Annotated in this window: 44 protein-coding genes and 1 riboswitch; of the genes, 18 read left to right on the forward strand and 26 right to left on the reverse strand. The window is 71.7% G+C overall.

What is annotated here, in order from left to right; all coding sequences use genetic code 11:
- Nucleotides 1-177: 177 nt before the first annotated feature.
- The 4 genes from HUN59_RS09930 to HUN59_RS09945 all read right to left on the reverse strand — a co-directional run bounded on the left by HUN59_RS09930 (nucleotide 178) and on the right by HUN59_RS09945 (nucleotide 3,770).
- Entirely contained in the window at nucleotides 178-495 is a 318-nt protein-coding gene (locus tag HUN59_RS09930; RefSeq protein WP_174778242.1) for a hypothetical protein, read from the reverse strand.
- An 85-nt stretch (nucleotides 496-580) separates the two neighbouring features.
- The gene (locus tag HUN59_RS09935; RefSeq protein WP_217483536.1) at nucleotides 581-2,041 is read right to left on the reverse strand and encodes a hypothetical protein; all 1,461 of its coding nucleotides are present in this window, start codon (nucleotides 2,039-2,041) and stop codon (nucleotides 581-583) included.
- Entirely contained in the window at nucleotides 2,034-2,813 is a 780-nt protein-coding gene (locus HUN59_RS09940) for a hypothetical protein (RefSeq protein ID WP_217483537.1), read from the reverse strand. The genes HUN59_RS09935 and HUN59_RS09940 overlap by 8 nt, the downstream gene beginning before the upstream one ends.
- 327 nt (nucleotides 2,814-3,140) lie before the next feature.
- Nucleotides 3,141-3,770 carry a DUF7255 family protein gene (locus HUN59_RS09945; RefSeq protein WP_174778244.1) on the reverse strand — a complete coding sequence of 210 codons (630 nt, stop codon included), beginning with the start codon at nucleotides 3,768-3,770 and terminating at the stop codon, nucleotides 3,141-3,143.
- Nucleotides 3,771-3,946: 176 nt separating this feature from the next.
- Between HUN59_RS09945 and HUN59_RS09950 the strand changes: the two genes are divergently transcribed.
- The gene (locus tag HUN59_RS09950; RefSeq protein ID WP_174778245.1) at nucleotides 3,947-5,194 is read left to right on the forward strand and encodes an exonuclease domain-containing protein; all 1,248 of its coding nucleotides are present in this window, start codon (nucleotides 3,947-3,949) and stop codon (nucleotides 5,192-5,194) included.
- A 25-nt stretch (nucleotides 5,195-5,219) separates the two neighbouring features.
- On the opposite strand, the gene HUN59_RS09955 is transcribed toward HUN59_RS09950, so the two are convergent.
- From HUN59_RS09955 to HUN59_RS19950, 3 genes are all read right to left on the reverse strand, one after another.
- Nucleotides 5,220-7,871: a DEAD/DEAH box helicase gene (locus HUN59_RS09955; protein ID WP_174778246.1), complete on the reverse strand. Its 2,652-nt coding sequence runs from the start codon at nucleotides 7,869-7,871 to the stop codon at nucleotides 5,220-5,222.
- 92 nt (nucleotides 7,872-7,963) lie between these two features.
- Nucleotides 7,964-8,377, reverse strand: a complete 414-nt coding sequence (locus HUN59_RS09960; RefSeq protein WP_174778247.1) for a 3'-5' exonuclease — start codon at nucleotides 8,375-8,377, stop codon at nucleotides 7,964-7,966.
- A gap of 66 nt (nucleotides 8,378-8,443) precedes the next feature.
- Entirely contained in the window at nucleotides 8,444-8,575 is a 132-nt protein-coding gene (locus HUN59_RS19950) for a hypothetical protein (RefSeq protein ID WP_302690926.1), read from the reverse strand.
- A 153-nt stretch (nucleotides 8,576-8,728) separates the two neighbouring features.
- Between HUN59_RS19950 and HUN59_RS09965 the strand changes: the two genes are divergently transcribed.
- On the forward strand, nucleotides 8,729-9,280 hold the full coding sequence (locus HUN59_RS09965) for a hypothetical protein (RefSeq protein ID WP_174778248.1): 552 nt from the start codon (nucleotides 8,729-8,731) through the stop codon (nucleotides 9,278-9,280).
- A gap of 401 nt (nucleotides 9,281-9,681) precedes the next feature.
- Nucleotides 9,682-9,822, forward strand: a complete 141-nt coding sequence (locus HUN59_RS09970) for a hypothetical protein (RefSeq protein WP_174778249.1) — start codon at nucleotides 9,682-9,684, stop codon at nucleotides 9,820-9,822.
- Nucleotides 9,823-10,187: 365 nt separating this feature from the next.
- Here HUN59_RS09970 and HUN59_RS09980 read toward each other — a convergent pair whose 3' ends face one another.
- Nucleotides 10,188-10,838 (reverse strand): NUDIX hydrolase, encoded by a 651-nt coding sequence (locus HUN59_RS09980; RefSeq protein ID WP_217483538.1) that lies wholly within the window; start codon nucleotides 10,836-10,838, stop codon nucleotides 10,188-10,190.
- Between the two features lie 88 nt (nucleotides 10,839-10,926).
- Between HUN59_RS09980 and HUN59_RS09985 the strand changes: the two genes are divergently transcribed.
- Nucleotides 10,927-11,868 carry an ADP-ribosylglycohydrolase family protein gene (locus HUN59_RS09985; protein ID WP_174778252.1) on the forward strand — a complete coding sequence of 314 codons (942 nt, stop codon included), beginning with the start codon at nucleotides 10,927-10,929 and terminating at the stop codon, nucleotides 11,866-11,868.
- Between the two features lie 177 nt (nucleotides 11,869-12,045).
- Here HUN59_RS09985 and HUN59_RS09990 read toward each other — a convergent pair whose 3' ends face one another.
- The 5 genes from HUN59_RS09990 to HUN59_RS10010 form a co-directional block, all read right to left on the reverse strand.
- Nucleotides 12,046-12,525, reverse strand: a complete 480-nt coding sequence (locus tag HUN59_RS09990; protein ID WP_174778253.1) for a DUF4395 domain-containing protein — start codon at nucleotides 12,523-12,525, stop codon at nucleotides 12,046-12,048.
- On the reverse strand, nucleotides 12,522-12,971 hold the full coding sequence (locus HUN59_RS09995) for a TlpA family protein disulfide reductase (protein WP_174778254.1): 450 nt from the start codon (nucleotides 12,969-12,971) through the stop codon (nucleotides 12,522-12,524). The genes HUN59_RS09990 and HUN59_RS09995 overlap by 4 nt, the downstream gene beginning before the upstream one ends.
- 65 nt (nucleotides 12,972-13,036) lie before the next feature.
- Nucleotides 13,037-13,558 carry a hypothetical protein gene (locus HUN59_RS10000; protein ID WP_174778255.1) on the reverse strand — a complete coding sequence of 174 codons (522 nt, stop codon included), beginning with the start codon at nucleotides 13,556-13,558 and terminating at the stop codon, nucleotides 13,037-13,039.
- Nucleotides 13,555-14,031: a very short patch repair endonuclease gene (locus HUN59_RS10005; RefSeq protein ID WP_174778256.1), complete on the reverse strand. Its 477-nt coding sequence runs from the start codon at nucleotides 14,029-14,031 to the stop codon at nucleotides 13,555-13,557. The genes HUN59_RS10000 and HUN59_RS10005 overlap by 4 nt, the downstream gene beginning before the upstream one ends.
- A gap of 64 nt (nucleotides 14,032-14,095) precedes the next feature.
- Nucleotides 14,096-14,674, reverse strand: coding sequence for a hypothetical protein (locus HUN59_RS10010; protein WP_174778257.1), 579 nt, complete (start codon nucleotides 14,672-14,674; stop codon nucleotides 14,096-14,098).
- A gap of 56 nt (nucleotides 14,675-14,730) precedes the next feature.
- Here HUN59_RS10010 and HUN59_RS10015 point away from each other — a divergent pair, with 56 nt between their 5' ends.
- Genes HUN59_RS10015 through HUN59_RS10025 form a run of 3 tightly spaced genes read left to right on the forward strand, consistent with a single transcriptional unit; the run spans nucleotide 14,731 to nucleotide 19,422 of the window.
- Complete coding sequence (locus tag HUN59_RS10015; RefSeq protein ID WP_174778258.1) at nucleotides 14,731-14,964, forward strand: DUF1653 domain-containing protein; 234 nt, start codon at nucleotides 14,731-14,733, stop codon at nucleotides 14,962-14,964.
- A gap of 34 nt (nucleotides 14,965-14,998) precedes the next feature.
- Nucleotides 14,999-18,490: a TM0106 family RecB-like putative nuclease gene (locus tag HUN59_RS10020; protein WP_174778259.1), complete on the forward strand. Its 3,492-nt coding sequence runs from the start codon at nucleotides 14,999-15,001 to the stop codon at nucleotides 18,488-18,490.
- 53 nt (nucleotides 18,491-18,543) lie between these two features.
- On the forward strand, nucleotides 18,544-19,422 hold the full coding sequence (locus HUN59_RS10025) for a nuclease-related domain-containing protein (protein WP_254630054.1): 879 nt from the start codon (nucleotides 18,544-18,546) through the stop codon (nucleotides 19,420-19,422).
- A 153-nt stretch (nucleotides 19,423-19,575) separates the two neighbouring features.
- On the opposite strand, the gene HUN59_RS10030 is transcribed toward HUN59_RS10025, so the two are convergent.
- From HUN59_RS10030 to HUN59_RS10050, 5 genes are all read right to left on the reverse strand, one after another.
- A complete protein-coding gene (locus tag HUN59_RS10030; RefSeq protein WP_174778261.1) occupies nucleotides 19,576-20,016 on the reverse strand; it encodes an SseB family protein in 441 nt (146 codons plus the stop codon).
- A 12-nt stretch (nucleotides 20,017-20,028) separates the two neighbouring features.
- The gene (locus tag HUN59_RS10035; RefSeq protein ID WP_174778262.1) at nucleotides 20,029-20,736 is read right to left on the reverse strand and encodes a GOLPH3/VPS74 family protein; all 708 of its coding nucleotides are present in this window, start codon (nucleotides 20,734-20,736) and stop codon (nucleotides 20,029-20,031) included.
- Nucleotides 20,737-20,740: 4 nt separating this feature from the next.
- Nucleotides 20,741-21,406 carry a GOLPH3/VPS74 family protein gene (locus HUN59_RS10040; protein WP_174778263.1) on the reverse strand — a complete coding sequence of 222 codons (666 nt, stop codon included), beginning with the start codon at nucleotides 21,404-21,406 and terminating at the stop codon, nucleotides 20,741-20,743.
- A 93-nt stretch (nucleotides 21,407-21,499) separates the two neighbouring features.
- Complete coding sequence (locus HUN59_RS10045) at nucleotides 21,500-22,294, reverse strand: glucose 1-dehydrogenase (RefSeq protein WP_174778264.1); 795 nt, start codon at nucleotides 22,292-22,294, stop codon at nucleotides 21,500-21,502.
- Nucleotides 22,295-22,385: 91 nt separating this feature from the next.
- The gene (locus HUN59_RS10050; protein ID WP_174778265.1) at nucleotides 22,386-23,174 is read right to left on the reverse strand and encodes an HNH endonuclease family protein; all 789 of its coding nucleotides are present in this window, start codon (nucleotides 23,172-23,174) and stop codon (nucleotides 22,386-22,388) included.
- Between the two features lie 94 nt (nucleotides 23,175-23,268).
- Between HUN59_RS10050 and HUN59_RS10055 the strand changes: the two genes are divergently transcribed.
- Nucleotides 23,269-24,048 (forward strand): aldo/keto reductase, encoded by a 780-nt coding sequence (locus HUN59_RS10055; protein ID WP_174778266.1) that lies wholly within the window; start codon nucleotides 23,269-23,271, stop codon nucleotides 24,046-24,048.
- A 139-nt stretch (nucleotides 24,049-24,187) separates the two neighbouring features.
- On the opposite strand, the gene HUN59_RS10060 is transcribed toward HUN59_RS10055, so the two are convergent.
- Nucleotides 24,188-27,496, reverse strand: coding sequence for a DEAD/DEAH box helicase (locus HUN59_RS10060; RefSeq protein ID WP_441307040.1), 3,309 nt, complete (start codon nucleotides 27,494-27,496; stop codon nucleotides 24,188-24,190).
- Between the two features lie 201 nt (nucleotides 27,497-27,697).
- Between HUN59_RS10060 and HUN59_RS10065 the strand changes: the two genes are divergently transcribed.
- The 4 genes from HUN59_RS10065 (at nucleotide 27,698) to HUN59_RS10080 (ending at nucleotide 32,318) form a co-directional block, all read left to right on the forward strand.
- The gene (locus HUN59_RS10065) at nucleotides 27,698-29,023 is read left to right on the forward strand and encodes an LCP family protein (protein ID WP_174778268.1); all 1,326 of its coding nucleotides are present in this window, start codon (nucleotides 27,698-27,700) and stop codon (nucleotides 29,021-29,023) included.
- 92 nt (nucleotides 29,024-29,115) lie between these two features.
- A riboswitch (M-box (ykoK) riboswitch) is annotated at nucleotides 29,116-29,287 on the forward strand.
- A 367-nt stretch (nucleotides 29,288-29,654) separates the two neighbouring features.
- Nucleotides 29,655-31,412 carry an NRAMP family divalent metal transporter gene (locus HUN59_RS10070; protein WP_174778269.1) on the forward strand — a complete coding sequence of 586 codons (1,758 nt, stop codon included), beginning with the start codon at nucleotides 29,655-29,657 and terminating at the stop codon, nucleotides 31,410-31,412.
- Between the two features lie 71 nt (nucleotides 31,413-31,483).
- A complete protein-coding gene (locus HUN59_RS10075; protein WP_231050753.1) occupies nucleotides 31,484-31,930 on the forward strand; it encodes a BLUF domain-containing protein in 447 nt (148 codons plus the stop codon).
- Nucleotides 31,931-32,012: 82 nt separating this feature from the next.
- A complete protein-coding gene (locus tag HUN59_RS10080) occupies nucleotides 32,013-32,318 on the forward strand; it encodes a hypothetical protein (RefSeq protein WP_058741818.1) in 306 nt (101 codons plus the stop codon).
- Between the two features lie 38 nt (nucleotides 32,319-32,356).
- Here HUN59_RS10080 and HUN59_RS10085 read toward each other — a convergent pair whose 3' ends face one another.
- Entirely contained in the window at nucleotides 32,357-33,775 is a 1,419-nt protein-coding gene (locus HUN59_RS10085) for an amino acid permease (RefSeq protein WP_174778270.1), read from the reverse strand.
- A gap of 168 nt (nucleotides 33,776-33,943) precedes the next feature.
- On the opposite strand from HUN59_RS10085, the gene HUN59_RS10090 reads away from it, so the two are divergent.
- The gene (locus HUN59_RS10090; RefSeq protein WP_174778271.1) at nucleotides 33,944-34,435 is read left to right on the forward strand and encodes a DUF427 domain-containing protein; all 492 of its coding nucleotides are present in this window, start codon (nucleotides 33,944-33,946) and stop codon (nucleotides 34,433-34,435) included.
- 78 nt (nucleotides 34,436-34,513) lie between these two features.
- On the opposite strand, the gene HUN59_RS10095 is transcribed toward HUN59_RS10090, so the two are convergent.
- On the reverse strand, nucleotides 34,514-34,846 hold the full coding sequence (locus HUN59_RS10095; protein WP_174778272.1) for a hypothetical protein: 333 nt from the start codon (nucleotides 34,844-34,846) through the stop codon (nucleotides 34,514-34,516).
- Nucleotides 34,847-34,928: 82 nt separating this feature from the next.
- Between HUN59_RS10095 and HUN59_RS10100 the strand changes: the two genes are divergently transcribed.
- The 3 genes from HUN59_RS10100 (at nucleotide 34,929) to HUN59_RS10110 (ending at nucleotide 36,346) form a co-directional block, all read left to right on the forward strand.
- Nucleotides 34,929-35,318 (forward strand): DoxX family protein, encoded by a 390-nt coding sequence (locus tag HUN59_RS10100; protein ID WP_141861036.1) that lies wholly within the window; start codon nucleotides 34,929-34,931, stop codon nucleotides 35,316-35,318.
- Nucleotides 35,319-35,488: 170 nt separating this feature from the next.
- On the forward strand, nucleotides 35,489-35,809 hold the full coding sequence (locus HUN59_RS20100) for a hypothetical protein (protein WP_174778273.1): 321 nt from the start codon (nucleotides 35,489-35,491) through the stop codon (nucleotides 35,807-35,809).
- Between the two features lie 102 nt (nucleotides 35,810-35,911).
- Nucleotides 35,912-36,346: a hypothetical protein gene (locus HUN59_RS10110; protein WP_174778274.1), complete on the forward strand. Its 435-nt coding sequence runs from the start codon at nucleotides 35,912-35,914 to the stop codon at nucleotides 36,344-36,346.
- 22 nt (nucleotides 36,347-36,368) lie between these two features.
- Here the strand turns inward: HUN59_RS10110 and HUN59_RS10115 are convergent, their stop codons facing one another.
- Nucleotides 36,369-36,983 (reverse strand): hypothetical protein, encoded by a 615-nt coding sequence (locus tag HUN59_RS10115; RefSeq protein WP_144801611.1) that lies wholly within the window; start codon nucleotides 36,981-36,983, stop codon nucleotides 36,369-36,371.
- Nucleotides 36,984-37,070: 87 nt separating this feature from the next.
- Nucleotides 37,071-38,552, reverse strand: coding sequence for an APC family permease (locus HUN59_RS10120; protein ID WP_144801607.1), 1,482 nt, complete (start codon nucleotides 38,550-38,552; stop codon nucleotides 37,071-37,073).
- Nucleotides 38,553-38,699: 147 nt separating this feature from the next.
- Between HUN59_RS10120 and HUN59_RS10125 the strand changes: the two genes are divergently transcribed.
- Complete coding sequence (locus HUN59_RS10125) at nucleotides 38,700-39,128, forward strand: DUF6892 domain-containing protein (protein ID WP_174778275.1); 429 nt, start codon at nucleotides 38,700-38,702, stop codon at nucleotides 39,126-39,128.
- A gap of 158 nt (nucleotides 39,129-39,286) precedes the next feature.
- Here HUN59_RS10125 and HUN59_RS10130 read toward each other — a convergent pair whose 3' ends face one another.
- Genes HUN59_RS10130 through HUN59_RS10140 form a run of 3 tightly spaced genes read right to left on the reverse strand, consistent with a single transcriptional unit; the run spans nucleotide 39,287 to nucleotide 42,078 of the window.
- Nucleotides 39,287-39,991 carry a uracil-DNA glycosylase gene (locus HUN59_RS10130; protein ID WP_174778276.1) on the reverse strand — a complete coding sequence of 235 codons (705 nt, stop codon included), beginning with the start codon at nucleotides 39,989-39,991 and terminating at the stop codon, nucleotides 39,287-39,289.
- Nucleotides 39,991-41,193, reverse strand: a complete 1,203-nt coding sequence (locus HUN59_RS10135) for a glycosyltransferase (protein ID WP_058741828.1) — start codon at nucleotides 41,191-41,193, stop codon at nucleotides 39,991-39,993. The genes HUN59_RS10130 and HUN59_RS10135 overlap by 1 nt, the downstream gene beginning before the upstream one ends.
- Before the next feature lie 9 nt (nucleotides 41,194-41,202).
- Nucleotides 41,203-42,078 carry a DUF429 domain-containing protein gene (locus HUN59_RS10140; RefSeq protein ID WP_217483539.1) on the reverse strand — a complete coding sequence of 292 codons (876 nt, stop codon included), beginning with the start codon at nucleotides 42,076-42,078 and terminating at the stop codon, nucleotides 41,203-41,205.
- Here HUN59_RS10140 and HUN59_RS19685 point away from each other — a divergent pair.
- The coding region (locus HUN59_RS19685) for a glycosyltransferase (RefSeq protein ID WP_368076158.1) at nucleotides 42,070-42,290 on the forward strand (221 nt) is incomplete at its 3' end. The two genes, HUN59_RS10140 and HUN59_RS19685, sit on opposite strands and share 9 nt — an antisense overlap.

The raw sequence follows: 42,290 nt of genomic DNA on the forward strand, positions 1-42,290 counted from the left end.
CTCACCAGACGTGGACATCGCGCTCGCCGGATCGGTCGCGCTCGCGATCGAGGTCGGGGTGGCTTCCGCGGACATCCTCGACTCCGACGAGAATACCGCGGCCTACTTCCTCGACTGACGTCCGGTGGGTGGTGCGGTGAGCGGCCGTCGCTGCGCGACCACGCGTGTGCCGGGAGGTCAGCCGCGTTCGCGGCCGGGGAGTGGGGCGCCGTCGAGGAACGCCTCGTAGTCGGCGCGGGCGTCGTCGTCGACGGTGGGGGCGCCGTGGCCGTACCGGGCGTCGGTGCGGTCGCGCTTCGGGCCGGAGAGCCAGAAGCACTCGTCGGTGTCGACGTCGCGGAAGTTGGCGTCCCACGACTGCTCGCGGGCGAGGGTGCGGCCGTGGAAGTACGCCGTCTTCCAGGTCTTGGTGAAGCGCACGCGGCTGATCCAGGCGGGGCCCGCGTCGAGGGGGTGGCCGGTCTTCAGCTGGACGTACATGATGCGCTCGGGCATGGAGTGAGCGTAGCGGCGTTCCTCGTTCGGGCACTCGCGTTCCGAGGCCGGTCCGGCTGACTCCCATCAGACCGTCCACCGGACGTCAGTCGAGGAAGTAGGCCGCGGTATTCTCGTCGGAGTCGAGGATGTCCGCGGAAGCCACCCCGACCTCGATCGCGAGCGCGACCGATCCGGCGAGCGCGATGTCCACGTCTGGTGAGAACGCGCGGTCGAGGACTGCGACGTACGTCGACGTTGCGGATCTGAGCCGGTCGACGAGTTGTTCCTGTTCGCTCGTGAGACGTTCTCCGAGCAACCGCTGCTCGTCGGCGTATCGCTCGAGAAGCTCGCGCTCCCGCCGAGCGAGGGAATCGGACACCGTCTGGTACATCACGGTCCCGATCGTGTTGCCGATCACGGCTCCGAGGACCGGGATCGGGATGACCGCTTGGCCGACGAGCGACGAGACCGCACTGACCGCAGCTTCCAGCGAGACCAGTTCGGCACGCTCGATGAACTCGCTCTCCGTGATCGTTCCGGTACGTAGCCCGTTCGCCAGCTCGGCGACACCGAAGCTCGCCGTGACGAGTGCACTCGCAACAGCAGCGGGCGTCGCGGCCAGGTTGGTCAAGGTGTAGACACTCGCACCGCGGACACCGCCCTTCACGACGCCCACTCCCGATTCGCCGAGGACCTCGGTCCAGTCGCCGGTGGTGAACTGCGCGAGCGGTGTCCCGGCACGGTGCTTCCTGACGACTGCCATGACGAACGTCGTCACCCCCTCGACGGCGCCGGAGGCGATCGTGGCCTTGCCCGCCTCTCGGATGGATGCTCGCCCTGCGGCGGATGCACCGGCACGCTGTGACCGAGCGGTCGCGCGCAGCGAGTCCTTCTCGCTCTCGAGAGTGGCCGTGTACGAGCCGCGTTGAACGTCCGCGTAGTCGAGCGCAGATGGTTCGAGCGAGTCAACGTCGACTCGTCCGGTACCGAAGAACGCTCGGACGCGAAGCCAGTCCCGGTACGACGGGCCGTCACCGGACCCCGCGACGAGCTTGCTCGCGTCGGTTGCCGACATGGCGTGCAGATCGCGGATGGTCTCGTAGTGGTCCGCGGGGATCTGGTACTTTCCACCGTTCCGGATGAAGTCCGGATACTTGTCGAGGTGCTTGCCGATCGCCCCCAGCCCGAGACGACCGCCCGCGGCGACGAACTTCTGCTGGATCTCGACGCCGTCCCGGAGGAGGTCGACCGGGCCGTTGTCGTTGACCCACCCGTAGCGAGCAGCCTCGCCGACGATCCGTGCTCGGGCGTTGCCGACGCCGACCTCGGCGACCTCCGCGATGAAGCCGTGCATTCCCTTCACTCCGCCTCGGTTCCGGGCGACGACCTCGAGGTCGATCCTGCGGAGCGCTGCGTCGACCAACGAGAGTGCTCCGTCGAGGTCGTCGGCGTGCCGTTCCAGGCGGGCGAACAGCGTCTCGAGGCGGACCTCGTTGAGGTGGTTCACCCAGGCAGCGACAGCCTGCTCCTGGGTCCGCTTCGCGCCGCTGATCGGGTCAGTCACCCGCTGTCTCCGGCACGATGCGCGTCCCGAGGAGGCCCGCGCAGGAGGACGCTGAGTTGACCAGTGACGCAAGCCGCGCCTGATCCGCCTTGGAGAGCCCGGTGAAGTCCTGGCCGAAGGCGGCGAGCGACTGCGTGTAGTTGTCTCGCAGGAGTTCGCGGACCGATGTGCTCCGCTCGAGCAGGGCCCTGATCTGCGTCTCGAGCGACCGGACGGCGGCAGTGTTCTCGCGAAGCGCGAGCAGCGCCTGGTGCTTCGCTTCCCGTGTCTCGGACTTCTTCTTCGTGAAGAGCACGATCGACGCGAGGAGCGCCGCCCCGGCCACGCTCCAGCCGATCGGACCGGCCAGTGCGAGGAGCGCTCCGCCCATCGCGGTTCCGCCCCCGCCGGCCGCCAGCGCGCCGCCGCCCAACCACGCGAGTGCTGCGTTGGTGGCTGCCGCTCCCGACAGCGTCGAGATCGCCGTGCCGGTGGACGCCGCGCCGAAGGTCGTCGCAGTCCACATCGCCGCTGCGGGCGCGAGGCTCGCCACGGCGGCGCCGACCGAGATGCCGGCACCGGCGCCGATTGCCGACGCCCGAGCGGCTTCAAGATCCTTCCGCGCGAACTCTTCGGCCTCGACGAACGCGGTCCGGTTGAGCTGGACCCCCTCGAAGGCCGTCTCGAACGACTTCGGCGTGTTGGCGATGCTGTTGACCAGGTGCTCGACGAGTGCGAGCAGGTCCGTCGACCGCTCACGCTGCCGGAGGAGCGCGAGGCCCGTGTCGGTCATCGACGTGTGCGCCGCGTTGTAGTCGACCGTGGCTCGTTCGTACGGATCTTCGTCCGGGACCCTCCGGGCCTCGAGAGCATCCGCCGCTGATTCCCGCAAGGAGCGCGCTTGGCCGATCACGCGCGACGAGGTGTCACGTGTAGCCTGCCCCACCGTGTCGAGGGTCTTGGCCAGGCCCTGCTTCAGCTTCTCGGGGTCGATTGGTTGGGGCAACGTCACTCCTGTGCTCACTTTTTGGTCTTCGGAAAACTACCCGAAACGAGCGACAGTCAGGTCGGGTTGGGGACACGGCGCGGTCGTCGAGGCCGCCGTCTCGAGACGGTCGGGTCAGGCCAGCGGAGCCGAGGATCGCGCGGCGACGAAGCCGAACAAGGCTTCCGGGGTGACGGCCGCTCGACCTCGGAGGTAGTCCTCGAGCCGGATGCCCTCGACGTCGTCGTGGACCGACAGCCGTGCGAGACGGACCATGCCCGTGGCCGCGGCGGCGTCCTTGACTGCGTCGTACAGCGCGCGCTGCTTCCACCGGGGAGCCCCGACGTCCAGGAACACCATCTCAGCGTCTGCCGAACCGAACATCCGCTCGGCAGACGGGTTCGTCCATCGTCTGCCGCCGGTGCCGGACCGATGTTCTTGGTCTGTCGAGTGGCGTCGGTAGTCGACCGCCCACGGAAGTGTTGACGCGAACGGGGCGAGCAGGGTCAGCGTGCGGTAGCGGTTGAAGTGGAAGTCCTCGTCGAGCTCGACGACGACGTCGCCGTACGACAGATCCCAGGGGCCCGGTCGGATCTGCGGCTCGGGTGCAAGTCCGCCGAGCGAACGGTACAGGTCGAGGGTCTCCGTTCGGATGCTCGGAGGCAGATCAGGAAGCCTCGGCGCCGCCGGCCGAGGCGTCCTGGTGAAGCCCATCCGGACGAGAGCATCGTCGAGCACCGCAGCACGTGCGCCGGTCCTGGTCATGGCCACAGTCTGGTGCTTCGACTGACTGCCGCGGATGAAGGACGTAGGAGATCGAGGGCTCTCGAGCCGCAGAGCGGGCACACCGTTCGGGGGCTCGCTCTCTCGAGTTTCAGCAGCGATGATTGGGTCGAGGAGTCGCGCATCACCGACGCGACTCGTAGGAACACCGGGGGAACATGCACAACGGGTACGCCGTCGTCGACTTCGAGACGACGGGTCTGTCGCCGGCCTACGGGCACCGCGTCATCGAGATCGGGATCGTCCACGTCGCACCGGACGGGCAGGTCGAGGAGTCCTTCGAGACCGTCGTGAACCCGGACCGCGACTTGGGACCGACGCACATCCACCAGCTGCGCGGCGCCGACATGGCCGGAGCGCCGTCGTTCGAGGACGTCGCCGGTACGCTCGTCGATCGCCTCCAAGGGCGCGTCCTCGTCGCGCACAACGCACCGTTCGAAGCGCGCTTCCTGCACGCGGAGTTCGACCGGATCGGTGTGCGCTCGCCGTTCTCCGACGCGTCGCGGGCGCTCTGCACGATGCGGCTCGCGCTCGAGTTCCTGCCCGGCTCCGGGCGGAAGCTCGCCGACTGCTGCAGCGCCTACGACATCGAGCTGACCGATGCGCACGAGGCGCTCGCCGACGCCCGGGCGACCTCCCAGCTGCTCGCCGCCTACATGGCGACGTCAGCGGACCGGAGCCGCTGGGACACCTGGGGCGCGACGGCCGCAGGGCTCACGTGGCCGCGGGTCCCGTCGACCAGAGCCGGGTGGCTTCCGCGACGGCGCGGTGGGGCTGCAGTCACTCGGTCGAGGGTCGACCGGGCCACGGACCGGATGCCGGCGGTCGACGGCAGCGGCGCTGCCCTCCAGTACGCAGCGCTGCTCGACGCGGCACTCGCGGACGGGCTCCTCAGCACCTCGGAGACGGCGGCGCTCGAGGCACTCGCGCGAGACTCGGGCCTGACCACCGACCAGCAGCGCCGACTGCACCACCGCTACTTCGACGACCTGGTCGAGGCGGTCTGGGCCGATGGCATCCTGACCATCCAGGAGCACATCCAGCTGGAGCGTGTGGCTGCGCTCCTCGGGATCCCGAACGACCGCCTCGAGCACGCGGTGCACAGCCGCAAGCCGGGCGAGCGGCGTGCGGCGACGGCGGCGGTCGAGCCCGAGGACGAGAGCGTCGCGCTCGACGAGAGCAGCATCGTGACGCTGACGGGTGAGATGCGCCGCGGTCGTGCTGCGATCGAGGCCGACCTGGCTCGGCACGGCATCCGGACGGCACCGGCGGTGACGAAGAAGACGACCGTGCTCATCGCGGCGGACGTCGACAGCCTGTCGGGGAAGGCGAAGAAGGCGCGGCAGTACGGGATCCCGATCCTCGGGGAGGACGTGCTCGAGGAAGCCCTGGCGGCAGCGCGCTGAGCAGCCCGTCGAGGCCGGTGTCGGATCAGGCCGGCACAGCGGCCAAGCGAGCCCGCTCCTCGGCGAGCACCTGGGTGATGAGCTGCGACTCGGAGATGTCGAACGCCTGCACCGAAGCCTGCGCGGTGTCGCTGACGGCGGCGAAGTCGCCGAAGATCTGCGACTTCCTCGCGAGCATCCGGACCAGGGCGGCATCGACGCCGTCCTCGGACAGCAGCCGGTGCACCTGGACCGTGTCGAGCTGGCCCATCCGTCGGGCCCGGGCGATCGCCTGCCACTCGGTCGTCGGCTTGAGCTGCGGCTCGCAGATCACGACGACCGAGGCCGCCTGGATGTTGAGTCCCACTCCGCCGGCGATGATCTGGGCGACCAGGACCGCCCCCGGCGCCGCGGCGGAGAACGCGTCGACCATCTCCTGGCGGGCCGTCGGCGACGTCGAGCCGCTGAGCGGACCGAAGACCTCGCCCCCGACCGCCTGGCGTGCCGCCTCGAGGACCGCGCGGTAGTGCGAGAACACGAGCGTCTTGCGACCGTTCGCGCGGGCATCGGCGACGACCTCCCGGAGCGACTCGACCTTGCTCGAGGCATCGCCGTCGAGCATCGCGAGCTGTCGCATCGCGTGGAAGTTGTCGCTGGCGACCGCATCGGCGTACCGGGAGGCTTCGGCCGAGGTCAGGTCGGTCCACTCGTCGACCTCGACGAGGTCGGGGAGCTCCGTCAGGACGTCCTCCTGACTCCGGCGCAGGTACACGGGTGCGATCTGCTTCCGGAACGCCATCGGGTCGTGCTCGGCATCGACCGTGAGGTCCGGGCGGATGTGGTCGACGAGGACGCGGAACTCCTCGACGCGGTTCTCGAGCGGCGTGCCCGACATCAGGACGACGCGGTCGGAGCGGTTGAGGAGCGTGCGGGTGTTCTTCGTGCGTTTGGCGTCGGGGTTCTTGACGTAGTGCGCTTCGTCGACGATGACGGCCGCGAACCGTTGGTCCTCGGGGATGCGGGTGCCGAGCCATGCGAGCGTCTCGTAGGTCGTGACCGCGACGCCACCGTCGCGGAGCCAGGCGTCGACGCCGTGGACACGGCTCGGGCCGTGCAGGCGGTGCACCGGAACCCGGGTGTGCTTCTCGGTCTCCCGGATCCAGTTCGCCACCACGGCCGCGGGGCAGATCACGACGAACCGCGGTGCTGGTCCGTCCGCGGTCTGGTGTGCCGCTGCGACGTGCGCGATCATGGCCAGCGCCTCGACGGTCTTGCCGAGTCCCATCTCGTCGCCGATGACGACCCGCTCCTGCACCAGGGCGAACGCGGCGGCGAACCGCTGGTAGCCGCGCAGCGATGCCGTCAGGAGCGTCGTGTCGAGCTCGAAGCGCTCGACCTGCTCGATCAGGCCCTCGGGGAGTGACCCACGGCCGGCGGTCGTCGAGTCCGTCAGGCCGATCTCGTCGAGGAGCGCGAAGTAGCTCGCCGGGCGGTCGAGGAAGTCGCTCCAGTCGTCGGTCGACCGGAGCCGCTCGCGGTCGCCGGCTGCACGGACGGCCCGCTGCCGCGCGTCGTCCGCGTCGATCTCGAGCCGCTCGACCGTGCCCTCTGAGGGGTTGAAGCCGCCGGAGGCGATCGCTCCCGGCTGGTGCACGATGCCGAGGACGGCGCCGTGAGCGACCGCGGTCGCCAAGGGGCCGAGCTCGTCGACGAGCCCGGCGACGCGGGGGCCGCCACTGTTCTTGACCGCTTCCCACGTCCGGAGCGCCGAGACGAGTGCGACGCTCCCGGTGTCCTGCCGACGGGCGTCGATCTGGACGGCCGCATCGGCACGAGCCGCGTCCTGCATCGCCCGAGCGGCGGCGTTGATCCGGGTCGCGGTCGTCTCGCCGACGCCGGGGAGCCGACCGGCCACGATCGGGTCCGCGAGCAACTGGCCGACGGTTCCGATGCCCGCGTCCCGGACGGCACCGAGCCGGAGCTGATCCCGCGTGACCTCGCGCAGCCGGTCGATGTCCATCTGGCGGAGCTCGCGGCGCGCGGCGTCCTCGCGGACCCGACGACCGGCTTCGAGCACGCGCTCTCGCGACGACTCGGCTGCCTCCACGGCCTCACGCAGGATCCCGATCGTCCGCGGCAGGTGGTCGAGCGCGGTCAGGTCGATGAGGGCGGCAGGACCGAGGTCCGCGGTCGACGAGAGCAGCCGCCCCTCGGTGTCCAGCAGTGGTTCGAGGCTGGTCGGCGCGGGACGGCGGTCACGCGTGTCGACCGCCTGCAACGCCGACAGGACACCGCTCCGGTCGAGCCAGGCGTTCGTGTCCTCGAGGTAGTGGTCGGCACGCGCGGCTGCGTCGCGGCGCTCCCGGCCGACGAAGAGGCTCGCGATACCGGAGACCGCGTCTTCATCGTCGAGTGCGCGGCGGACGTCGTTCGTGAGCATGTCGAGCAGGTCCTCGACGGGCCGGTCGATGCGGGGGAGCGCAGCGGCGTGCTCGATGGTGGCCGCGAGCGATTCGTCGCCTTGGCGGAGCGGGATGACCGAGCAGGACAGTGCGGCGCCGCGGACCTCGACACGACGGGACAGGATCGCGTCGACTGCTGCCGTCGCTGCCGACTGAGCAGCGGTGCGGTGCGCACGGATGCCATCTGCGACGTCCGCGAGCATCCGCATGCGGTCGCGGATCACCTTGTCGACCATCGCCGCCCTCCCCGGTTGTCGAACTCATCGTTGCACGGCGCCGAGCCCCGCGCCCGACGCCGACAGCGCCGGCACCTCTCGATCGCCCAACCTCACCGAACGCCGACCCACAGCCCGTCGCGAGCCCGGGTCATGCCCACGTACAGCTCCCGGCGGTCGAGCTCCCGCCGCTCCCGGTCGGCCTCCGACGGCTGGCCCGTCTGTTCGGCGAGGAGCCGCCCGCGCACGTGCGCGAGCAGCACCTGCTTGAACTCGAGCCCCTTCGCGCGCTTGATCGTCCCGACCTTCACGGCGTCGACGGTCCCGCCGTCGTAGCGCTGCAGCGACACGACCGGGATGCCGGCCGCCCGCAGCGCCACCGTGACCTCGTCCGCCTGCTGGTTCGTCGCGGTGAGCACGCCGACGTCACCGTGCCCGGTCCCGACCAGGCGCAGGACCTGCCGGATGCGCGCGACCATCGCCGCGTCGTGGTCGCCGCTGCTCGTCGCCCGGTGCACTGTCGGCACGCTCCCGGATCGGGTCACCGCGGAGACCGCGTCACCCACGCCGTCGACCCCCTCGATGTCGACGAACTAATCATCGGCGACCATCTGCTTCGCGAACTCGAGCACCTCGGCGGTGTTCCGGTGGTTGACGTCGAGCACGACACCGCGTCCTCTGCGTCGCAGCGTGCGCCGTCCCCTGGACGCGCGGTACTGAACCATTCGCGTGGCGGAGGGGCGCGGGAGGGGGCCGTACCCGTTTGGGGTGCAGAGTAGCCCGCCCAGAATGGAATGTATTGACGTGCAGTATGTCAGACGCTAGTTTCGGAGGCAGGGAGGCACGCGGCCTTCTCGTCAGCCTGAAGGGGCCCAACCATGTCAATGACTCGAACCACGCTTGCCGGAATCGCGCTATCCGGGCTCCTCATCGGAGGAACCGTTCTCGCTGGTCCAGCCGCTACCGCCGCAGAGCTAACCGACGCGCCAGCATCCGCTGGAGATGTCGCTGATCGCAGTGCGGTCACGCCAGACATGATCGACCGGGCAATCGCCGAGGCGCGCTCTGTCGGTGCAGTCAAGGAGGAGATTGCGGCGCCGGACGGGTCGCGGACAGTGGTCATCGAGGGCAGCGATGGGATCCAGCTCGAGCTGTACCAGGCAGGGGCACACCAGCGGCTCTCTGCCGGCTCGGACTCCTACGGAGGTGTCTACGTGGGCTTCAATGCATTCGACCAGAACCTGATCATCAGTGGCGCTGCCGCCGGACTCACCGCTGGCATCTGTCTCCTCGGTCCTGCGGTGTGTGCTGTCGGAACCGTCGCGATCACCATCGCGACCGTGGCGGTCACGACCAACGGCGGGGTGCGGTGCGGGACGAAGTCGCTCCGCGTGTACCCGTTCAGCAACAGGGGACCCCGCTGCGCCTAGGAGGTCACCTTGTCGAAGATCTTTGAGAACACCACGTTCGCGGTCTCCGTGACCGTCGTCTGTCTCATCGCCGGTGCGGCGCTCTCGGCCGCAATGATCGCAACTCCGAACCACACCGCAGGCGCAATCGTCATGGCGCTTGCCGCTGGTGGCGGAGGGTCCTGGGTCGGGACGACGCTCCGTCGTTCGCGGCGGCGAGGTCGGCGGTAGTCGGCACCGGAGGAGGGCCTCGCAGCGTCGTCCCGGGTGGTCCTTGTCCTGGGGCGACGTCACCGGGCTGGCGGCGACCGCCGATCCCAGCTGCGCATCGAGAGTCCGTCTCTCTCGACCCAACGCGCTTGCGTGCGAGCTGACAAGTCATGCCCGCTGACTCTGGACGGAGGATGACCTATGCTCACCTCGTGGTCGAACAGCACGAAGTCGAGACGTCGGGTTCAAGGTTCTCGCAAGTCCTGAATGTGGCCGCTCGGCTGCCCGGCGTGCGCATCGATCGGGAGAAGTACCTGCGCGCAGCGCTTCGGCACAAGGTTTCCCCAGAGTAGCTCGAGCAGGCAATCCGCGAGACCCCCGCAGCGGCTGGCATCGAACGGCACATCATCGCTGAAGTTGCGAGCGTCTCGATCCGATACGAGACGAGCAAAGCGACGGGGCTCTCTGCACTGGCAGGGCTCCCGGGCGGCCTGCTCATGGTGGGCACATTGCCGGCCGACATGGCGCAGTACGTCGGGCACATGCTCCGCGTGTCGCAGAAGCTCGCCTACCTCAACAGCTGGCCTGCACTGTTCGAGGAAGGCGAGGACGTCGATGAAGCGACGGAAGGGGTTCTGACACTGTTCGTCGGGGTCATGCTCGGCGTTCTGGTCGCCCAAAGCGGNGTGACGCGGGTTGCAGAGGCGATACAAGCGGCTTAGGTTCGGCGCTGCCACACCCCCGCCGGCTTCCCCGGCCCCTCCGCCCGCTTCCCCTCCGCAGCCAAGAGCATCGGCACCATCGCCCGCCGGAACGAGTCTGGCAACAACGCCCGCCCCGCCACCGCCTCGTGCACCCGCCGCAACTCCGTCATCGTGAACGGCTCCGCCACGAGCCCCCACGGATCGGGAGCCACCTCGTACGAGGCCCGCAACCGAGCCACCGCCACGGCCACGATGTCGTCGTGCCCGTGCACCATCCCCGTCGCCGCGGCGACCGGCACGAGGCGCACCCGCGACCCGTCCAGCCCTGAGGCCAGCGACGAGAACGGCACCACGTCGAGGTGCCCGACCGACATCACCCACCCGCGGCTGTCGCGCGCAGGATCGTCGAACACCTGCAACTGCTGCGGCGCCAACCCCGTCACGCCGGCCTTCGCCCGCAGCGACCGCAGCACGGCATCGGCCAACCGCTCGCCCTCGTGCACGAACGTCCCCGGCAGCCGCCAGTCCCCGTCGACAGCGTCCCGCACCTGCAGCACGGACAACTTCTCCTCCACAGGCACCGTCAGCACGGCGGTGTCCACAGCCACCGAGGGTCGCGGATAGTCGACCAGGCGCTTCCCGGCAGCATCGCGGTACTCACTCACGACGACGAGTTTACGCACGCTTGCGCAAACCGCGACTGCATGCGACGATCGTGTTTACGCAGAAGCGCGCAAACCAGGGGAGGCGCTCATGACCACCACCAGACACGACCGCGCGATCGGAGCCGTGCTCGGGTCCGCCGCGGGCGACGCCCTCGGCGCCGGCTACGAGTTCAAGCCGGCCGTCCCGGAACCCACACCCATCCGCATGGCGGGCGGCGGCTCCTTCGGCTGGGCGCCGGGGGAGTGGACCGACGACACGAGCATGGCCGTCCCGATCCTCCGCACCCTCGCCCGCGGCGGCGACCCCGCCGACGAGTCCTCGCTCGACGGCCTCGTCGCCGCCTGGGCAGCGTGGGCGCAGACCGCCCCCGACGTCGGCATCCAGACACGCAACGTGCTCACCGGCCTGGAGGCACGCACCGCCGCCCACAGTCGCGCTGCGGCCCGGCAGGAACACGACTTCAAGGGCCAGTCCGCGGGGAACGGCTCGCTGATGCGCACGGCTCCGCTGGTGCTCGGCTACCTCCGCGACGAGGACGGTGAAGAGGCGAAGCTCGCCGAGGCCGCGCGCGCGATCAGCGACCTGACCCACTTCGAGGCGGACGCCGGCGACGGGTGCGTCCTCTGGTGCGTCGCGATCCGGCACGCGGTGCTGACCGGTGAGCTCGACGTCCTCCGCGGGCTCGAGCTGCTCGACCTCGACCGCCGCCAGCTCTGGGCGGAGCGACTCGTCCGCGCCGAGCACGCCGAGCCGGTCGACTTCACCGACTCGAACGGCTGGGTCGTGTCCGCGCTGCAGGCCGCGTACGCCGCGGTCCTCAAGAGCTCCACCCTCGAGGACGCCCTCGTCCGTGCGGTCCGCACCGGCAACGATACGGACACCGTGGCCGCGATCGCCGGAGGCCTGGCGGGAGCGCTCTACGGCGCGTCGGCGCTCCCTGCTGAGTGGCGCGAACTGCTCCACGGATGGCCGGCGCTGCGGGCGGACGACCTCGTCGCCCTCAGCGAGCAGGCCCTCGCCGCGCGGTAGCGGGGGCAGGGACCGGGTCGGAGGATGCTGTGGGGGGATCCTCCGCCCCCGCCCTGGCACCGCAGAGCAGACTCGATGCGGACTGGAGGCACAGATCACCCTGCCAGCGCGACGAGCGTCGTGCAGGTGGTGCGATCCTCCCGGCCGGTTGCCGGTGGTCCTGAGGACCGGCGGCCGTCAGGCGGCGCTGCGTCGCGGGCGGAACACGCCCGCCCGGACCAGCCACACGTAGAGCAGGCAGCCGATGCAGACGTCGAAGACAGCGTTGAGGAACGCAGCGATCAGGGCGATCGCGGCGCCGACGGGTGCGGCGTAGGGGACGCCGACCAGGGCGAGCACCAGGGCGAGGGCCGTGATGACCAGGCCGATCTGCTGGGCGAAGGTCGGGGGCTCGGGGGCCTCGAGTTCGGTGGGCGGTGCGAGCCTCGGCCGGATGAAGCGGCGGAACAGTGCGCCGTACGGGTGGCGGCGAATGCCGGCGAGGCCGCCGATCGCGAAGAACACGACGATGATGGTCAGGAGCACGATGCCGGCGACCCACGTGGCGGGCACGAGGGTCAGGATGATCGTCGCTGCGAGGAGGACGGTCGTGATCGCGGCGCCGAAGCGGGGCGAGCGCGGGTCGATCCCGCGGGCGGTGTCGTTCGTGGTGGTCATCGGGACTCCCGGGATCCGGCGGTCAGGACGGTGTCGAGTGCGGCGGCGAGCTCCGCGGGGCGGGGCGGGCCGCCGAAGCGGGTGCGGACGGTGCGGTCGGCGTCCAGGAGCAGGACCGTCGGGGTCTGCATGACGTCGAAGCGGCGGGCGAGTTCGGGACGCTCGGCGAGGTCGACCTCGATGCGGCGGACGCCCTCGTGGCGATCGGCGACGGCGTCGAGCTGGCGGCGGGTCGCCGGGCAGCGGGCGCAGGTCGGCGTGGAGAACTGTACGAGGGTCGCCTCGGCGCCGTAGTCGGCCGCAGCGGCGAGGTCGTCGGTGCGCGGGGCGTCCGTCGTCGTCGCAGTGGTGCGGGCCCGACCGGTGCGCTGGCGCAGCACGAGGCCGAGCACGGTCGCGAGGGCGAGGACCCCGACGAGCACGGCGATCGCGGTTCCGACGGTCATGCGGTGACGCTACGCCCGACCGGTGACGCCCGAGGGAACGTGTCGCTCCATGACACGGGCGGGGATCAGTCCGGGATGCCGAGGCGCTCGCACTCGGCCCACTCCTTGGGGCGGCGCTCCGCGAGCCAGGCCGTGAACTCCTGGTAGCCGCGGTAGTTCGTGAAGATCATGAACTGCTTCTTCTTGCGGTCGTTCCACGCGGTCAGGCTGACGAACCGCTGTCCGCCGCCGTTCGACTGCGTGGCGTAGCGGAGCGTGCGGATGTCGTCGACCTCGCGGCGTCGGAGCTTGCCGAAGCCGGACTTCACGTCGTAGTGACGGTCGTACACGTCCACGCGTGTGGCACCGAGGGCGAGGCCGAAGAGCAGGAGCAGAGCGCCGAGTCCGGCCATGAAGCCGAGGGAGGTGCTGTTGGCTCCCGGGGAGACGAGCTGCTGGATGACGATCCCGGGGATGCCGATCACGACCGCCGCTGCGCCGACTCCGGTGAAGATGACGCCCGGGAAACGCGGGCGCCGGACCACGAACAGGGGCCCCTTGCCCTTGGTCGTCTCGGTACCGCCCCAGGTGTTCGTCTGCTCGCTCATCGATTCCCCTCCGTCGGACACCGTACCGGGATCGGCGGGTGCTCGGCCCGGCGAGCGATGGCGTGCCACTGGTCGAGGACCCGCTCGACGCGATCCGCGGTCTCGGCCGGGTCGTCGTGCTCCCACGCGCGGACGACCCGCCAGCCCTCGTGCACCAGGATCGCCTCGTTGCGGGCGTCGCGCTGCCGATTCGCCAGGAGCTTGCGGCGCCACAGCTCGGCGTTGGCCTTCGGCAGGTGGGTGTGGTCAGGGCAGAAGTGCCAGAAGCAGCCGTCGACGAACACGGCGACGCGGGCGCGCGGGAAGACGACGTCGGGGCGGACTCGGCAGCGGGAGCTCACCGGACGGTCGACGAAGAACCGGCGGCCTCGGCGGTGGAGCTCACAACGGACGGCGAGCTCGGGCGCGGTGTCCCGCCGCCCGAACCGGGCCATGTGGCGGCGGCGGGCGTCGTCGGCCTCCCAGCGGTCCATCGCCCCAGCGTTCCATTCAGGACCGGAACGACCGACACCTCGCCGGTGATCTGTGGACGACGTGTCAGGCGCGGACGGATTCGTCGGCGGCCTGCATGTACCGGCGTGCAGCGGCCACTCGACGCCGTGCGTGCGGCACGAACCAGACGATCACGCAGATGAGCACCGCCAGGAAGATGCGACTGAACCACCACTGCCACGGCTCGCCCGACGTCGACCGTGGGATCTGCGGTCCGGCGATCAGGCAGTAGAGGAGGACGAGCTGCGTCGTCTGGAGCGGCAGGACGATGGCCGTGCCGCGTGCTCGGTCGAACGCGCGTCGGGCCGCTTCGCTGCCGTCCGGCATGATCGGGCGGCCCTCGCGGATCGTCCGATCGATCTCGCGCCGTTGGGACCGATCGAGTCCGCCGACCGGGCTCTGGAGCTCCGGCATCAGGTCGATCAGCGTCAGGAAGACCGAGACGAGCCCGGCGAGACCGGCGACGGTAAAAATGCCCCCGATCGCCAGGAGGACGACGTCCGAGCCCTTCTCGAGCGCCACGCCGCCGATGGCGCTTCCGACACCGCCGACGACCGCGCCGACGACCGCGATCACGATCGAGCGGCGGATCGCCCGCCGTGCCCGCGTCGCTGTCTCGTCCACATCGGTGACTGTAGGCACGACCTCGCCGGTCCGTCCGGTTCCGTAGCATCTGGGGGATGAGCACCGACGTGACCCCCGGCCGGTACCGCCACTTCAAGGGCGGCGAGTACGAGGTGGTCCTCGTTGCGCAGGACGCCGAGACCGAGGAGCCTGTGGTCGTCTACCAGGCGCTCTACGGCGACCGCGGGCACTGGGTCCGGTCCCTCGCCGACTTCACCGCGCACGTGTCCCGCGACGGCTACGAGGGACCGCGGTTCGTGCGGATCGAGCCTGTCGGCGGCCGCCCCTAGGCTCGTCAGCGCACCAGACGAGACGGGGGAGCGCATGCAGATCGGCGTCGACGAGCAGGTCCTGCTCAGCCCGAGCGACCTCAGCACGTGGGCGTCCTGCGAGTGGGCGTTCCTCCGCCGCCTCGACGCCAAGCTCGGCCGGGGCGGCCCCTTGCCCGACGAACACGACGACATGCTCGAGCGCACCGCCCGCCTGGGGGACCAGCACGAGCTCGACTACCTCGAGATCCTCAAGCGGACCCGCGACGTCGTCGAGTTCGATCGACCCGCACCGCTGGACTACGCCCGAGCAGCCGAAGCAGCACGAGCAGCGTTCCAAGCAGGCGCCGACGTGCTCTACCAACCGACCTTCCACGAGCCGCCCACCCCCGAGCACCCGGGCTTCATCGGCTTCGCGGACTTCATCATCCGCAACGACCGCGGCGCGTACGAGGTCTACGACACCAAGCTGGCCCGCCACGCCAAGATCAGCGCCCTGCTGCAGCTCGCCGCCTACGCCGAGCAGATGCAGGCGCACGGCATCCCCACTGGCGAGCAGGTCCACCTCGTCCTCGGCGACCGCACCACCACCACGCACGACCTCGCCGACATCGCCCCGGTCTACCGGACGCAGCGTGCGGAACTCGAACGGGTCATCGCCGAGCGGATGCAGGAGCATGACGAACTGCAGTGGGGGGACCCCCGTTACTCCAGCTGCGGCCGCTGCACCATCTGCCAGACCCAGGTGCAGCAGCACCGCGACCTGGTCCTCGTCGCCGGCATGCGCCTCGACCAGCGCACGAAGCTGATTCGGCAGGGAGTGCGGACGATCGACGACCTGGCGGACCGTACCGCGGCAGTAGCCGGCATGTCGCGGTCGACGCAAGACAGGCTGGTACGGCAGGCGCGCCTCCAGACCGAGACCGAAGCGGAGCAGCGCGCAAGCCACGCAAAGAAGAGCACAGCCAAGCCCCGCTACGAGCTCCACAACGCCCGAGCCCTCGACGCGATGCCGGAGCCCGACCCCGGAGACGTCTTCTTCGACTTCGAGGGCGACCCCCTGCACACCGAGGACGGCGTCCACTGGGGCCTCGACTACCTGTTCGGCCTGGTCGACGACCGCGCCGACTTCACCGCCTTCTGGGCGCACACGATCCGCGACGAGCGGCAGGCGCTGGTCGACTTCCTCGCGTTCGTCCAGGAGCGCCGCGAGCAGCGCCCCGGCATGCACGTCTACCACTACGCCGCGTACGAGCGGACGCACCTGCTCTCCCTCGCCGCGCGGCACGGCGTCGGCGAGGACGTCGTCGACGACCTGCTCCGCGCGGGGGTCCTCGTCGACCTGTACCCGATCGTCCGCAAGGCCCTGGTGGTCGGCAGCCACAGCTACTCGATCAAGAAGCTCGAGCCGCTCTACATGGGCGACGACCTGCGGCTGAGCGACGTCACGAACGCCGCGGACAGCATCACCGCCTACGTCGACGCGATCGAGGAGCTCCGGAACGGCGACCCGGCCGCGGGGCAGCACATGCTCGACGAGGTCGCGGACTACAACGCCTACGACTGCCGCTCGACGCTGCGGCTGCGGGACTGGCTCCTGTCCCTGCGGCACGCCGCTTCCGCCGCGCCGGTGCAGCCCGAGGAACTCCTGCCGCCGATCCCGGTCGAGCGCGAACCGAACCCCGTCTACACGGCGCTCGCCGCCGAGCTGGCGGACGTCGACCCCCTCGACCGCGACGCCGACCAGACCGCGCTGGCGCTCGCCGCCGCCGCGATCGACTACCACCGCCGCGAGGCGAAGACCTTCTGGCAGGACCACTTCGACCGCCTCCGGAACCCCGTCGACGACTGGGCGGACACGCGGGACGTCCTGGTGGTCGAGCGCGCGTCGGTCGAGCGCGACTGGGGCACGCTGCCGCGTGCCCGTTCGCATTCGCGGGAGATCCGGTTGTCGGGGACGCTCGCGCCCGGCTCACGGCTCCGGCCTGGAGGCACGCCTCACCTCGTCTACGACGACCCACTCCCGCCGTCGGTCACCGCTCCGGCCCCCGGATCGAAGGGTGCGTCGGCTCGCGCGGTCGTGCTCGACGCGGGCGAGAACGGCGAGGCGTTCGAGGTGCTGGTCAAGGAGAGCCTGCCGGTCGGTGGCGGGGAGCCGCACGCCGAGTTCCCGGTCGCGCTCGCCCCGGCGGCCCCGCCCCGTGCGAAGCCCCAGCCCGAGGCGATCGCCGAGTGGGGGCAGGAGGTGCTCGACGCGCTGCCGGCGATGCTGCCCGACCCCGCGCTCGACCTGCTCCGCCGGGTCCCGCCGCGGGGAGCGCTCGCCGCCGTCCAGGGCGATGACACAGTGTCCGCCGTGGTCGCGACGCTGCTCGGTCTCGACCGGTCGTACCTCGCGATCCAGGGTCCTCCGGGCACCGGCAAGACCTTTGTCGGCTCGAACGTCGTCGCCCGACTCGTCCGTGAGCACGGCTGGCGCGTCGGGGTCGTCGGGCAGTCGCACGCGACGTCGGAGAACTTCCTCGCGTCCGTCGTGGGTGCCGGGGTGCCCGCCGACCGGGTCGTGAAGGTCCCGAAGTCCGGCGCGACCGAGGACGAGCTCGAGGCCGCCGCGTGGACGCCCGTGAAGAACAACGCCGCCGTCACCGCGTTCCTGTCCTCGTGCGCCGAGACCGGCACCGGGGGCGTCGTCGGCGGGACCGCGTGGACGTTCGCGAACGAGGGCACGATCCCGCGGCGCTCCCTCGACCTGCTCGTCGTCGACGAGGCCGGGCAGTTCTCGCTCGCCCCGACCATCGCGTCCTCGATCGCCGCGACCCGCCTGCTCCTGCTCGGCGACCCGCAGCAGCTGCCGCAGGTCTCCCAGGGGTCGCACCCGGAGCCGGTCGACCAGTCGGCGCTCGGCTGGCTCGCCGACGGGGAGCACGTGCTGCCCGCGGAGTTCGGCTACTTCCTCGCCCGCACTCGCCGGATGGAGCCCGCGCTGACCGCCGCGGTGTCCGGTCTGTCGTACGACGGGCAGCTGGCGTCGATGGTGTCCGGCCGGCACCTCGACGGCATCGACCCTGGTGTCCACCCCGTGCCGGTCGTGCACGCCGGGAACACGACGTCCTCGGTCGAGGAAGCCGAGCGGGTCGTCGCTCTCGCCCGGGACGTCGTCGGCCGGACGTGGACCGACGGGGACACCACCCGCGTGCTCACCGACGAGGACGTCATCGTCGTCGCGCCGTACAACGCGCAGGGTGCCGTGATCCGCGAGGCGCTCGACGCCGCCGGACTCCGGAGCACCCAGGTCGGCACCGTGGACATGTTCCAGGGACGCGAGGCCGTGGTGTCGATCACGTCGCTCGCGGCCTCGAGCGCGGCGGACATCCCGCGGGGGTTGGACTTCCTGCTCATGCCGAACCGGTTGAACGTGGCGCTGTCCCGGGCGAAGTGGGCGGCGTACCTCGTGCACTCACCCGCGCTGACGACCGGGCTGCCGCCGTCCATCGCCGGCCTGTCCCTGCTCTCCCGGTTCATCGAGCTCGTCGAGCCCCGCCACTGACGCCCGAAGGTGGGCTTTCCTCGGCTCATCCGCGCTGCCACGGTGGAAGCGTGATGGATCGAACGACGACGCTAGGGCAGGGCGAGCCGGTGCAACCGTCGGCTCCTCGTCCGACGGCGATCGGGGCAGCGCCGATGACCCTGCGTGCAAGGCGACCCGCCTACGGGGTGATGCAGGAGTGCCTCCGGCTGCAGGCCGAGGCGCCAGGACGTTCGCGGGCGCAGCGGTTCTGGGGCGTCGATCCCGTTGCGCCCGCGGCGCGGTCCTGGTTCAAGGGAGCCCTGGGTGAGCGCCGCGTCGCCGCTGAGCTCGACCGCCTGGGACCGGCCTTCACCGTGCTGCACGCGGTGCCGATCGGTACCGGCTCGACGGACATCGATCATCTGGTGATCGGACCGACCGGCGTGTTCTCGATCAACACCAAGAACCACAGCGGTCAGCAGGTCTTCGTTGGTGGCGGCTCGTTCATGGTCGGCGGCGGGAGGACCTCGCACATCGGAGCGGCACAGAGTGAGGGGCGGAAGGCCACACGACTGCTCTCGACGGCGGCCGGCGGATCGTTCTCCGTGCAGCCGCTGCTCGTCGTCGCGGCGGACCGGATCACGTTCGGCAAGAAGCCTGCTCCTGTCGTCGTGCTCCGGCCGGACCAGGTGCGCGGGTGGATCCTCGGGCTTCGTCCGGTGTACTCGGACGAAGCCGTCCGGTACCTGTCGATGGTTGCCGAGGAGCGAGCCACATGGCACGCGACCGCCTTCGTGCCGGACGACACTCTGCGGCTCGAGCATCGGTTCGATCGGCTGGTCCGCGACGTGGCGGATGCGCGCGTACGACGGCGTCGGGCTGCGCTCGCGGTCGCCCTCGGGGTGGTCGGGCTTCCGATCGCTGGTCTCGTCGCGCTCGGGGGCATCGCGACTGCGCTGCTCGGCTCGTGACGAACGCGCGGCGGACGGAGCCGCAATCGCTGGTCTGACGATCTCGGTTCGAATGGACCGCAGGTCACGGACTGAGATCGTTGACCGTGGATCGAGGTCACCTCGTCGGCGCGGCGATCATCAGCGGCAACACTGCAGGCGGCCGACGGCGGACTAGGCCTGGGTGGCTTCCCGGCCCTCGGCGCCGTCGTCGGGAATCTCCCCGCGCATCTGCTCTCGCATGTTCGCCAGGACCTCGGCGTGCAGGAAGTTCGCTGCCTCGGCGCTCGTCGGGTCGACCACGATGCCGAACTCCTCGGGGAGCGCGGTGACGAGCTCGGACATCGGCACCGGGCGGCCCTCGGTGCCGGGCAGCCCGGCGGCGAGCTCCTCGGGGTCGGTGAACACCGGCACGAACGGCAGGTCCCGGATGATCACGTGCGCGATGCTGCCGCCCTCCGGGGTGCCCTCGGGCTTCCACGGCACCCAGGCCGCGCTGCGCAGGAACCCTGCGGGCGATGTCGCCATCCGACGGCGGAGCTCGGCGGCTGCGGTGGGCGGAGGCTTGTCGACGCCCCGACCGAAGGCCGACCCGTCCGTCTCGTTCGTGCTCATTCGGCCATGCTGTCACGCTCGACCGAGCGGCACCGACCGGCGGTCAGTTGACGGCCCAGGGCAGAACGGCGGTCGCTGCGTCGAGGACGGCGGTGGTGGATCGGTACGGACGTGCGACAGCACACGACGGACAGCAGGGGAGACCTGGTCGCCGGCGACCAGGTCTCGGACGTGCCGCTGGTCGACGGGGCCGAACCGGGAGCGCAGGGTGCCGACGGCGTCGTGCAGCCCGATCATCGTCGCGACGAACGGGGACGCCGGCGTTCGGCCGGCCAGCGAGTCGGCGATCGCGGCCTGCACCTCGTCCAGTGGTCGTCGATCACGGTCCGGGTGGCGCGTGGCCGGGGCGAGGGCGAGCGCGAGCGCGAGCGCGAGCGCTGGACGCTGCTCCGATGCGAGGGTCCCGCGGGCGACGAGGCCGGCGGTGACCTCTGCTCGCAGTTCGGGGCGGCCGACCTGCCTGATCCACCACGAGGCCGATCGGACGGGGGAGCCGGCAATCCGCGCGTGCGTGATGTCGAGGACGGGATCGCCGCTGCCGACGAGCGGTCCGGCGAGGACCCGGTTACGGTCGAGGTCGATCGCCCCGCGGAGCGCGAGGTCGGCGAGGACGCCACCGGCGAGCCCGAGGTCGAGCCGTTTCGCAGTGGTCCGTCGTCGTCCGTCGTCGTCGGTGTGCAGCAGAAAGAAGGCCTGAGGGATCGTGAGCAGATCGGCCACCGGGTCAGTTGCTCCCCGCTGTCGTCGCCGCGGTGCTCGAAGCGAGGACCCCAGCCGTCATGGCTGCCGACGCGTTGATGTCGGCGAGCACCTGTCGGACCGCGGGGGCGACCCAATCGCCCTGCACGACCGAGCGGAGGAAGTGCTTGTCGACCCGCCCGAACTCCGAGCGGAGCGTGTCCGTGGCGTCGAGCAGGCCGATGACCGCGGCGATGTACGGGGACGGGGCTGCTCGACCGGCCAGGACCTCGTCGACCGCCTGGCGCACCTGCGCCCTCGGCAGGCCGTCGCGCTCGGGGTGCCGAGTCGTGATGAAGACCAGCAGGGTGCGGCGCTGCTCCTCGGTGAGCATGCCGCGCTGCACCAGCTGGGCGACCACCCCGTCGTGCAGGGTCCGCTTGCCGAGCTGGCGGACCCACCACTTCGCGGGCTTCGGCGACTCGGAGGCGATCCATGCCAGCGCGGTGTCGAAGACCTGGTCGCCGGTCGGTGTCCCCGACGCGATCACGACCCGGTCCTTCGCCAGGGCGATCGCGCCGCGCAGGGCGAGATCGGCGAGGACGCCCCCGGCGGTCCCGAGCTGCGCGCGCGTCACGGTCGCGCGGGCCCGACCGTCCGGCGCGATCTGCAGCAGCGCGAACACCTGGGGGATCGTCAGCAACGCGGCCATGCTCGCAGCGTGCCACACGGGGCGGAGGTGTGTCGTGCCTCCCGGCCGGCAGTCGGCGCAGACGGGCGCGCGCCGGCTGCCGGAGGGGCAGCTTCAGTACTTGGCCGACTGGCCGCCGTCGATCGGGACGACCGTCGCGTTGACGTAGCTGGCGTCGTCGGAGAGCAGGAAGGCGACGACCGAGGCGATCTCGGGGGCCTCGCCGTAGCGCTTGGTCGGGTTGACCTGGATGAACTCCTCGGCGGCCTTGCGAGGGTTCTCGGCGTCGATCTGCTTCATGGAGTTCTCGACCATCGGCGTCCAGATGGCGCCGGGGGCGATCGCGTTGATGCGGATGCCGTACTGGCCGTACTCGACGGCGGAGTTGCGGGTCAGGCCGACGACGCCGTGCTTGGCGGCGGCGTACCCGGACTGGTTGCCGATGCCGCGGATGCCGCCGACGCTCGCGGTGTTCACGACCATCCCGGAGCCCTGCTCGCGCATGACCTTGAGGACCTTCTCGAGGCCGAGGAACACCCCGCGGAGGTTGATCGAGACGACCTTGTCGAACTCGGCGGCGGTGAAGGACTCGGTGGGGTTCTGCTTGCCCTCGATGCCGGCGTTGTTGAAGAAGCCGTCGATGCGTCCGAAGCGCTCGGTCGTCGCGGCGACGTAGGCCTCGACCTGCGCCTCGTCGGAGACGTCGGCGACGGTCGTGATGACCTGGGCCTCGGGGGCGGCGTCGAGGACGGCGGTCTTCGTCGCTTCGAGGCCCTCGGCGGAGACGTCGACGAGGGACAGCGCGGCGCCCTCGGTCGCCAGTCGGACGGCGGTCGCGCGGCCGAGTCCGGAGCCGCCGCCGGTGATGAGGACGACACGGTCGGTGAAGCGGGTGGTGGTGCTGGTCATGCTGGAGGCCTCCTGCGGTCTTCGACGATGAAGGGTCGATGCGTCTGCATCAGCTCGCCAGTTAGGCTACACCTGTTGTCCAGGGCGTTCGTCAGCAGCGATCGAGGATGCGCGCGATCGCGTCGTGTTCGGCAGGGGCCACCCACAGGTGGTACTTCGTCTTCACCGCGACCTGGTGGGCCACGTACGTGCAGCGGAAACCCGCCGCAGCGGGCAGCCAGGTCGCCGCGTCACCCGCCCGCTTCTGCGCGTTCGAGTGCCCGTCGACCGCGAACAGGTTCTCCGGGTCGTTCGCCAGGGCCTCGCGCTCCTGCTGGCTGAGCTGCTGAGCACCGGTGCGCCAGGCGTTCTCGAGCGCGACGACGTGGTCGACCTGCACGAGGGTCGAGGTGGTGTTCCCCCGCACGAAGTCGACGTGCTCCCCGGTGTAGGGGGAGGTCAGGGTGCCGCGGAGGACCTTGCACGGCCCCTCGCGCTGCACGTCGGTGAGGTCCCGGGCGAGCACGTCGTTCCGGGTGTCGCAGCCGTTGTGGTCGACGTCGAGCCACGCGGTGCCGAAGTCCGCAACCCGGTCGTAGCCCGTCGCCGGGGCCTTGCCCTTGACTGGGAGCGCGGCGAGTTGCTGGCGGGCGGTCGCCGCGTCCGCGGTGCCGGTGGGGTCCGGCGCACCGCCGGGGACGGGGCTGGTGGCGGTGGTCGGGGTGGTCGCCCCGGTCGTCGGACTGGAGGCACGGCTCGCGCCCGTCCCGCCGGCTGCGGTCACGCCTGGGGTCGGCTCCGCGCCGCCGGTCCGGTGCACGAGGTAGCCGCCAGCAGCCAGGACGAGGACGACGACGAGGGACGTGAGGGTGATCGGGATGCGGCGTCGGTTCGACGGCATGGGGGACTCCGGGTGGTGCGGTGATGCGGGCCCGGGCGGGCCGTCGTCCACCTTCCCGTACGGCACCGACGAACGGCGGCGTAGACACGGGTGCATGACCGATCACGCCACTCCTTCCGTGCCCGTCACCGGTGGGTCGATGCCGCTCCTCGGCTTCGGCACCTGGCAGATCCCGGACGCCGACGCACCCGCCGCCGTGGGCACTGCGCTCGAGGCCGGGTACCGCCACGTCGACACCGCGACGGGCTACTCGAACCAGCGCGGCGTCGGCAAGGCCCTCGCCGCGTCCGGACTCGCCCGTGACGACGTGTTCGTCACCACGAAGCTGCCGCCGGACAACGCCGACCGTGTGCGGCAGACGATCGAGGAGAGCCTCGAGCAGCTCGGCCTCGACCACCTGGACCTGTGGCTCGTGCACTGGCCGCCGAACGGCGAGGCCCGACCGGACGTCTGGGAGCAGGTCGTCCAGGCGCAGGCCGACGGGCTGACCCGGGCGGTCGGTGTGAGCAACTACTCGCTCGCGCAGATCGACGAGCTCGTCTCTGCCACCGGCACCGCCCCGGCCGTCAACCAGATCCGGTGGAGCCCGGTCGAGTTCGACCGCGCGATCGCCGACGGGCTACGGGAGCGCGGCGTCGTGCTCGAGGGCTACAGCCCCTTCAAGGCGAGCAACCTGCAGGACCCGACCCTGGTCGAGATCGCCGGCGCGCACGACGTCGACAGTGCGCAGGTGATCGTCGCGTGGCACGTCGCGCACGGGTTCGTCGTCATCCCGAAGTCGTCGAACCCGGACCGCATCCGCTCGAACGCCGAGGGTGTGCACCTGGAGCTCTCCGCCGACGAGGTCGCTCGGATCGACGCACTCGCGCGCTGACCTCGCGCCCGTGCGCGGCTGACGGCCCGCCGGGAACGTCGCACAACGGGAAGCACGCCGTGCCGCGGATCGCGGTGGTGCGGCGTGCTTCCGGTTGTGCGGGAGCACGCCACGCCGGCGGCCGACACGGGATCACGCCTCAGGTGAGGAGAGAGCGGATGTCGTCGGCGGTCAGGTCGTCGGCGAACAGGGCGTCGTCGTCGATCATCGTGGCGAACAGCTCGGCCTTCTTCGCCGCGAGCGCGAGGACCTTCTCCTCGATGGTGTCCTCGGCGATGAACCGCTGCACGTTCACGGACCGGGTCTGCCCGATGCGGTGCGTCCGGTCGACCGCCTGGGACTCGGCAGCCGGGTTCCACCACGGATCGAGCACGAACACGGTGTCCGCCTCGGTCAGGGTCAGGCCGAAGCCGCCGGCCTTGAGCGAGATGAGGAACGCCGGCGCGGTGCCCGAGCGGAAGCGCTCGATGACCTGCGCGCGCTTCCGGGTGGAGCCGTCGAGGTACTCGTAGCCGACGCCCCGCGCGTCCAAGGCCTCGGCGACCATCCGCAGGAACGTCGTGAACTGGCTGAACACGAGCGCCCGGCGACCTTCGGCGGCGAGCTGTTCGAGCTCGTCGAGCAGCACCTCGAGCTTCGCGGAGGACACGGGCTCCTCGGTCTCCTGCACGAGGGCGGGGGAGAGCGCGAGCATCCGGAGCAGGGTGAGGGACCGGAAGACGATCATCCGGTTGCGGGCCAGGTCGTCGATCAGGTCGAGCACCTTCAGCCGCTCCCGGTTGAGCGTCGTCTCGTACAGAGCCCGGTGCGCCGGGTCGAGGGTGACCCGGACGACCTGCTCCTGCTTCGGCGGCAGGTCGGCGGCGACGCTCTCCTTCGTCCGGCGCAGCATGAGCGGCCGGATCCGCCGCCGGAGCCGCGCGGTGAGCTCGGCGCGGGCCTCGCCGCGGAGGTCCGGCGACCCGAGGGGCTTCACGTAGTCGTCGCCGAACCGCGACCAGGACGACAGCAGGCCTGGAGCGGCGATGTGGAACAGCGCCCACAGGTCCGTGAGCCCGTTCTCGAGCGGCGTGCCGGTGATCGCGAACGTCACGGGGGCGCCGAGCTCCGCCGCCGCCCGGTGGGTCTGCGACTGCGGGTTCTTCACGAACTGCGCCTCGTCGAGCACGAGCGCCGACCAGCGCGTCTCGCGGTACTCGGCCGCGTCGAGCCGGAGCAGGGCGTACGACGTCACGACCACGTCGGAGCCCGCGGCCGCCTTGACCACGCGCGCCGGGTCCTTGAGCGAGGTCGCCGTGACGGTGGTCACCGTGAGGGACGGCACGAACCGTGCGGCCTCGTCCGCCCAGTTGCCGACGACGGAGGTCGGGGCGACGACGAGGAACGGCGGCGCGTCCGGCTCGTCCCGGCGGGCGGCGGCGATCATCGCGAGCACCTGCAGGGTCTTGCCGAGACCCATGTCGTCGGCGAGCACCCCACCGATGCCGTGCTCGCGCAGGAAGCGCAGCCACGCGTAGCCGGCGTGCTGGTAGGGCCGGAGCTCGGCTCGCACGGTGTCCGGCACGGGGACGTCCCCGGGCGGCGTGGCGTCGAGGAGCCCCGCCGCGATGCGCTGCCAGCGCTCGTCGTGCTCGGTCTCGTCGGCGAGCTGGTCGAACTCCGACCACAGTCCGGCCTGCAGCGGCGTCACCGTCAGGGGAGCGTCGGGCTCCCACTCCTCGAGGTCGCGGGCTTCCTCGATGAGCTCCTTGAGCCGGTCGAACGCCGGGTCGGACAACGACAGGTACGAGTTGTCGATGAGCTTCATCCGCCGATCCCGGTTGGCGAGGGCGCGGAGGAGCGGCGTGAAGGGCACCTGCTTGCCGTTCACGGTGACGAAGATGCCGAGGTCGAACCAGTCGTGCTTGTCCGACGGCATGGTCGTGACCTTGATGTGCGGACGTCCGGTCAGGCGCTCGTAGTCCTGCCGTTCGCCCTGGACGACCGTGCGGACGCCGTGGTCGGGCAGCGCCGGGAGCAGTTCGTTCGCGAACACCGCGACGTCGGCGCCGTCGATCGTGCCGTCCTCGAACCAGGCGAGGCCGCCGCCCGGACCGGCGGCGGTGGTCACGGGATCGGAGCCTGCCTCGACCGCGGTGTCGTCGGCCGCCCAGACGCCGGTCAGGTCGGGGAGCGGGCCGTGCAGCGCGACCGGGTCCTTCCGCCCGTCGACCTGCCAGCGCCACTGCAGGTGCACGCGGTCGTCGGTGCGCGGCGCGCGGGCGGGCTCGAAGGTCGCGGTGAGCACGAGCTCGGGCGCCCGACGCTCGGGGAGCTCGACCGAGCCGTCGGAGCTGACGAGCCCGAGTGCGCCGCGCAGTCGCGGGGACCAGTCGGCCAGGAACTCGTCGACCTCGGCTCGGGGCACGGTGATGCGGACGTCGTCGACGAGCATCCGCCGCTGGTCTTCGGGCACCGGGACCGGCGTCGGCGCGAGCGCGACGTGGAACTCGGGGCTCTCACGGAAGACGTACACACCGTGGTCGCCGATCGTGCGGGCTGCGCCGTCGGGCGCCGGTCGGCCGTCGAGCACCGCGCTCGCGCCGAGCACCAGGCCGTCCTCGGACCGGACGGCGTCGAGGAGCACCTGGGCCTGCTCGCCGAGGACCGCACCGCCCTCGCGCTTCCCGGTCACGAACGCGATCCCGAGCGCCGGCGCCTGGCGGAGCAGCGGCCACAGGAGCGGGCTCTGGAAGTCGTCGAGGTGCACCCAGTCGCTCTCGCCCGGCAGCCCGGCGAGCTGGCCGGCGCGGTGGAGCGCCGCGAACTGCAGGAACCACGCGTGCTGCTCCGGCGCGAGCCCGAGCCGGTTGACCGAGTAGGGGAGCGTGCCCCAGGTGAGCTGCCCGCGCACCCAGTTGCCGGCGTCGCTCCGCGTGACGGGGCGGACACCGAGCCGGACGCTGCGGGACCGCGACGGCAGCGCTCGACCGACGGCGCGTGCCCGGGCGGCGAGCTTCGACGGCACCGCGTCCCGCAGCTCGAACTGCAGCCCCATCGGGGTGCCCTGCGGGCCGGCCACCTGCGGGTCGTCGCCGGCGAGGCGGGCGAGGTCGTGCCTCCAGTCCGGCTCCGGTGGGGTCTCGACCGGTAGGACGCGTCGCGGACCCGACGCGGCTGCCAACGCACGCGCGTTGATGGTGAGGAGCGCGGNCGCGACGTGCTTGCAGTCGCCGCCGAGGGGGCAGGTGCAGGTGCTGCGGACCGGGCGGACGAAGTCCCCGCGGGCGAGCGTCGTCTCGACGCGGAGCTCGTACGGGTCGTCGGCGGACCCGGTGACGGTCGCGGTGACGGTGCCGTCGTCCTCGCGCCAAGCGGCGTCCTCGACCAGTCCCGCCCGCACGACGTCGCGCCCGCGCCCGAAGGTCTGCGGACCGACGAAGCGGATGACGTCGACGGCGTCGATCATCGGGACGGCTGGCACGGGACCATCGTGCCAGCCGCCACCGACTGCGAATACGCGAAGGCCCGCCCGGAGTGGCGGAACCGCGCGGTTCCGCGGGCCACGGCCGAGGCTGTGGAGGAGTGCAGGCCCGGTCCGAGGTAGGTCCCCGGCTCCCTGTCGGGCGCGACCGTACAGTGCGGGCACCCACCGAGCCGGAGGAACCCGATGGACCAGCAGCACGCACCGCGACCCGCCGCACACCGCCGTGCCCCGAGTCCGGGACGCCGACTCCGACGTCGGGTGCTGCTCGGGGTGTCGGCCGTGGCCGCCCTGGCGTTGGTCGGCGGTGGGGTCGCCGTCGCGCGGACGGTCGTCGACCTGGACACCGGCATCCACCGCTCGGACATCCACCTGCCGGTTGCCGGGGCGTCGGCGAGCAGCAGCGCGGTGCCGCAGGCCGAGGGGGAGTCGAACATCCTGGTGATGGGGCTCGACAGCCGTCGGGACGAGGACGGGAACGTGCTGCCCGCTGCGACCTACCAGGCGCTGCACGCCGGGGACGGCTCGGACGGCGGGTACAACACGAACGTCCTCATGCTCATCCACATCCCCGCGGGCGGGGGTCCCGCGGTCGGCATCTCGATCCCGCGTGACGACTGGACGACGCTCCCCGGGGCGCCGGACGGGAACGCCGAGGGGAAGATCAAGCAGGCGTACGGGTACGAGCTCGACCAGACGCTGCGGCACATCGTGAACACCGAGCCCGGGGTGTCGCACGACGACGCGTACCAGCAGGCCCGGTCGGCCGCGCGGCAGGAGGAGATCACGACGGTGTCGCAGTTCCTGGGCGGCGTGCCGATCAACCACTTCATCGAGGTCACGATGGCGGCGTTCTACGACATCGCCCAGGCCGTGCAGCCGATCCAGGTCTGCCTGAACGAGACGACGTCCGACACGTACTCCGGGGCGGACTTCCACAAGGGGCTGCAGTCGCTCGACGCCGCGCAGGCGCTGTCGTTCGTGCGGCAGCGGCGGGACACGAGCGGGTCCGGCGTCGAGCTCACCGACCTGGACCGGGAGCGCCGCGAGCAGGCGTTCATCGTCGCGCTGGCGTACAAGCTCCGGCACGAGGACGTGCTGACGAACTTCCCGCTCGTGCAGCACCTGATCGACACCGCGAAGCAGGACATCGCGCTCGACTCCGGGTTCGACCTGCTGTCGTTCGCCGGGGACGCGCAGCGCTTCGCCGGTGGCGGGATCACGTTCCAGACGCTGCCGATCGTCCGGTACGGGGTCGAGGACGGGCAGGACGTGAACATCGTCGACCTCGCGCAGGTCCGGTCCACGACGGCGGCGCTCATCGCGGCGTCCGACCACCCGGCGGCGGCGCAGTCGGCCACGCCGAGCACCGCGGCCACGCCGAGCACCGGAGCAGCGCAGGGCACCGCCGGGGCGGCCCAGGGCGCGCCGACCACGTCCGGGGTCCCCTCGACGACGACCACGAGCGCCGCACAGCCGCTGGCGTCCGGCGGCATCCCCTGCGTGAACTGAGCGACCCGGACCGGCGCCGACTGATGGTCCGGTCAGGAACGGCCCGCGGGGTCGTGCCGGCCCGTGCGCCGGGTCTACAGTCGTCCCTGCAAGGCGCCCTCCGTTCGCTGAGGCTCCTTCGTGGATACATGCCAGCGACCCCGAACGTCGAGAGACGCCACGGGTCAGGACAGGCCTCCCCGGCGCAAGGGGTTGCCCCGACTGGCTCCCGCACACGGCGGGTCGACGTCACGGAGTGCTGAAGGTCTGACGTGGGAGTGGCGTGACCGGGTCCCCGGTCCGCCGGGCGCTGCGCGCGACCGACGGAACGGGAGGTGTGCCATGAGCAGTGACCATCACAGGTCGTCCTCCGACGCGCCTCCCTCACGATCCTGACGTCGACCGTCGCCGTGTGACCCGTCCGTGCCCCCCTCCGGGCCGGAGGGGCCGTCGCGCGCGCCGGTGACCACCGTCCGCCCGCACGAAGCGTGGCGGACGTGCCCCCGTGCCTCCCGTCCGGCCCGCACAAGCCGCCGGACGGACGGCCGCCCTGCGCGCCGCGCCCGTCGATCGCCCTGCGCGCCGCGGCCGACGGCGCCCACTGCGCCGCGTCTCGTCGCCGCGCCCACCTCCTCCCGGAACGGAACCCGCCATGACCACCGCACCCGACACCCGTCCCACCGCCGTCCTCGACAGCGCCCACCTCGGCGACATCCAGGGCGCCTTCGGCACGATCCGCGTCGGCGACACCGACCGCCGCACCGGCCTCCGCCGGAAGCTCCGCACGCTCGTCGCGATCGTCGGCCCCGGCCTCATCGTGATGGTGGGCGACAACGACGCCGGCGCCTTCGGCACCTACACGCAGGCCGGCCAGGACGACGGGACCTCGCTGCTCTGGACCCTGCTGCTGCTCGTCCCCGTCCTCTACGTCAACCAGGAGATGGTGCTCCGGCTCGGGGCGGTCACCGGCGTGGGGCACGCGAAGCTCATCACCGCGCGCTTCGGACGGTTCTGGGGCGCCTTCAGCGTGGTCGACCTGTTCGTCCTCAACGCGATGACGATCGTCACCGAGTTCATCGGCATCAGCCTCGGGCTCCGGTACCTCGGGTTGCCCGAGGTCCCCGGCGTGGTCGCCGCTGCCGTGCTCGTCATCGCCGCGGTGAGCACCGGGTCCTTCCGCCGGTTCGAGCGGCTCTGCATGGTGCTCATCGCCGGCTCGCTCGTGCTCGTGCCGCTGTCGTTCCTCGCCCACCCCGCCGTGGGGGCGGTCGTGCACGGGTTCCTCGTCCCGGGCTTCCCGCGTGGTGCCGACCTGTCCACCGTGATGCTCCTGGTGATCGGCATCGTCGGCACCACCGTGGCGCCGTGGCAGCTGTTCTTCCAGCAGTCGTACGTCATCGACAAGCGGATCACGCCGCGCTTCATGGGCTACGAGAAGGTCGACCTGGTGATCGGCATCGTGATCGTCGTGCTCGGCGGGGCGGTCCTGATGACCGTGCCCGCCGCGGTGTTCGGCGGTCGCGCCGGCGCCGGGCACTTCACGGACGCCGGTGGGGTCGCCGTCGGGATCGGGCACGCGGTCGGGCACCTCGCCGGGGTGCTGTTCGCGATCGCGCTCATCGACGCGTCCGTCATCGGCGCCGCGGCCGTGGGGCTGTCGACGTCGTACGCCCTCGGGGACGTGCTCGGCATGCGGCACTCGCTGCACCGCTCGGTCCGGGACGCGAAGGGCTTCTACGCCGTGTTCGCCGGGGTGCTCGCGCTCGCCGCCGCGGTGGTCCTGGTGCCCGGGAGCCCGCTCGGCCTCATCACCGTCGGGGTGCAGGTGCTCGCCGGGGTGCTGCTGCCGTCGGCGACGGTGTTCCTGCTGCTCCTGTGCACGGACCGGGCGGTGCTCGGGCCGTGGGTGAACGGACGGTGGCTGACGCTCTTCACCGCCGCGGTGGTGGCGGTGCTCGTGGTGCTCTCGCTCGTGCTGACGGTGAGCGTCGTGTCCCCCGCGATCACGAGCGGGCAGGTGACCGACGTGCTGCTCGGGGGAGCGGCACTGTCGGTGGCCGTCGGGGTGGGCTTCCTGGTACGGACGTGGCAGGGTCGCACGGGTGCCGCCGCGGGGACGCGCATCGGTGGCGGCCCGGTGGGTGGTGCGGCCGCCGGCCTGGAGGCACGGGTCACCTCCGCGGGGACGCGCATCGGTGGCGGCCCGGTGGGTGGTGCGGCCGCCGGCCTGGAGGCACGGGTCACCTCCGCCACGGACCGTGCGTCGTGGCGCATGCCGCCGGTCGAGCAGCTGCCGGCGCCGCAGCTGTCGCCGGGTCGTCGGCTCGGGCTGACCGCGGTGCGGGCCTACCTGGTGGTCGCGGTGGTGCTCGTGGTCGTCCGGGTCGTGCAGCTGGCGCTCGGACACTGAGCGGTCTGGGATCCTGCTGTCCCGTTCTGGGGGAGACGGACGACGCGTGTCGGGTGCAGGATCGAGGCGTGATGCATTCCCTGGTGTACATGAGCTCGGCGACCGAGCCGTTCGACGAGGACGCGCTCCAGGCGGTGCTCGAGCACGCCCGCCGTCGCAACACGGAGGACGGACTGACGGGGATGCTCGTGCACCGCGGGGGACGCTTCATGCAGCTCCTCGAGGGGCCCTACGACGCCGTGCTCGCAACCTACGCCCGGATCGTCGCGGACGACCGGCACGACGAGGTCCGCCTGCTCGTGGAGGAGAGCGTCCACACCCGACGGTTCCCGGAGTGGTCGATGGCGTACGACCGGGAGTCCGACGGCGTGCCCGTCCCGGAGGGCTTCAGCACGTTCCTGGACGAGGGGGACCGCAGCGCCGACCAGAGCCGGCCGAGGGAGCTCCTGCGCTGGTTCCGGAACCACCCGATGGCCGATCCGACCGCGGCGAAGGGCAAGCACCGCCGCGAGGCCTGAGGCGCACGGCCGGGTTCGTCCCGCGATCCGTCGTGCTCGTCGTCCGATCCGTCGTGTTCGTCCTCCGGTCCATACTGGTCGGGTGACGACACTGCGAGGCACGATCCGCTCCACCGAGACCCGCGAGGCCGACGGGTTCGCCGACTCCGTGGTCACTGCGAAGGAGGTCGCGATCGCGAACCTCGACCTGGACGGCTTCGCGCTGCAGCAGACGAACGCGGTCGAGAGCAAGGCCACGGGCGAGACGACCATCCGCGCGACGGCCCGTTCCACGGCGACGAGGCCGCACGAGGCGTCCGGGCCGGACTACGACGCGGCGCTCCGGGCCTACCGTGAGTCCGTCCCCGAGGGGTGGCAGGTCCAGCACGTGTGGGTCGTCGAGGAGTAGTCCCGACACGATCGCGCCGCCGTCGTCCGGCGCAGGACTCAGCGCTCGCGGCTGGGCTGCGCGAGCCTGCTGTGCTTCCGCGAGTACCCGAAGTACACGCCGAGGCCGATCGCGAACCAGATCGCGAAGCGCACCCAGGTCTCCCACTGCAGGAACGTCACGAGCCACAGCGACGCGATGATGCCGATGATCGGCACGACCGGCATGAGCGGGAGCCGGAACTGGCGGTCGAGGTCGGGCTGCCGGTAGCGCAGCACGATCACGGCGGAGCAGACCACGACGAACGCGAGCAGGATGCCGATGTTCGTCAGCTCGGCGACGATCCCGATCGGCAGGACACCGGCGAGCACCGCCGACGCCACACCGAGGATCCAGGTGACGCGGGTCGGGACGTGGCGCTTCGGGTCGGTCTTCGCGAACCACTTCGGCATGAGGCCGTCGCGGCTCATCGAGAACCAGACGCGCGAGGCCCCGAGCATGAAGGTGATCAGGACGGTGACGATGCCGACGATGGCGCCGATCGCGATGACGTTCGCGACGCCGCCGAGCCCGACCGAGGCGAACGCGGACGAGAACCCGGAGGCCGGGTCGATGTCGGTGTACTTCTGCATGCCGGTGAGCACCAGGGTGGCCAGCACGTACAGCACCATCGCGATGCCGAGGGACAGCAGGATCGCCTTCGGCATGTGCTTGCGGGCGTCGGTGGACTCCTCGGCGGCGGTCGACATCGCGTCGTAGCCGAACACGGCGAAGAACACCGTCGCGGCGCCGGTCATCACGCCGCCGAACCCGAACGGGAAGTACGGGTCGTAGTTGGCGCTGTTGATGTGGAACACCCCGAGCACGATGATGAGCACCACCAGTGCGACCTTGATGCCGACCGCGACGAACTCGAAGCGAGCGGCGCTGCGGATGCCACGGGTCAGCACGAACGCGGTGAGCAGGCAGAGGATGATCGCGAAGACGTCGACCACGTGTCCGTCGCCCGTGCCGGGCGCGCCGAGCATCCAGGCGGGCAGGTCGATGCCGAACTGGCCGACCAGGAACCCGACGTACCCGGAGATGCCGATCGCCACGACGGCGACGATCGCGGTGTACTCGAGCAGCAGGTCCCAGCCGATGAACCACCCGACCACCTCGCCGAGCACGGCGTACCCGTACGTGTAGGCGCTGCCGGCCTTGGGGATGAGTCCCGCGAACTCGGCGTACGACAGGGCGGCGGCCGCGCTCGCGATCCCGGCGACGAGGAAGCTGATGAGGACGGCCGGCCCGGCGACGCCGTTCGCGACCGTGCCGGCGAGGGTGAAGATGCCCGCGCCGATGATCCCGCCGACGCCGATCGCGGTGAGCTGCCAGAGGCCGAGGTGCCGTTTCAGGCCGCCGCTGCCCTCGCCGGTCTCGTCGTCGATCGCGTCGATCGGCTTCCGTCGGAAGATGCCCTGTGTCGTCGTCGTCACGCGCCCACTCTGCTCCTGCGGCGGGTTCCGTGTCAGGCGGGCGGCGGATCGGCACGCCGACCTCACGCGCTCAGCGACACCTCACGCCCCGCCGGCGCCGTGAGGTGTCGCTGAGCGCGTGGGGTCGTCCGCGCAGACGCCGGCAGCCGCGCGGTGTACACCGGACGCATGCGCCACCCCGCGAGGACCGAACCCGGACCCGGCCAGGAGTCCGTCTGGGACTACCCCCGACCGCCCGCCGTCGAACCCGTGCCCGAGCGCGTGGTCGTCCGGCTCGGCGGCACGGCCGTGGTCGACACGACGGACGCGGTGCGGGTGCTCGAGACCTCGCACCCGCCGGTGTACTACGTGCCGATGGCGGACCTCGAGCTGCGGCCGGCCCCCGGCACGAGCATGTGCGAGTTCAAGGGCCGGGCGCGTTACTTCGACGTGGTCGGTGGGGACGGGGTCGTCGCTCCTCGGGCCGCGTGGAACTACCCGACGCCGGAGCCCGGGTACGAGTCGCTCCGCGACCGCGTCGCGCTGTACCCGTCGGCGATGGACTCGTGCGAGGTCGGCGGCGAGGTGGTGCAGGCGCAGGAGGGCGACTTCTACGGCGGGTGGATCACCTCGAAGGTCGTGGGACCGTTCAAGGGCGGCCCGGGCACCCTCGGCTGGTGACCCCACCCGGACGGCAGCCGTGAGCGACGGGGCGGACGCGGCCCCGATCCTCCCGGCCGTCCGCCGTCCTGCGGACCGTCAGCAGCGCGCGTAGGGCGACCAGAACGGCGGTGGGAACGCGCCGTCCGTGGCGAACGACAGGACCTGCCAGACCAGCATCACCAGGCCCAGCGCCCCGAGTACCAGGCCGACCCACGACCAGACCCGGACGGCACGTCGACGACCGGCGATGCGGAGCGCGCGCACGCCGCTGAGGACGCAGACGACCCCGAACGCCGCAGCGAGGAACACGTGCTGGCCACGACCGGCGGCGGGCACGATGATCCCCGTCCACACCGCGACGGGGCCGAGCAGCACGGCGACGGTCGCGGGCACGGCGGGCGGTTCGGTGTCCCGTCGGGCTCCTCCCATGCCCTGAACCTACCGACGCGGAACGACCCTGTCCGTCGGCGGCACGCGGGCGGGTCCGCCGACTTCCGAGCACGATGGAGGCATGCGTTCCTTCTTCCGTGTCCTGCTCGGTCTGGCGCTCGTGTTCGCGGGCACGAGCCACCTCACGTTCGCCCGCCGGGACTTCCGCGCCCAGGTGCCCGACTTCGTGCCGCTCGACACGGACACGACCGTGCTGGCGTCCGGCGTCGCGGAGATCGGTCTCGGCAGCGCGCTGCTGCTCGCGCCGCGGGGCCGTCGTCGGACGGTCGGGAACGTCGCGGCGCTGTTCTTCACGGCGATCTTCCCGGGGAACCTCGCGCAGTGGGTGAACCAGCGCGACGCGTTCGGGCTCGACACCGACGAGAAGCGGTTCGCGCGCCTGTTCGGGCAGCCGCTCCTCATCGCGTGGGCGCTCTGGTCGACGCGCGGCCCGGGTTCGCGGGCGCGCTGATGGTCGCGGCGGCCGGTTCCGGCGCGCCGGGTGACGGTGTGGCTGGTCCCGGTGGGCCGGGTGCTGGCGTGACTGGTCCCGGGGCTGGTTCCGGCGCGCCCGGTGCGTCTGCGGGTGGGGTCGGCCTGGAGGCACGGCCCCCGTCGTCGGGGCCCCGTCGCGTCGCCGACGTGGTCGCCTCGGTCGTGCTGCTCGTCCTGCTCGCCGTCGAGGCCGTGGTCGCCGCGATGGGGATCCTGCTCCTGTCGCTCGGGTTCAGTTCGTGCGCGGCCCCCGGGAACACCTGCGACCAGGGCCTCGGCGGGGCGGTCGTGTACGTCGGGCCGGTCCTGGTCGCCCTCGTCTTCGTGGCGGCCCTCGTGGTGAGCATCGTGCGGCTGGTGAAGCGCCGGCTGACCTGGCCGGTGCCCCTGCTCGGGGCCGGGCTCGTGGTCGTGGTGTTCTTCGTGGCCCGGGCGCTGGCGGACGTGGCGGTCACGCGCGGGATCTGAGAGCGGGGCTCGTTCCTGCACAAGCCGGGTGTCGGGCCGTGTCGTCCACAGGGCAGGTCGTCCGCCCGCGGGAGGGCCGGGGGATCCGCGACGCTGCCGTGCATGGCAGACACCGAAGCACTCGAACAGCTCTTCTCCTCCCCGGCGCGGACCGATGACGACGTCGTCGCGCTCGTCACCGGCATCGTCGGTCGGCCCGTCCGACGGCAGTGCTGGGTGGTGTTCCTCGACGACCGGGCGCGGCCGGTGCCGTTCCTGCTGCCCGTGTCCGACCTGCCGTGGCAGCCGGACGAGCACGTCGAGGACTTCGCGGCGCTCGTCGCCGACGTGCGCGACGACGCCTCGGCGGCCGAGGTGGTGCTCGTGTGGGAACGGCCGGGTGACTCGCGGCTGTTCCCGGTCGACTGGGAGTGGGTGGACGCGTGCGCGTGTGCGTTCCGCGAGCGTGGGATCCGGCTGCGCGGCCAGGTCGTCGTGCACACCGCGGGGGTCGCGATGATCGAGCTCGAGGAGCACGAGCTGCCGGAGCCCGCGTGAGCGTGCTGGACGCTGCTCGGGGTCAGCCCTGCGGTGCTGCGTCCGGGACGGTCTGGCCGGTCAGTCCCTCGACGACGGCCTTCGCCTCGGGCCAGAACTTGGCGTAGTGGTCCGGGTCCGAGTTGATCTGCACCGCGTGCGCCATCTGCGTCGGGGTCATCGTCTTCCACCCCGGGGTCTTCACGAGCTTCGTGTAGAACATCGTCGCCGCGGTGTACGGGTCCATCCGCTGCTCGTACGTGCCCCACGCGCCGTTGTCCCGCTGCTGGAACAGGCCGCGGCTGTCCGGGCCGGCGGCGTCGCCGTGGTCGAGGTTCACCAGGCTGGACTCGCCGATCGCCGTCATCACCCCGACGGCCTGGGTGTGCGGTCCGATGCCCAGCGCCTGGGCGGCCTCGATGACGTACGCGGCGTTCACGAGCCGGTCCTGGCAGAACCCGGCGACCGGCCCGGCGGGGACGACGATGCCGCCGATGCTCTGCGTGGCGACCTCGGGGCAGGCCGGGGCCGCGGTGACGGACTTCGCGGCGCCGGTCAGGGAGTGCACCGCGATCACGACGACGACCACGACCCCGATGACCGCTGCGACGACGCCCGCGCCGAAGATCGACGCGATCGTGATGCCGGCGCGGCGCATGGCGGGTCCTCTCGTGCGGTGGGCACGGCGAGGGTATTGGTGCTGCCTGGGAGCGCGCCAGCACCCGCGCCGGGCGCGCGCAGTCCGTCAGCTTCGCTCGCCCTCGTGGTCGTCGTCGTGGCCGCGGTGCCCCGTTCCCGGGCGGACGACCGCGGTCGGCTCGGTGACGAGTCCGGTCGGCGCCTTCTCGGGTTGCTTCCGCCCGTGCGTGAACCACGTGACGACCCAGAGCAGGATCCCGAGCCCGAGCAGGGCACCGGCGATCTGGTACTGCTGCGGGTCACGTCCGGACGAGAACGGGAGCACGAGCCACAGGCACGTGATGACGCCGATCGCCGGGACGACGACGCCGGCCCGGAAGTGCTCGTGGTCGACCCGGTCGCGGCGTAGCACGAGCACGGTGACGTTGACGACCGCGAACACCGACAGCAGCAGGAGCGACGTCGTCCCGCCGAGCACCACGACGATGGGGGAGTCCGGGTCGAGCGACACCCAGCCGATCAGCGCCAGGGAGATCAGCGTGGTGAAGACGATCGAGGTGGACGGGGTGCGGCGGGCCGGCGAGACGCGCGACAGGAAGCCCGGCAGGACACCCTGCTTGCTCATGCCGTACAGCAGCCGGGACGCCATCATCATGTTGATGAGCGCGGTGTTCGCGACGGCGAACATCGAGATGAAGGGCAGCAGGTCCGCGATCGGGAAGTCCGGCGCGGCGGTCTGCACCACGGTGACGAGCGGGGTCTCGTTGCCGGCGAGCTCGCCGATCGGGACGACCGCGACGGCGCAGATGGACACGAGCACGTAGATGACGGCCGTGATGCCGAGGCCCGTGAGCATCACCTTCGGGAAGATCCGCGAGGGGTCCTTGGTCTCCTCGGCCATGTTCACCGAGTCCTCGAACCCGACCATCGCGAAGAACGCCAGCGACGTCGCGGTCGACACCGACAGCAGCAGCGTCTTGTCCTCCGGGGTCTCGAACATCACGACGCGGGAGAAGTCGGCGTTGCCCCCGGCGATCGCCCAGAACCCGATGAGGATGACCATCACCAGGCCGGACAGCTCGACGAGCGTCAGGACGACGTTCGTCTTGACGCTCTCGCTGACGCCGCGGAAGTTGATCGCCATCACGGCGAGCATGAAGCCCATCGCGATGAGCATCACGGCCGCGTTGGGCAGCTCCAGCCCGAAGCCTGCGCCGAGGTTCGCGGCGAACGCCCGGGAGGCGGTGGACGCCGAGGTGATGCCGGAGCACATCACGATGAACGTCACGATGAAGGTGACGAAGTGGATGCCGAACGCCTTGTGCACGTACAGTGCGGCGCCGGCCGTCTGGGGGTACTTCGTGACGAGCTCGAGGTACGAGAACGCGGTCAGCAGGGCGACGGCGAAGGCGATGAGGAAGGGGAGCCACGCTGCTCCTCCGACCTCGGCCGCGACCTGACCCGTGAGTGCGTAGACACCCGTCCCCAGGATGTCGCCGACGATGAAGAGCAGCAGCAGCTTGGGACCGATCACTCGGCGGAGCTCGGTCTGCTCCTGCGCTGGGCGGTCCGTGTTCGTGGTGGCCATGCGTCAGCCTCTTCCGGGGGACACGATGCTGTCCGCTTTCACAGCAAGCTCCCCGGTGATCGCAACACGCACGTTTCCTGCCCGTCTCGACCCCGGCGGCTGCGGTCTGCGGGCACTCCCCGAGGTCCGTCGCTACGCTGCGGAGCCATGGACGACGAGTCGAACACCACCGAAGAACCCGTCGAGTTCGCCGACTTCAACGCGAAGCTGCTCGTGCTCGACGTCCTCTGCTACGACCTCGACGTGCTCGAGCCCTACGACGGGGACGCCGACGACGAGAGCGAGGAGGACCTCGACGTGGAGGGGCAGGACGACCGCGCCCGCGAATACTACGACGACCTCGATCTGCTGCCGTCGCACCTCGACCTGGTGACCGAGTTGACCGTCGACGCCGAGCTCGAGGTCCTGCAGGACGTGCACCCCGGCTGGGACGGCTCGGACGACCGCTACGACCCGCAGAACTGGGACGACGTGCTCGACCTGCCGTCGCTGTCCGTCGTGTACGCCGCCGCACCGCTGCCCGCCCACGTCTCCGAGCGCCTGGCCGCCAAGGGCGTCGAGGTCCGCTCCGCCTGACCCGGTCGGCGTCGGCGGCGCGCCAGTGGGCGCGTGTCGACCTCACGCGCTCAGCGACACCTCACGGGCTCGCGCGGCCGTGAAGTGTCGCTCAGCGCGTGAACTCGCGGCAGGCAGGCAGGCAGACAGGCGGCCGGGCGAGCGGGCGGCGTCGCGCTCTACCCGCGCTGCAGCGCCCGGACCTGCTCCGTGAACTGTGCCGCGCCGCCCTGCGCCGGGTGGCGCACCGCGACGGCGTCGATGCCCGCGAGCGCGAGCGCCCCCTGCGCCTTCCGCCCGACGGCCACGACCCGCACCGGCCGCCCGGCGGCGCCGTCGCGTCCGGCCGAGCCGCCATCCGCGGGCCCGGACCGCCGCAACGCCTCGAGCAGCGCGAGCGCGACGGGCGCCCCCGCGCGGACCTCCGCCGGCCGCGGGGTCCGGTTCGTCAGCCGGTCCGACGCCACGAACGGGTGGTGCGGGAAGATCGCCCACGCCACCGGCAGCGGCCCCGACCAGTCCTGCAGCGCTGCGTGCACCACACGGGACGACGCCTCCCACGGTGCCGTCGGCTCCGGCGGCTCCAGGGTGTCGAAGCCGAGCGACCCGAGCTCGCGCATGCTCGTGAACGGGATGCCCGTGTTCGTCATCCCGCGCCAGCCCGGGGCCTCGGCGACGAGCAGGGTGTCCGCGCCGGTGCCCACGTGGTCCAGGTACCGGGACAGGTTCTCGCGGCGGAGCTGGCCTGCCGGGGTCGACGGGGCGTACAGCGCCTCGGCGTCGTCGGCCACGGGCACCGCGTCGAGCGCCGCCCAGAACCGGGCGAACGACGGCTGCCCCTGATCCAGACCGAGCCCCTGGCCCGAACCCGCGCCCGGCTCCATCAGTCCCGCCCGAGCACCCGGCGGTACACGTCCTCGAGCCCGCCGGCCGACCGCTCCCAGCTCAGCCGCTCGGCGTGCTCCCGCCCGGCCGCCGCGAGCGATGCCGCGTACACCGGGTCGGTCAGGATGTGTTCGATCTCGGCGGCCCACACGGCCGGGTCGCGGGACTCGAGCAGGATCCCCGTCTCACCGTCGACCACGGCTTCGCGCAGCCCTCCGGCAGCGGCGGCCACGACGGGCACCCCGGACGCCGAGCCCTCGAGCGCGACCAGGCCGTACGTCTCGGAGTGCGACGGCACGAGCACGGCTGCCGCGCCGCGGAACAGGAACGCCAGGTCGGCCCGCGACTGCGGTCCGATGAAGGTGACCCGGTCGGCCACGCCGAGCGCGGCGGCGAGCCGACGCAGTTCGGACACGTGGTCGCCCGCCTCGCTCGAGGCGTCGCCCGCGATGACGAGGGTGGGGCGTGCCTCCTGGCCGATGCCCGCGATCGCCTCGATCGCCAGGTCCAGTCCCTTCAGCGGCTGGACGCGCGCGGCCGCGACCACGTACGGGACGTCCGCGCGGCGCGCAGCCGCGCCCGCGGGACGGAAGACGGAACCGTCGACCCCCGGCGGCACGATCCACACGCGGGTCGGGTCGCCGCCCAGGCGGGTCCGGACCGTGTCGGCCTCGGCCCCGGAGACGACGACGACCGCGTCGGACTCGCGGGCGAGCAGGCGTTCCCCGGCCTCGCGACCGGCCGACTCGGGGCGCTCACCCTCGGACAGCGGGGTGTCCGAGGCGGCGGCGATGGAGTGGAAGGACTGCACGTGCGGGATGCCCCGCTCGCGCGCGACCGGCAGCGCGGCCGCGCCGGAGAACCAGTGGTGCGAGTGCAGCACGTCGTACGGGCCGAGGTGCTCGAGCTCCGCCCGGAACGGCGCGATGAACGCGTCGTGCTCACCCTTCGGCACGGGCTCGGCGGGCCCGGCGGACAGGAAGCGCAGGCAGACGCCCGGCAGCAGCGACACGGAGTCCGGCTGGGTCGGCGACGACCGCCGCGTGATCACGTCCACCTGGTGGCCGCGGTCCGCCAGGGCCTCGGCCTGGTGCCGGACGACGACGTTCATGCCGCCGACCTCGCCGGAGCCGGGCTCGTCGCCAGGGGAGGTGTGCAGCGACACCAGCCCGATGCGCAGGGGTTCGGTGGTGGTGCTCACGTCGTCAGCCTACCCAGCGGGTCGCCGCTGGGACGGGCGCGCGGGAGCGATGATCGCCGGGCTGCGGCCCGCCTCGTCCAGCGGGTCGGACGGGAGGCCCGGATCACCTCCCAGCACCTGCACCCGTCCGTCGCCGTGCCGGTCCCAGAACGCGGCCGTCCAGGCGCACAGGGCACCGTCGAGCAGGTCCTCCCGGTGCTTGTGCGTCGGGCCGTGCAGCACCGAGGGCTCGGTGAGCCCGGCCGTCAGCGGGTGCGAGTCGAGGTGCAGCGGCGGGTCGAGCGGTGTCGTCCGGAGCCGGTGCACCAGGTCGTCGAAGGCCACTGCGCGGCGCTGTCGGGCGACGGGCGCCGGCAGTGCGAGGTCGAGGCGCTTGTACCGGGGCCGCTCGACGTCGTAGCCGAGTTCCTCCACCCCGACCAGGGTCGTGTACGGGTAGCACTCGAAGGCCACCGGCCCGGTCCGATCCCGCATCGACGCGGTGTCCGACACGTATCCGACCCCGAGGGCGGTGAGCCGCTCGAGGAGCGCGGTGCCGGCGCTCGCCGCCGAGGCCTGGTTCGTCGGGTTCGCCGCGACCTTCCACCGGCCGTAGCGCTGCCCGACCTGCCGTTCGGCCTCGCGGATGCCGGTCGGGTTCGTCACGACGAGCGAGGCGTCCACGGCGATCAGGGTTCGCGGCCCGAGGTGCTGCGCGATCCAGTCGGTCACGGCGTCGACGCCGCGGGCCCATCCGGCGTCGGTGATCGTCCCGTCCGCCGCGGTCGCCACGAGCCCGGTCTCGTTCGCGGGCTTCCGCGCCGAGCCGAGCCCCCACGCCAGGTCCACCCCGAGGTACGCCGTCACCCACCCATCGAGCACCTCGGCCCGTACGACGTGCTGCACTCGCACCACTGGTTCTCCGGCGCGGCCGCGCTGCCGGTCGCGCGCGAGCGGGGCATCCCGCACGTGCAGTCCTTCCACTCCATCGCCGCCGCCTCGGACACCCCGCTGTCCGAGGGTGAGCGCCCCGAGTCGGCCGGTCGCGAGGCCGGGGAACGCCTGCTCGCCCGCGAGTCCGACGCGGTGTCCGACACGTATCCGACCCCGAGGGCGGT

It is taken from the genome of Curtobacterium sp. Csp2 (assembly GCF_013347165.1).

Bases quoted from the DNA above. Each gene is read 5' to 3' on its own strand.
- HUN59_RS09930 (WP_174778242.1), bottom strand. From the start codon at position 495: ATGCCCGAGCGCATCATGTACGTCCAGCTGAAGACCGGCCACCCCCTC.
- HUN59_RS09940 (WP_217483537.1), bottom strand. From the start codon at position 2,813: ATGACCGACACGGGCCTCGCGCTCCTCCGGCAGCGTGAGCGGTCGACG.
- HUN59_RS09945 (WP_174778244.1), bottom strand. From the start codon at position 3,770: ATGACCAGGACCGGCGCACGTGCTGCGGTGCTCGACGATGCTCTCGTC.
- HUN59_RS09950 (WP_174778245.1), top strand. From the start codon at position 3,947: ATGCACAACGGGTACGCCGTCGTCGACTTCGAGACGACGGGTCTGTCG.
- HUN59_RS09955 (WP_174778246.1), bottom strand. From the start codon at position 7,871: ATGGTCGACAAGGTGATCCGCGACCGCATGCGGATGCTCGCGGACGTC.
- HUN59_RS19950 (WP_302690926.1), bottom strand. From the start codon at position 8,575: ATGGTTCAGTACCGCGCGTCCAGGGGACGGCGCACGCTGCGACGCAGA.
- HUN59_RS09965 (WP_174778248.1), top strand. From the start codon at position 8,729: ATGTCAATGACTCGAACCACGCTTGCCGGAATCGCGCTATCCGGGCTC.
- HUN59_RS09985 (WP_174778252.1), top strand. From the start codon at position 10,927: ATGACCACCACCAGACACGACCGCGCGATCGGAGCCGTGCTCGGGTCC.
- HUN59_RS09990 (WP_174778253.1), bottom strand. From the start codon at position 12,525: ATGACCACCACGAACGACACCGCCCGCGGGATCGACCCGCGCTCGCCC.
- HUN59_RS09995 (WP_174778254.1), bottom strand. From the start codon at position 12,971: ATGACCGTCGGAACCGCGATCGCCGTGCTCGTCGGGGTCCTCGCCCTC.
- HUN59_RS10000 (WP_174778255.1), bottom strand. From the start codon at position 13,558: ATGAGCGAGCAGACGAACACCTGGGGCGGTACCGAGACGACCAAGGGC.
- HUN59_RS10005 (WP_174778256.1), bottom strand. From the start codon at position 14,031: ATGGACCGCTGGGAGGCCGACGACGCCCGCCGCCGCCACATGGCCCGG.
- HUN59_RS10015 (WP_174778258.1), top strand. From the start codon at position 14,731: ATGAGCACCGACGTGACCCCCGGCCGGTACCGCCACTTCAAGGGCGGC.
- HUN59_RS10020 (WP_174778259.1), top strand. From the start codon at position 14,999: ATGCAGATCGGCGTCGACGAGCAGGTCCTGCTCAGCCCGAGCGACCTC.
- HUN59_RS10025 (WP_254630054.1), top strand. From the start codon at position 18,544: ATGGATCGAACGACGACGCTAGGGCAGGGCGAGCCGGTGCAACCGTCG.
- HUN59_RS10030 (WP_174778261.1), bottom strand. From the start codon at position 20,016: ATGAGCACGAACGAGACGGACGGGTCGGCCTTCGGTCGGGGCGTCGAC.
- HUN59_RS10040 (WP_174778263.1), bottom strand. From the start codon at position 21,406: ATGGCCGCGTTGCTGACGATCCCCCAGGTGTTCGCGCTGCTGCAGATC.
- HUN59_RS10045 (WP_174778264.1), bottom strand. From the start codon at position 22,294: ATGACCAGCACCACCACCCGCTTCACCGACCGTGTCGTCCTCATCACC.
- HUN59_RS10050 (WP_174778265.1), bottom strand. From the start codon at position 23,174: ATGCCGTCGAACCGACGCCGCATCCCGATCACCCTCACGTCCCTCGTC.
- HUN59_RS10055 (WP_174778266.1), top strand. From the start codon at position 23,269: ATGACCGATCACGCCACTCCTTCCGTGCCCGTCACCGGTGGGTCGATG.
- HUN59_RS10065 (WP_174778268.1), top strand. From the start codon at position 27,698: ATGGACCAGCAGCACGCACCGCGACCCGCCGCACACCGCCGTGCCCCG.
- HUN59_RS10070 (WP_174778269.1), top strand. From the start codon at position 29,655: ATGACCACCGCACCCGACACCCGTCCCACCGCCGTCCTCGACAGCGCC.
- HUN59_RS10075 (WP_231050753.1), top strand. From the start codon at position 31,484: ATGCATTCCCTGGTGTACATGAGCTCGGCGACCGAGCCGTTCGACGAG.
- HUN59_RS10090 (WP_174778271.1), top strand. From the start codon at position 33,944: ATGCGCCACCCCGCGAGGACCGAACCCGGACCCGGCCAGGAGTCCGTC.
- HUN59_RS10095 (WP_174778272.1), bottom strand. From the start codon at position 34,846: ATGGGAGGAGCCCGACGGGACACCGAACCGCCCGCCGTGCCCGCGACC.
- HUN59_RS10100 (WP_141861036.1), top strand. From the start codon at position 34,929: ATGCGTTCCTTCTTCCGTGTCCTGCTCGGTCTGGCGCTCGTGTTCGCG.
- HUN59_RS10110 (WP_174778274.1), top strand. From the start codon at position 35,912: ATGGCAGACACCGAAGCACTCGAACAGCTCTTCTCCTCCCCGGCGCGG.
- HUN59_RS10115 (WP_144801611.1), bottom strand. From the start codon at position 36,983: ATGCGCCGCGCCGGCATCACGATCGCGTCGATCTTCGGCGCGGGCGTC.
- HUN59_RS10120 (WP_144801607.1), bottom strand. From the start codon at position 38,552: ATGGCCACCACGAACACGGACCGCCCAGCGCAGGAGCAGACCGAGCTC.
- HUN59_RS10125 (WP_174778275.1), top strand. From the start codon at position 38,700: ATGGACGACGAGTCGAACACCACCGAAGAACCCGTCGAGTTCGCCGAC.
- HUN59_RS10130 (WP_174778276.1), bottom strand. From the start codon at position 39,991: ATGGAGCCGGGCGCGGGTTCGGGCCAGGGGCTCGGTCTGGATCAGGGG.